This window comes from Bradyrhizobium sp. UFLA05-109 (genome assembly GCF_054185165.1).
Genome location: NZ_JBBIAR010000030.1, coordinates 1 through 55,452, shown reverse-complemented (window position 1 = coordinate 55,452; position 55,452 = coordinate 1). Strand labels below are relative to the sequence as shown.

The following is a 55,452-nucleotide window of genomic DNA, read 5'->3' as shown; positions in this document are numbered from 1 at the left end:
CCCGCAAGACGGTGCGCTACTGAGGCGATCGGCATCGCTCACCTGCTCGCAACGAGGGACTCGCGCGCGGCGTTGAAGTCGACGACCTCGCCGCCATGCTGTTTCGACCAACGCTCGGCGGCGTCCTTGAGCAGGAAGGCGCTCAGCTCGCCGTTCGCCGACCGGACGAACCAGGCCTGGTTCGCGAACAGCTTGATGCCGCTTTCGCGATCCTGCGCATAGACGACGCGGATGGCCTTGCCGTCCTTTTCGAGGCCAGCGAGCGCCTTCAGCGCGTTCTCGGGCGAGGCAAAGTTGCGGACATGCGGTTCACCCTTGACCCATATCTGCGCGACACGGCTGAAATCGGAGATCTCGGCACCGGTCGCCGCATCCTTCGCCTTCAACGGAAGCTGCGCGTAGTTCTTCAGCTCGGCATCGTAGTCGCGGCCGACTTGCGCAAGCGCGGCACGGATGAACCTGTCGGTGACGAACTGGTTGATGTCGAGATCGCTGTCGGCGCGCTTGAGCAGCTTCAGCGTCTTGATCGAGGTCGCGACCGCCTGGCGGTATTCGGGCTTCCAGCTGACGTCGCGGGTCTGGAGCCCGAGCGGGCCATGAAAGAGATAGTCGACCTCAGCCTCGATGCCGGTGACCTTGGCAATCAGCTCGCTGTATGTCTCCGGCTCCTCGGCGATCAGGCGATCCGCTTCGATCGCCGCCCGCAAGTAGGCGACGACGACTTCCGGATATTTCTCGGCATAGTCGGCATCGACCAGCGCACCATGGAACGTCGGAGCGTTGGCCTGTGCGCCGTCGAAGATCTTGCGGGCAAAGCCGCGCCAGGGAAACAGCTCCGCAAACGGGACGAAGTCCGCATGCGCCTCGATCTTGCCGGCCTGCAACGCCGGCCCGGCGACTTCCGGCGCCTGCGTGATGATGTTGACGTCGGTCTCGGGATTCCAGCCCTTGGCCTCGATCGCACGCAGCAGCATGCCGTGAGAGGTCGAGGCAAAGGGAACGGAGATCGTCTTGCCCTTGAGATCGTCGAGCGACTGCGCCGGCGAATTCGCCGGCACCACGATGCCGTTGCCGCTGCCCTTGGTGCTTCCCGACAGCACGCTGATGAAAAGGCTGCGGCGCCCGGCCTTCTGAAAAGCAACGCCGTTCAGCGAGCCCGGAAAATCCGCCATCGCGCCGAAATCGAGCTTTCCCGCGACCATCTCGTTGGTCAGCGGCGCGCCGCTGGTAAAGTTCTTCCACTGAATGTCGTAGGTGACATCCTGGTACTTGCCGTCATGCGGCAAGAATTTCTCCAGGAGCTTGAGCTCGCGGATCAGCAAGCCACCGGTCGCGCAATTGATCGTGGCGTCCTGCGTCCCGACCGCGACCCTGATGGTCTCGGCATGCGACGATCCGACGAGAGCCATCGTGACGACGATGGCAGCGACGCTTGCCCTCAGGGGGCCAAAAGAGATCATGCAACGGTCCTCAGCTCGCAATGGCCGGGCTGACCGCACCGGCACGAAATCACTCGCCGGCAACTATTGGACTTCGGTCGTTCGCGTTGAAGCAATTACTTGCGTCGTGCGCTCAAGATAATCCGTGTCGCAACTTCGTCGTCGTTTCGAACGCGCGACATCGAACGATTTTTCTCGCGAGCAGGCCATCGACAGATGAAATCGTTTCGGCAGCATACGCCCAACACAAGAGCTTTGCTAAGTGCATGTGATAGCGTTCAAAGAGATGGACATTCCACCCGCATCACTCTTACCTAGCGGCGAATGCTGAGTGCAGACGGACAGTGATGACGACACTCAAAGAGGCGACGACGTTGCGAAGCCGGAGGCTTCCGGCCATCGGGCTCGACTGGCGCCATGCGGAGGACATCGGGGCCGCGCGCGCCCTGCCGGCCGCGAGGGATGCAACGGCACTGTTCATGAGCGAGACGGTCGACGGGTTGAACGTCGGCGCGCATTTTCTCGACCGCCTGTCGGCCGCGCAGAGGTCGCAGGTCCAGGCGGCCGGACGCACCGTCGTCGTGCCGCAGGGTGCCATGGTCTTCAACCAGGGCGAAGGGCATGACGGCATCTTCATCATCCAGCGCGGTCAGGTGCGCGTCTACTACACGGCGCCGTCGGGACGCGAGATCACGCTGGCCTACTGGACGCCCGGACACTTCATTGGCGGGCCGGAGATCTCCGGCGGCGGCATCCATATGTGGTCCGGCATCGCCATCGAGTCCTGCGAGATCACGATCCTGTCGGGCGCGGCGCTGGGGAAGCTGCTCACGGATATGCCGACCTTTGCGCTGGCACTGATCGACGGGCTGATCGCAAAGGGCAAGTGCTATTCGTCGATGGCGCAGATGCTGGGAACGCGATCGGTCATTGAGCGGCTGGCCCAGCTCCTGCTCAACCTGTCGGAGCTTCACGGCAATCCAGACGGCGATACGATCGTCATCGATCGCAAGATCACCCATGACCAGATCGCGGCGATGGTCGGCTCGACCCGGCAATGGGTAACCATGATGCTGAAGCGTTTTCAGAACCGCCGCATCATCGCCATTGACGGCAGCGTGATCCGCATCAAGCGTATCGACCTGTTGGAGAAGATCCTGTTCAAGGATTAGATCAATCTCATCGCGCCGTGGCACCGGCGGCGCCGGATCACCGCGCCTCTTCAAACCCCGCGAGCACCGACGTCAGGTTCGCGCCGAGGATATCGGAGAGATAACCGCCTTCCTGCACGAACACGGTCGGCAATCCCATGCGCGCGATCGCCTGGCCGATGCGTCGGAAGCCCGGCGTGGTGACGGCGAGCCCCCTCAGCGGATCGTGCTCGGAGGCGTCGAGGCCCAGCGCCACGACGAGCGCGCCGGGCGCGAATGCGTCGATCGCGGTCTTGGCGCGCGCGAGCGCCTGCATGTAGCCGTCATCGCCCGTGCTGATCGGCAGCGGGATGTTGAGATTGGTGCCGAGCCCCTCGCCCTCGCCGCGCTCATGGGCATAGCCCCACACGAAGGGATAGTACGCAGTCGGATCGGCATGAATCGAGATGGTGTAGACGTCGGGTCGCGCATAGAAGATGCCTTGCGTGCCGTTGCCGTGATGCACGTCGACGTCGAGGATCACGACGCGCTCATGCCTGAGCCGCAGATGCGCGGCCGCGACCGCGCTGTTGTTGAGAAAGCAGAAGCCGCCGGCCATGTCGCGATAGGCGTGATGGCCGGGCGGACGGCAGAGCGCGTACGTCGCATCCTCGCCGTCCATCACGAGTTGCGCCGCCGTGGTCGCAACATCCGTCGCCGCGCAGGCCGCAGCCCAGGTGCCCGGCCCGATCGGCGCGGCGGTATCGGCGGTATGCCAGCCGAGCTTGCCGACGATATGCGTCGGATAGGTGGCGGCATGCCGCACAGGATGGATGTTGCCGATCATCTCCGGACCGGAATCGCCGAGTGCGCTCCAGGCGCCCCAGGCCTCAGAGAGGAAGGCGAGATATTCCGGGCTATGGACACGCGCGCGCGGTCCTTGCCCGAATGTGGTCGGCTCGACAAGTTGATGCTTACCGTCCTTCAAACCCTTGAGCAGCCGGTCCGCGCGCTCGGGCTGCTCGGTCGTGCGCTTGACGACCCCGCGCACCAGGAAGAATTGCGGATCGTGGCTGCGATGCAGTTCGGTATAGACGGCTTTCACGCGGGCGGCTCCATTGCCTTGGGATCGAATGACGTCTTGATCCCGGCGGCGCTGCGATGCAAGCAAGAACAGCGCCGCACCTTGCGTGCGTGCCCTGCGCGGAGCGCGGATCGCGGCTCAGCAACCGCCGCGTTGCAGGCAATGCTCGCGACCCTGCTGATCGCTGCGGAAGGCCTCGATGAAGCCGCCCTGGCGCTGCGTGACGAAGACGGTCTTGCCGTCGGCGCCGCCGAAAGCGAGGTTGGTTGGCTCCTTGCCCTTCAACGCGACCTCGCGCTGAACCGCGCCGTTGGGCTTCATGACCGCGATCGTGCCCTTGAGAATGCGCGCGACATAGAGCCTGCCGCTGACGTCGGTGCGCAGGCCGTCGATGGTGTCCGGCTGCAACGTCTTGATCAGCTTCGCGTCGGTGAGTTCGGTGCCGCGGATGCTGTACGACCAGATCTCGCCGCTGTTGGATTCGCCGACATAAAGCGTCTTGCCGTCCGGGCTGAGATCGATGCCGTTGGTGGTGCCCATCGCGCGCGGCGCCGCCATGAGCTGGCCCTGCACCGATCCGTCCACCATCTTGGCGATGCGCCAGATATGGCCCTCGCGCCCCTTCCAGTTCGGATCGCTCGCATAGATCGTGCCGTCGCGCGCGATCGTCATGTCGTTGGGCTGCTTCATCTCGTCGGAATGAAACCAGACGCGCGGCTCCGCGCTGCCCTTGGAAAGCGCGAAAATGTTGTGGCCCTTGTAGTCGGCGACGAACATGGTGCCGTCGCGATCGAAGCGGATGGAAACGCCGACGCTGCCTTGCGGAAGCTGCGCGAAAGGCTCGGACGCCGAAGCGCCCGCCGGCAATCTGCCGATCGTGCCGGGCTTGCCGAGATTGACCACGAACAGATTGCCGTCGAGATCGACGGCCGGCCCTTCGATGCCGAAGGTGTATTCGCCCGCCGGCGTCACCTGCGTGCTTTCGAACAGCTTCATCTCGGCAAAGGCCGGCTGCACGGCGATCGCCAGGAGCACGCTACTGCAAAGGCACCAGATCGTTCTGCTGGATGTAGTAGCCATCGTCGTCGGTGCATTCGCCGTTGAGATATTGATCGGCCGGCCGGTAGAACCGGCTGAAGCCGGCTTTGTCTACAGCGGTCCTTTGTGTCACGACGACGACCTTGGTGGCCGGCATTTCGCCGCATTCCTTGCCGCTGCGCGCGACGAATTTGCGCGTCGGTGGACCGGGCTTGATCCGCATGCGTGTTCCCGGAATCATATTTGCGACCAGCGAGTCCGCATAGTCGAGCAGGCGGGCGTAGCCGGGCTCGGTCTTCGCCAGCGCTTCGCCGCCCGGCGGCATCAGCTTCTCCGCGCCGACGCCGCGCAGGCGCGTACGCAGCTTTCCGGATCCGGGATCGCCGGGATAGATCCAGCCGTCCTGTGACAACATGAAGCGCAGCACGCTCTGGTCCTTCTCGGTGTCGGACTGGTCCTGCTTCAGTCCGAAATCCGAATGGCAGCCGACGCAGTGCTTCTGCACGAGCCCCTTGCGCAGCACCGAGAGCCGATCCCTGTTCTGTGCATCCTTTGCAACGAAAGCGGCGAGCTGGTCGATTTGCGCCGCGCTTCGCATGTCGCAGGGGAGCGGCTCCGGCGCATTGCCATCCGTGCGGTCAATCCGGATCACGGTCTGGTTCTTGTCCTCGACCAGCCAGATCGCGCCATCCTCCGCAACGGTGATGCCGACGGGCGCGCCCTGCGGCCGCGCGCCGTTGACGCGGTGCCAGCCAGCGATCAATTCCTCGAAGGGCGCCGCGGCGACCTCGCCTGCGTCGGTCCGGAAGCTGCGCGTCGGCTCGGCGGCGCAGCTCACATGGTAGCGGACCGGCGGCGGACTCACCTTGGGGAAGCCGTGATCGTCGACGTCGTAGACCAGCAGGCGGCTGCCGGTCGGACGATAGCCATGAAGGGCGATCAGCAGCCTGCCTTCCAGCTCCGGAAACTTCTGGCCGTGATAGTAGAGCATCCCGAGCGGCGCGCCGTGCGGCGGCAGCAGCGAAAACGGCTGCTTGTAGAGGGCATTCCCGGCGCAGAGGTTCTTGTAAGGCCCCGATTGCAGCACCAGCCTGAATTCCGGGCTCACCGTGGAGAGGTCGTAGCAATAGGGCCAGCCGTAGTGCTTGCCCTGCTCGATCGCGTTGATCTCCTCGTTCGGCTTGAAGATATCAGGCAGGTCGCGGCCGTTCTCACCTTGCAGGAAAGCGTAGCCGGGATCGGGAAATTGCGGGTGCAGCGCCAGCGCCATCGAGTTGCGCAAGCCGCGCGCATAGACCTCGTGCGGCGGATTGAGATCGTTGGGCTTCAATGCGGGGAAGACGCCGCCTGAAGGCGGCGTGAACATCCAGATCGCGGCGAGCGCCGAGGCGCCTTCCGCCGGCGCGCATGGCCCGGTGATCGGCGGCTGGGTAATGCAGTCATCGCTATGCGAGCCGACATTGACGAACAGCCGCCCGGTGCGGTCGAACACGAACTGCTTGAGCGGATGCGCGCTCTCCTCGAGCCTGGTGCCATCAGGCAGGGTGAGCCGGCGGCCCGGCAGACGGTGAAGGATGGTTTCGACCGTGCCGCGCGGATTGTCGGCAAGCGGATCGACGCGGAAGATCGTCTCGTCGGTGGAGGCATAGAGCCTCTTGTCGGGACCGATCGCCAGACCGAAGGGATATTCGATCCCCGTCAGCAGCTCCCTGATCCGCTTGCCCTCGGCCGCGCGGGGATCGAGCAGCAACAGTCGACCGTCGGTGTGGCCCCAGCCGCCCATGTCGGCGACCACGAACAGCTCATGTCCGGGGATCTGGATGATCGATCGCGGGAATTTCAGATGATCGTCTTCGCTGGCGACGAGACCGGCGCAAAACCCTTGGCGGAGGTCGATCTTAAGTCTCGGGAAGGCGAGATCGCCACTGCCGCAGGTGTCCGTGCCGATCGCATAGCCGCTTTTCCGGATCGGGTCGGACGATGCCGGCGGCGCAAAGCCAAGCCCCGCAGCCAGCAGAACGCATGCGAGCGCGCGCGGCCGGCCAACGGCCTTTCTCGTAAATCGCAAGGCTTTCCCCCTCCCCCGTCCCCGGCAAATCGAGAGTTCCACGGCTCCGCTGCGCCGTCCAGCCGATGGTTAAGAATCGGTAACGCGCTCACCGTCCCGTGAATCGGAACATCCGTAAATTCCCTTACCGGGTTGAACCCGAATATTTCCGACAACGTCAGAGTGTTATGGGTTGATTGCGTCCGATTCGCTTCGTGGAGGAGGCGGCTATGGTCCAGGTTTTTTTTCACTGCTCGAATACTGACGGCATGTTGATCGACCGGCACGGCACCGCCGTGTCGAATCTGACCGAGGCCTGCGACCGCGCTGCGCAAATCATGCGCTCGATGATCATGGTGCCCGGCGACGAAGACTGGCGCGACTGGATCCTGCACGTCAGCGACGACGACGGCGAGGAGATCTTCGACCTGCCGTTCAGCTCCATGCTCGGCAGGCCGCACTGAGGACTTTGCCATGCTGATCGCTTCGCTCACGCTGCTTCGCCACCACGTCTCCGCGATCGCCTCGCGGTGGCAGACGCTGGTGAAGCTCGCGGGCAATCCCTACCGCCCCGAGCTGCATTACATGCGTGGCCCGGGGCCGAAATGGCACGCCAGGCACGGCAAACGCCGGCCTGACGGCAGGCTCTGAGCCTCGCCCACCGGATCGAAGGACGTCATCCGTCCCGGTCCCGCCCCCTCCCGCCACGATTAAAGCTTCCAACAGGAAACGGCCTTGTCTACCCTGCCCGCCTTTTCAGGCCGCAGGGACCATTTCATGTCGCATGAATTCCATTTGGACAATTACCTGGCACGCATCGGCCACGGCGCGGCGGTCAAGCCGGATCTGGCGACCCTCACGGCACTCCACCGCGCTCACGTCGACGCGATCCCGTTCGAGGGGCTCAATCCGCTGTTGCGCCGGCCGGTCGACCTCGATCTGCCGGCCGTGCAGGCCAAGCTCGTCGACTCCCGGCGCGGCGGCTACTGCTTCGAGCAGAATGCGCTGTTCAAGGCGGCGCTCGAGACCATCGGCTTTGCGGTGACAGGCCTGTCCGGCCGGGTGCGCTGGATGTCGCCACCCGATAGTCCGTTGGGTCCAAAGGTCCACATGCTGCTCAAGGTCGACCTGCCCGAGGGTCCCTACATCGCCGATGTCGGATTCGGCGTCTGCGTATTGGATAGCCCCTTGCAGTTCCGGACGGAGATCGAGCAGCGCACCGCGATGGGTACTTTCCGGATCAGCGAGACCAACGGCCTGTTCTCGATCAGTGCGAGACAGCCCAGCGGTTGGCGGACCATGTACGTCTTCGACCTGGTCCCGCAGCTTCAATCCGACTACGAGCTCGGCAACTATTTCACCTCGACGAGCTCCATCCCGCCCTTCACCAGCACGCTGATCATGGAGCGTGTCGCAGCGGATGCGCGCTACAAGCTCGCCAACCGGCGGCTGACCATCGAAGGGCGCGACGGTGAGGTCAGAAGCGAGCGCACGATCGACAGCGCCGACGAGCTGCGACGGGTGCTGGATGAGACGTTCAACGTCGAGCCGCCGGTGCCGGCGGAAGAGGTGTTTGCAAGGATCGGGGACTAGCGTCGGATTATCCGGCCATCTTGCGTCTCCTTCACACCTGCCATGTTACGCTTTCCCATGGATCACTGGTCGCGATGTGCCATGCTCTCGTCGCTACACCAGCGCAGTGCAATTCCATCCAACGCAATATGAGCGCCATGTCCCACCAGTTCAGCTATGCCCAAGAGCCACGCAAACCCGCGCGCCACGCCAAAGGCGGCATCGTCGCGGCGCAGTCACGCCGCGCGGCCGAGATCGGGGCCGAGGTGCTGGCGGCCGGCGGCGACTGCGTCGATGCGGTGATCGCCACGACCTTCGCGCTGAACGTGCTGGAGCCCTGGATGAGCGGCATGGGCGGCGGAGGCATCATGGTGCTCTATCGCGCGGCCGACAACCGCTATGAGGTGATCGACTACAACATGCGTGCGCCGCAAAGCCTGCGCGTCGAGGATTATCCGCTCACTGGAAAAGGCGCGGCCTCCGACCTCTTTCCCTGGGTCCGGGTGAAGGACGACCGCAACGTCCACGGTCCGGGCTCGATCGCCGTGCCCGGCGTCGTCGCCGGCATGGAGGAAGCCCATCGCCGCCACGCCAGGCTACCGTGGAAGGACCTGATCGCACCGAGCGCAAAACTCGCCGGCGAAGGCCTGCTGGTCGACTGGTGGACGACGCTGATGATCGCAAGCTCGGCGGCTGACCTGCGGCGCTATCCTGCCAGCGCCGAGGCGTATCTTGTCGACGGTCTGCCCCCGAATGCGCCGTGGGGCATCAAGGCCGAGACGCGGTTACCGCAGCAGAAATTGCAGGCGACGCTGTCGCACCTTGCCGCATCGGGCCCGCGCGACTTCTATCAGGGCGATCTAGCCAGAAGTATCGCATCCGACATCCGGGCTGATGGCGGCGCCCTCTCGGTCGAGGATTTGGCCTCCTTCCGCGCCCATCTGCGCGAGCCGCTGAAAATTCCCTATCGTGGTGGCGAGGTGTTTGCGACGCCCGAGCTCACCGCCGGCCCGACACTTGCGCATGCGCTGCGCCTGTTGCAACAAAACCTGAAGCCGGAAGGCGCACCCGATGCTGCGGCCTACGCTGAATACGCCGCCGCCCTGCAAGCGGCCTATCGCGAACGGCTCAACGACATGGGCGATGCCGATGGCAGGCGGTCGCTCGGCGCCGAATATCTCGCGCCCGGCTGTACCACGCATTTCTCCGTGGTCGATCGCCACGGCAACATGGCCGCGGTGACGCAGACGCTGCTGTCGACCTTCGGCTCGAAATACGTGACGCCGCACTCGGGCATTCCCATGAACAACGGCATCATGTGGTTCGACCCGACGCCCGGCACGACCAATTCGCTGGCGCCCGGCAAGCGCTGCCTCACCAACATCACGCCGGTGATCGCCGAAACCAGAGACGGCAAGCGCCTCGCGGTCGGCGCCTCCGGCGGCCGCCGCATCCTGCCCGCGGTCACGCAACTCCTCTCCTTCGCGATGGATTATGGCATGGACCTCGATGCCGCAATTCACCAGCCGCGCATCGACGCCAGCGAAGGCGCCGTCGTGACCGGCGATCGGCGACTGCCCGCGGACGCCCGCAAGGCGCTCGCGGCGCGCTTCGATTATGAGGAGACGCAGGTGCAGGCCGTGCCGATGAAGTTCGCCTGCCCGAGCGTCGTGATGCGCGAGGGCGACACGAATTCCGGCGCAGTCGATATCTTCCAGCCGTGGGCCGATGCGGTGGCGGAAGGCTGAGAAGGAAAGTCGATCGGGCCGCGAGCATCGCTGCACCTCTCCCGCTTGCGCAGGGCAATCGCATATGATCATCGACTAGGTCGTCATGCCCGGGCTTGTCCCGGGCATCCACGTTCTTTGTGCTGCGGGTTAGACGTGGATGGCCGGGACAAGCCCGGCCATGACGATGTGGAAGCTTCAGCGCCGCTAGCGTTTGCGTCATATGCGATTGCCCTACCCGCAAGCGGGAGAGCGAGCGCACCTGCGTCAAATCCAAACGCGCGCTAGATCCCCAGCCGGTCCCGCACGCGACCGGCGATCACCGCGCTCTTGACCCCGACCGGCCAGAAGGCGTGCAGCGGGATTGGCTTGATGCCTGTGATGGGCATGTCGATTTCGGCGCTCCTGCCGCCGATCAGGCGGCGAGCGAGCTGGGCGCCCATCGCTGTGGAGAGCGCGACACCACGGCCGTTGCAGCCGAGCGAGATCAGGATGTTCTCCGCCGGCTCGTGCACATGCGGATAGTGATCCTTGGTGATCGCAAGACGGCTGTTCCAGCCATGGGTCCAGGCGACGCCCCCGAGCTGCGGCCACAGCCGCTCGGCATAGCGCATGAGATAGGCGACATCGGACGGCGCGTTGATCCAGCGCATCGGGCCGCGGCCGCCCATCAGCAGGCGGTTGTGCTGATCGATGCGATAGTAGACCGTGATGTGCCCGCTTTCGTAGAGCACCGGACGCGTCGGCATGATCGAACGGGCGCCTCGTCGGAGAGCTGTGCGGTCGCGGCGATCGACGAAAACACCGGCACGATGGTGCGGCGGAGCGTGGGCCAGAGATCATCCGTAAAGCCGTTGGTGGCGAGCAGCACCTTTTCGGCACGTACCACCGCGCGCGGCGTCTCGATGCGCCAACGCGTACCTTCACGGCGAAGGGAGAGCGCCGGGGTTTCGCCGTGCACGTTCGCACCGGCCGAGATAGCGGCGCGCGCGAGGCCACGGGCGTAGCTCAGCGGATGCAGATCGCCGCCGCGCGCATCGAACATGGCGCAGAGATAGCGATCGCTGCCGGTCATCTCGCGCAGTTGCTCGCGATTAAGCAGCGTCACCGGCATGCCGCGGCGAATGCACTGCTTTGCGGTGCTTTCGATCGCCGCGGCGCTCGCTTCATTGTAGGCCGCCCGCAGCGTGCCGTTCTGCCGCGCCTCGCAGGGAATCTGGTAACGGCGGATCAGGTCGTGCGTAAAATTCGTCGTGCCGTAGGAGAATCCGATCATGCGGCGGCCGAGATCAGCGCCGAAATCGGCCTCGATCTGATCGGGATCGTGCTTCAGCCCCGGATTGGTGTGGCCGCCATTGTTGCCGGACGCGCCCCAGCCCGGCTCCTGCGCCTCCAGCACCAGCGCGTCGACACCCTGCTCAGCCAGATGCAGCGCCGTAGACAGGCCGGTGTAGCCGCCGCCGACGATGGCAACGGAAACGGTCTTGTCCGCATCGAGTGGCGGCGTGGCCACCGGCGCAACGGCGGTGTCGGCGTAGAGCGAGGGCGGCAAAGGCAGGCGTGCGGTCATGTCGGACACCGGATCAGAGCGGATGCAGCACGCGGCGCAAGAAGTCTTGCGTCCGCGCATGCTGCGGTTGGTTGAGCACCGCTTTCGCCGGCCCCTGCTCGACGATGACGCCGCCGTCGATGAACAGCACGCGATCAGCGACGTCGCGGGCAAAGCCCATCTCGTGGGTGACGACGACCATGGTCATGCCGTCATCGGCGAGCTTGCGCATCACCGAAAGCACCTCGCCGACGAGTTCGGGATCGAGGGCCGAAGTCGGCTCGTCGAACAGGATCGCCCTGGGCTGCATGGCGAGCGCGCGCGCGATCGCGACGCGCTGCTGCTGACCGCCGGAGAGCTGCGGCGGATGCATGTCGGCTTTTTCGGCGAGGCCCACTTGCGCGAGCAGCGCGCGGCCGCGCTCGAGCGCCGCGGCACGCGGCTCCTTCTTTACATAGAGCGGCCCCTCGACGACGTTCTCAAGGGCCGTGCGATGCGGGAACAGGTTGAAGCGCTGGAACACCATCGACACCTGCGTGCGGATCGAGACGATCGATGGCGCATTGCGATCGACGCGCGTGCCTTCGATGCTGATGTCGCCGCGGTCGTAGCTTTCGAGCCCGTTGATACAGCGCAGGATGGTCGACTTGCCGGAGCCGGACGGGCCGATGATGCAGACCACCTCGCCCTTCTCGACGGATGCCGTGATGCCCTTGAGCACCTCGACCTTGCCAAAGCTCTTGTGGACGTCGTCGAGCTCGATCATCGCTTGCCGGCCCGCTTCTCGAAATGACGGACGAGCAGGATCAAGGGGATGCTCATGGTGAGATACATCAGCGCCACCAGCGTGAACACGCTGGTGTTCTTGAAGGTCGAGGAGGCGATCAGCTTGCCCTGTAAGGCCAGCTCGGCCACCGTGATGGTCGAGGCTTGTGACGAATCCTTCAGCATCATGATCATGACGTTGCCGTAGGGCGGCAGCACGATGCGCACCGCCTGAGGCAGCACCACGCGACGCATGGTGAGCCACCAGCCCATGCCGATGGTCTGCGCTGCCTCGATCTGCCCCTTGTCGATCGCCTCGATGCCGGCACGGAAGTTTTCCGCCTGATAGGCCGAATAGGCGATGCCGAGGCCGAGGATCGCGGCCTGCAATGCCGTGAGCGTGACGCCAAGATCAGGCATCACGAAATAGAGATAGAACAGCAGCACGATGATCGGGATGCCGCGGATCACGTTGATCACGCTGGCGCTCAGGCCCGACAGGAAGCCGATGCCGGAGACCCGCATCAGGGCCCAGACCAGCCCGAGCAGCGTCGAGAGGATCAGCGAGCCGATGGTGACGACGATCGTGAGCGCGACGCCGTTGAGGAGGATCGGGAAGAACTCGACGGTGTCGCGCCAAAAGCCCTGCATCGGCGATCAGCCCTTCAGGCCCCATTTGGCGAGAATCTTGTCCACGGTGCCGTTGGCCTTCAGCCGGCCGAGCGAGGCATTGATCTTGCCGAGCAGCTCGGTGTCGCTCTTGCGCACGCCGATGCCGACCGAGCCGACGGTCACGGGCTTGTAGCTCGCAACGAGGCGCACCTCGGGGAAGCCACCCTGCTTGAGGTTGTAGGCGAGGATCGGATAGTCGGCGAAGCCGGCCTTGAGGCGCGCGGCGTTCACGTCACGCAGGATGTCGGGAATGGTGTCGTAGGCCTTCACGTCGCTGAACAGGCCCGATTTCTTCAGCGCGTCGACGAAGGCGGTGCCGACCTGGGCGCCGACGACTTCACCCTTCAGATCCTCCTGCGAGGTATAGGCCTTGGTGTCGCTCTTCGGCACCACCAGGCCTTCGCCATAGGTGTAGATCGGATCGGAGAAGTCGATCACCTCCTTGCGCGGCGCGGTGATGAACATTGCGGCGGCAATGATGTCGATCTTGTTCGAGGTCAGCGAGGGGATCAGCGCCGAGAACTGCATCGGCTCGATCTGGACGTTGAGGCCGGCGTCCTTGCCGACCTCGGTGATGAGATCGACCATGACGCCCTGGATGGTGTTGGTCTTGGTGTCGAGGAAGGTGAAGGGAATGCCCGTCGGGGTCGAGCCGACCTTCAGCACCTGCTGCGCGGATGCCGGCATGCTGGCTGCAAGGGCGAGCGCCGCGACCGCGGCCTGAACGAAACGCTTCATCGCAATCCCCCTGTTGGGTTCGGCCGATGGCTGCGCACCCGCGCAGCTTGTGAGGGCAGATGTTGCGGGTCAGGCCGTTTCGGCTTATTTTCACCAATATGAAAATTTGGTCACACTTTCGCGGGTGATGCAAGCGGTTTTCATGCACATGAAGGAAGCGGTTTGACGTGAGCGGTGGCAAAAGAATGCGCAAACCGGCCGCCGTGAAGGCGGTGAAGAGGGCAAAAGCCGTCGCCAAGCCGGCCGAGCCGGCGATGGACGTCGCGGTAGGACGCCGCATCCGCGATCTCAGGCGGACACGGCAGCTCTCACTTGAGACGATCGCCGAGCGCACGTCGCTGTCGATCGGCTTCCTCAGCCAGATCGAGCGCGGCCTGTCCTCGCCATCGCTGCGCGTGCTTGCGACGCTCGCCGACGTGCTCGGGGTCGGCATCGCCGCGCTGTTCGGCGCGAGCCCGAGCACGGACGGCACATCGGATTCCGTGGTGACGCGCGGTATGCAACGTCCGGAGCTGAAGCTCTGGCGCACCGGCATTTCGAAACAGCTGCTGAGCGCCGCGGGCGCCGAGAACCGGCTCAACCTGTTCCTGGTGCATCTCGAGCCCGGTGGCTCGACCGGCGATGAGCTCTACACCCATGACGGCGAAGAGGCCGGCCTCGTGCTCGAAGGCGAGATGATGCTGACGGTGGATACGGAGACGTGGTCGCTGAAGACGGGCGATAGTTTTCGGTTTGCAAGCCGGCGGCCGCACCGGTTTTCCAACCCGGCTGATGATGCGAAGGCAGTCGTGCTGTGGGTAAACTGCGTGACTGGGACGAGCTAATCTGCGTCATTCCGGGGCGATGCGAAGCATCGAACCCGGAATCTCGAGATTCCGGGTTCGCCTCTTCGAGGCGCCCCGGAATGACAGCGCAAATCACCCAAACCGGTGATTGTAACGATCCAGCGTCAGCTCGCTCGTATCGATTTCCGGCTTCTTGCCCGACAGCATGTCCGCGAGCACGCGGCCCGAGCCACAGGACATGGTCCAGCCAAGCGTGCCGTGGCCGGTATTGAGATGGAGATTCGGATAGCGCGTGGCGCCGATCACGGGCGGGCCGTCGGGCGTCATCGGTCGCAGACCGCTCCAGAACGTGGCCTTGGAGAGATCGCCACCGCGCGGGAACAGATCCGACACCGAGTGATCGAGCGTGGCGCGGCGCGCGGCGTAGAGCTTGTCGGAATAGCCGGAGATCTCCGCGGTGCCGCCGACGCGGATGCGATTGCCAAGCCGCGTGATCGCAACTTTGTAGCTCTCGTCCATCACGGTCGATTCCGGCGCGCCGGAAGCATCCTTGATCGGCACCGTGATCGAATAGCCCTTCACCGGATAGACCGGCAGGGAAATCCCGAGGGGAGCAACGAGGCGCGACGACCAGCTTCCAAGCGCGACGACATAGGCATCCGCCTGCAACAGGCCGGCACCGGTCGCCACACCGGTGACACGCGAGGCGTCCGTGACGATGCCGTCGATGGACGTGTTGAACATGAAGCGCACGCCGAGCTTTTCGGCCTCTGCGGCCAGCGCCTGCGTGAACATGTGGCAGTCGCCGGTCTCGTCCTCGGGCAGCCGAAGGCCGCCGACGATCTTTTCCTTCACGCCGGCGAGTGCGGGCTCTGCCGCGATGCAGCCCTCACGATTGAGCACCTCGTAGGGCACGCCATACTGCTTGAGCACGGCGATATCCTCAGCCGTGCCGTCGAGCTGCGCCTGGTAGCGGAACAGCTGGAGCGTCCCCTTCGAGCGCTCGTCATATTGAATGCCGATGTCCCGGCGCAGCGCGCGCAGGCAATCGCGGCTATATTCCGCGATCGGGATCATCCGGCTCTTGTTGACGGCATAGCGCGCGGACGTGCAGTTGCGCAGCATCTTGAGCAGCCAGACCCACATCACGGGATCGACCTTGGGCCGGATCACCAGCGGACCATGCTTCATCAAGAGCCATTTGATCGCCTTCACCGGCACGCCGGGACCGGCCCACGGCGAGGAATAGCCGGGCGAGACCTCGCCGGCATTGGCAAAGGACGTTTCGAGCGCCGGCTCGCCTTGACGGTCGACGACCGTCACCTCATGGCCGGCACGCGCGAGATAATAGGCAGAGGTGACACCGATGACACCGCTGCCGAGGATCAGGACTTTCACGTTTGACACCACTCCCGCGGCGTATGTCGCGCCGCTAGAGCATGATCCGGAAAAGTGTGAAGCGGTTTTCCGAAAAGATCATGCTCAAACAACAACCTAAAGCGCGATGACGATTCATCTCAATTTCATCGCGCTTTAGCAAGAACAACTGGTCGAGAACCGCGAGAGCAATTATCAGGCCACGCGTTTGATGGCGTCGCCGAGAATCGAGACAATCTGGTCGATGTGGCTCTTTTCGACGATCAGGGGCGGCGACATCGCAAAGGAGTCGCCGCTCATGCGCAGGTAAAGACCGGTGTTGAAGCAATCGACCATGATGTCATAGCCGCGCGCGCCGACCGCGCCATCACGCGGTGCGACCTCGACCGCGCCCATCAGGCCGCAATTGCGGATGTCGACGACGTTCGGCAGCCCCTTCAGCTGATGCAGCGCATCGCGCCAGTAGTCGGCGATCCCTGCGCCACGGGTGAGCAGGCCCTCGTCCTTGTAGATGTCGAGCGTCGCGATGCCGGCGGCACAGGCCACCGGGTGCGCCGAATAGGTGTAGCCGTGGAACAGCTCGATCTGGCCCTCCGGGCCGGTCATCACGCCGTCATGCACCTTGCGGCTCGCGAACACGGCGCCGCAGGGCACGGTGCCGTTGGTGATGCCCTTGGCCGTCGTCATCAGGTCCGGCGTGACGCCGAAGAAATTGGCGGCGAACGGCGTACCCAGGCGGCCGAAGCCGGTGATGACCTCGTCGAAGATCAGGAGGATGCCGTGCTTGTCGCAGATCTCGCGCAGGCGCTTGAGATAGCCCTGCGGCGGGGGCAGCACCGCGGTCGAGCCCGGCACCGGCTCGACGATGACGGCGGCGATCGTCTCGGCCCCGTGCAGCGCGACGAGGCGCTCGAGATCGTCGGCAAGCTCGGCGCCATGGGCCGGCTGGTCCTTGGCAAAGGCGTTGCGGGTGAGATCATGGGTGTGGCGGATGTGATCGACGCCCGGCAGATGGGTCGCAAAGGCGCGGCGGTTCGCCACCATGCCGCCGACCGACATGCCGCCGAAGCCGACGCCGTGATAGCCGCGCTCGCGGCCGATCAGGCGGGTGCGGCTCGACTGGCCGGTGGCGCGATGATAGGCGAGCGCGATCTTGAGCGCAGTGTCGACCGACTCGGAGCCGGAGTTGGTGAAGAAGATGCGATCGAGGCCCTTTGGCGCGATCTCCGCGAGCCGCTCGGCGAAGTCGAACGAAAGCGGATGACCCATATTGAACGACGGCGCGAAATCGAGCGTCATGAGCTGCTTCTCGACCGCTGCCGCAATCTGCTTGCGGCCATGGCCGGCGTTGACGCACCACAGGCCCGCCGAGCCGTCGATCACCTTGCGACCGTCGACGGTGGTGTAATGCATGCCCTCGGCCGAGGAGAACAGGCGCGGCGCCTTCTTGAACTGCCGGTTGGCCGTGAACGGCATCCAGTGCGAATCGGTCTTGATGGTGTTCGGAATCTGGTGAAGGGTCACGGGCCGCTCCTTTGCTGACCCGGAAGCAGAGCCACGGCTTTAGAAGCGCAACAAGTCCTTTTCTGCACGGCTGCAACCCATTGATCTGGTTGGGGCGGCCGGTCCATATTTGCGCGATCCGCAACACCTGCAACAGGGATTTGCCCATGAGCGTCGACATCGGTGGACGGCTGCGATTCATCCGGGCGCGCCACAAGCTGTCGCAGCGCGAACTCGCCAAGCGTTCCGGCGTCACCAATTCGACGATCTCGCTGATCGAATCCAACCAGATGAACCCGTCCGTCGGCGCGCTCAAGCGCATCCTCGACGGCATTCCGATGGGCCTCGCCGAGTTCTTCGCGCTGGAGCCGGAGACGCGGCGCAAGATCTTCTATCGCGCCGAGGAGCTGACCGAGGTCGGCAAGAAGCCGATCTCCTACCGCCAGGTCGGCGACAATCTGTTCGGCCGGAGCCTGCAGATCCTCAAAGAGCGCTACGAGCCGGGCAGCGACACCGGCCGCGTGCCGCTGGTGCATGACGGCGAGGAAGGCGGCGTCGTGATCTCCGGCAAGCTCGAGGTCACGGTGGAGGACGAGCGGCGCATCCTCAACCCGGGAGATGCCTATTATTTCGAAAGCCGCAGGCCGCACCGCTTCCGCTGCGTCGGCGGCAAGCCATGCGAGGTGATCTCGGCCTGCACGCCGCCGACGTTCTGAGGAGATAGCGGCCGCGGAGATGCTGCGCCCCCTCTCCCGCTTGCGGGAGAGGGCTGGGGAGAGGGTGTCTCCGCAGAAAGACTCCCTCAAAGGAGAGAGCCCTCACCCACCGCGCTCAGGCGCGCAAGTGCGCTGCCGAGCGCGTCGACCTCTCCCGCAAGCGGGAGAGGTGAACAAAGCATCTCACAGCGGCGTCAGCAGCTCCTCGATCCGGATCGGGAAGCGGCGCACGCGCACGCCGGTCGCATGCCATACGGCGTTCGCCACCGCGCCGGCGCTGCCGGTGATGCCGATCTCGCCGACGCCCTTGATGCCGAGCGCGTTGACGTGCGGATCGTGCTCCTCGACCGTCAGCACGCCCATCGGCGGCACGTCGGCATTCACGGGGATGTGGTACTCGCCGAGATTGGCGTTCATGATCCGGCCGCTGCGCCGGTCGATGATGGCTTCCTCGTGCAACGCAAAGGACAGGCCCCAGATCATGCCGCCGGCAAGCTGACTTCGCACCAGATGCGGATTGATGATGCGGCCCGCGGCGAACGCGCCGACCATGCGCGAGACCCGGATCTGCCCGAGCTCGGGATCGACCTTCACCTCGGCAAAGACCGCGCCGTGCGCATGCATGGCATAGTCGGTCTGCGCCGTCGGATTCGGTGCGCCGGTGCCGCGCGCATCGACCTCGGCAAGGCCGGCCCGCGCGAGGATGTCGGCATAGCTCTCGCCGCGGCTCTCGTCGTCGCGCCGGAACAGTTTTCCATCGCGCGCGATCACGCCGGCATTGCCGGCGCCGAACAGCGGCGAACGCTCGTCACGGGTTGCGAGATCGGCGAGCTTTGCAATTGCGGCCGCGCCGGCATTGTGGATCGCATTGCCCGCGGTCGCCGTATGCGCCGAGCCGCCGGCAATGCCACCATCGGGCAGATCGGAGGTACCGGAGCGAAACTCAACGCGATCGACATCGAGGCCGAGGCCATCAGCCGCGATCTGGGCGAGCGCGGTCCAGGCGCCCTGCCCCATGTCGTGCGCGCCGATCTCCATCACGCCGGTGCCATCGCGGCGGATCGCCGCGCGCGCCTCGGCCTGGAACATCAGCGCGGGGAAAGTCGCCGTCCCCATGCCCCAGCCAACCAGGAGACCGGAGTCATCGCGCATCTGCCGCGCCGCAAGCGGGCGGCTCCTCCAGCCGAAGCGCGCCGCGCCCTGCTCGTAACAGGCGCGCAGCGCCTTTGAGGAGAACGGCTTGCCGGTGGTCGGCTCGACCTCGGCATAGTTCTTCAGGCGGAAGGCGAGCGGGTCCATGCCGCAGGCGAGCGCCATCTCGTCGATCGCGCTTTCGAGCGCGATCGATCCCGTCGCTTCGCCGGGCGCGCGCATGAATAGCGGCGTGCCGGTGTCGACGCGCGCCGCCTCGTGCGAGGTCCTGATCGCGGGGCTCGCATAGAGCGTATGCGATGCATCCGCGGCGGGCTCGTAGAAATCGTCGTAGCTGCTCGACACCGTCTTCGCGTGGTGATCGATCGCGGTGAAGCGCCCGTCCGCGTCGACGCCCATCCGCAAACGCTGCCGCGTCGGCGCACGATGGCCGACCGGGCCGTACATCTGCTCACGGCGCAGCACGAGCTTCACCGGCTTGCCGACCAGCTTCGCCGCCATGACGCCGAGAATCTGCGGTCCCGTCAAAAATCCCTTCGAGCCGAAACCGCCACCGAGGAACGGGCTGCGGATCCGGATCTTGTCCGGCGCGATGCCGAACAGCTCGGCGACGCGGGCGCGCGCCATCACCATGGCCTGGCTCGGCGTATCGATCGAGAGCGTGTCGCCGTCCCAGCTAGCGACGATCGCGTGCGGCTCCATGGCGTTGTGATATTGCGGCGGCGTCTCGTAGGTCACCTCTAACCGCTTTGCGGCCGCAGCGAGCCCGGCGTCGATATCGCCATGCTGCACCTGTGCAGGATTGCCAACACCGACGACGGGCGGTGCGAACGCTTCGCCGGCATCGAGACCGACGCGAGGGTTTAGCGCCTCATAGCGCGGCGCCAGCAGCGCTGCGCCCTCAGTGGCCGCCTCCAGCGTCTCCGCGATCACGACGGCGATCGGCTGGTTTGCGTAGCGGATCTCATCGCTCTGCAGGACTTCCATCCGGAACACGAACGGATTGGTCTTGATGTCGGGGTCGATCGCGAGCTCAGGCTTGTGCTTCGACGTCATGACCTCGACCACACCCTTGTGGCTTTTGGCCGCCGCGACGTCGAGCGCCGTCACGCGGCCGCGCGCGATGCTGGACACCGCAATGACCGCAAACAGCATGCCCGGCGGATGATGGTCCGCGGCGTAGGCGGCCTGCCCCTTGACCTTCAGAACGCCATCACGGCGGGTCAGCGGCTGGCCCATGTTCGAGCCATGGCGGATGTGAGCGGGGGCGGAGGTGAGGCTGATCTCAGGCATGCAGGGCTCCGGAAGCAAAGGGAGAGGCCGGCAGTGCTGGAATGCGCGCGGGCGTTCCAGCGGCGGCAAGGGTCAGCGCGCGCACGACGATGCGGCGCGCGAGCTCGATCTTGAAGGCGTTGTCGCCGGACGGCCTTGCATCAGCGAGCGCAGCTTGCGCGGCTTCGCGGAAGGCGGACGGCTCGGGCGTGGCACCTTTCAGCACCGCTTCGGCAGCGCGGGCGCGCCAGGGCTTTGCGGCGACACCGCCGAGCGCAAGCCGGGCATCGCTGATCTTGCCGTTCTCGATCCTCAGCGCTGCCGCGGCGGATACCACGGCAAAGGCATAGGAGGTGCGCTCGCGGACCTTGAGATAGCGCGCATGGCTGGCGAAATCGCGGGCTGCGGCCGGCAGGCGCACCGCCACGATCAGATCACCGGGCTCGAGCGCCGTCTCGTGCTCGGGCGTTGCGCCCGGCAAAAGGTGCAGCGCATCGAGCGGCAGCTCGCGCCGACCGCCCTTGCCTTCGATCTCGACGATGGCGTCGAGTGCGAGAAGTGGCACGCAGAAGTCAGAGGGATGCGTGGCGATGCAGCCCTCGCTCCAGCCGAGCACCGCATGCAGCCGGTTCTCGCCGCCGCGCGCGTCGCAACCGCTGCCGGCCTCGCGCCGGTTGCAGCGGCTGGCGGGGTCATAGAAATACGCACAGCGCGTCCGTTGCAGGAGATTGCCGCCGACGGTCGCGGCATTGCGCAATTGCGCCGAGGCGCCCGACAACAGCGCTTCGGCAATCGCCGGATAGGCTTTTGCAAACGCGGGGTCATGCGCGAGATCGGCATTACGAACGAGCGCGCCGATACGCAGGCTGCCGTCTGGGAGATGCTCGATCCGGTCGAGCCCCTTCAGGTGCGTGACATCGACCAGACGGTCCGGACGGCTGACGCCGCCCTTCATCAGGTCGAGCAGATTGGTGCCGGCGGCAAGATAGGTCGCGCCGGGCTGCGCGGCGGCGGTGACGGCCTCGGCGATGGTCGCAGGCCTGACGTAATCGAACGGCTTCATGCGGAGCGCCTCTGGTTGGCTTCACCGGTCTGCACCTCGAGCACGGCATCGACGATGCCGGCATAGGCGCCGCAGCGGCAGAGATTGCCGCTCATGCATTCCCTGATACGTTCGGGATCATCGCCCGCCTGCGCCTCCCGCATCATCCCGATCGCGCTCATGATCTGGCCGGGCGTGCAGAAGCCGCATTGAAAGCCGTCATGGGCGATGAAGGCCGCCTGCACGGGATGAAGCTGGTCGCCGCGCGCAATGCCTTCGATGGTGAGGATGTCGGCGCCGTCATGGCTGACGGCGAGCGCGAGGCAGGAGTTGATCCGCTTGCCGTCGACCAGGATGGTGCAGGCGCCGCACTGGCCGCGGTCGCATCCCTTCTTGGTTCCGGTCAGTTCCAGACGCTCACGCAAGAGATCGAGCAGCGTGACTCTGGGGTCGTCGAGTTGGAAATCGCGCCGCACACCGTTTACGGTGAGGCTGATGGAGTGGGTCATACAGGGCTCCGATCAGATATGGAGATGGTCGATCGCATGCGCGCCACCGCCGTGGCCGCAGTCGATCTGTCGCCGGACGAACATGAGACGAGCCGACGTGTCAGCGAAGATACGGAGGCACCCTCCGTTTCACAAGTGCCGTCGAAAAATATTGGAATTCGTCAAAACCCCGTGTGCAAACAACGCGATGCCTCGCGCAAAGGGTTCAATCTAACCAGATCGTGATCTAGATTGGTCCGTATGGACGACCAGGTCGACAACATCCGGAAGCCCCGCGCCGACGCCGTGCGCAATCGCGAGCGCGTGCTGGAGGCTGCGAAAGCCGTGTTCAGCGCGGGCGGGCCGGAGGCGAGCCTGGAAGCCGTTGCAAAACGCGCCGGTGTCGGCATCGGCACGCTCTATCGCCATTTTCCAACGCGCGAGGCACTGTTCGAGGCGGTGTACCGCCGCGAGGTCGAGCAGCTCGGCGAGCTTGCCGAGCAACTCAGAAGCGCGAAGGACCCGGTTGACGCCCTGCGGCGCTGGCTGCGCTCCAATGTCGAGTTCGTCACGACCAAGAAAGGCATGTCGGCAGCGCTGGCCCTTGCGGTGCAGAGCGGGTCGGAGCTGCACGCTTTCTCGTTCGAGCGTCTGACCAAAGCCATCGGCTCACTGCTCGATCGTGCGGTTGCAGCCGGCCAGATGCGGGCCGACATCAGTCCCGAGGACCTGCTGCGTGCATTCTTCGGCATGTGCTACATGCACGACCAACCCGGCTGGCAATCGACCGCGCTCAGGCTGCTCGACGTATTCGTCGACGGACTTCGCGTGCAGTCCAAACCATCATCGCGCGCGACCGTCAAAAAGACAAAACCGGCGGCGAAGAAAAAACGATAATACGGAGCCAGTGATGCGCATCGCGGTGTTGCTGATCACATTACTCCTGAGTTTTGCGGCCGCGCAGGCCGACAACATCGCCGACGCCAAGAGCGTGATCCGCGCCCAGGAGCAGGCTTTTGCCCGCGACGATGCCGCGGCCGCCTATTCCTACGCCGCGCCCGCGATCAGGAAGATCTTCCCGGCCGCCGACATCTTCATGGCGATGGTGGAGAGTGCCTACGCACCGATCTATCGGCACAAGAGCTTTGAGTTCGGCGAGACCAAGGTCGATGGCGACTGGATCGGCCAGTACGTCCACATCATCGATGCCAATAACGAAGCCTGGGACGCCCTCTATACGCTGGAGCAGCAGAGCGACGGCAGCTACAAGATCACGGGATGCTCGCTGTCGAAGGCAGGACAGGCAGTTTAGGCGTGGACTCTCGCGTCTGTGATGTCCGTTTAACCTTCAATAACGTCGAAGATGCCGGCGTTGCATGAGGTCCGAGAAGGGCCATGAGCCGACATTCAGCGTAAGGTGAGCACCGGTGCGTGAGCGTCGATGCTCGCGTTGATGCTCACTGAGCCATCAGGTTCGACACGCCCTGAAGCTTCGTGATGGGCGGCGGGTTCCACTTGCCGGTGAGGGCGTCCGATTTCGGAGCGTAGAGGCGCATCGTCAAGTTGAAAGGCCCCTTTGGCGCGGGCAGCCAGTTGATCTCTTTGTCCGCTCCCGGGCTCTCGTTCTGGAAGTAGAGGTCAAGAGAGCCGTCCGGGTTGTATTTGAATGGCATCCAGCTACTCACCGCAAAGCGATTGAGGCTGTTTGCTACCTGAAAGCCGTCACTGTCGTAGAGCGTGATCGACCAAAAGGCATTTGCCGGTGGTGTAGCGCCCTTGTCGAAGTGGACGGAGTATTTGCTTGCGCCGTCGAGCGGCTTGCCGGTTTCGTCGGCGAGGTTAAGTGGATAGATCGCATCTTCCGGTAGGTTCGCGCCGAGGCCAACCTGCGCGACGATGGCGCGTTTGAGATAATAATTGCCGTACACGCCCATCGTGTCGGTATTCACTGACCAGCCATTCGCAACCCGGGCAATAGTTGGCACTTTCCATTCCATGAGTTGTTGCCCAGCCGCCGGGGCATCGTCCAGCGCCTTCCTCACGACGGGATCGAGGTTGCTCATATCCAGGCTCTTGCCCGGCTCGATGCCGATCCGCTTCATCTGGGCAATAACCGGCTGGTCAGTGAGGTGGGGCGGGTGCAGCTTGAGAAGCTCAGCCGCATAGACGAAGTAATCGCCGCCCTTCATGGTATCGACCTGAATTTTTGGAGGCGTCTTCATGTCGATCCTCGGATCGATCTTCGCCTCGACTGGTTTGGATGGCTTGCCCCACTCCGAGAGCGGCGTGACTTTGTACCCGGCCTGAATTTTGTGAACCGCATCGTAATCCGCCGGACCGTCAGTCTTGGTGCGGCCAATAATCCAGACGTATGGGGTCGGCGCTTCGATTTGCGTAAATTTTTCCGGTACGGTTCCGCTCCAACCGCGTGGCGTGACGAGGAAATTGCCCGCTTGCGTTCCCGTCGTGCGCCAACCCGGCGACGCAAATACGTCCGTCCACATGTCGAGCATGGGCAGCAGGTAATAACGCCCACCCGTGTCAGGGACCGAAACGACCATCGGCTCCTTGGTGAGGTCGACGTACCCAAAGGAATACAGCGTGTCGAAATTGGGTCGCACGACCTGTCTCATGTCGGCAGCGGGAAAGGTCGGAACGTTGAACAACATGTTCATGGGCGCGCCGATGCCTTTGCCAGGCTCGACATTTGTAAGCTGCTTGCGGGTTACGTCCATGGACACCAACGGATAGAAGTAGATGTAGGCATCCCTGGCAATGGATTGCGCCTCCTGCTCGGTGATGACGCTCTGTGCCTGCGTGGTGAGTGAAAGGATAGGCGAGAGCATAAGACCCAATATCAAAGAAATCGCGCTTCTACTCACGTGATCTCTCCCATGAATGCGTTGCGGCTGAGCATAGAAATTATTCGGCCTAACGGGTGGCCCGACAACCCCGAGTAGACGAAACGCCATGTCATTTCTCGTTGATCTAAATCAAGAATGCCTCATTTGGGTCATTCGCGACTGAGCCGGGCAGTGCTCACTACCAATCGATGTCCGCTTCCGTCCCGATAGCGACTGCTTTTGGGCAGACGCAGCAAACGACGCGAAGGGCCATAGGCAGTCAATTTGCGCCTCCAGAAGAAGGTCGACACCCGGGGCCGCCCAAAATAATAGAGCCGTCGGGCGCAGTCCCCGGCGGCTCCTAGAGTGACGTTTGCCGCGTCTCTTTTCGGATGCGCGAATGCCTATTTTTTTTCTACAAAGATTTGTTTGCAGTCCGCGTCGCCGATGTTCTCGGCTGAGTGTGAGGGGATCGCAGGCAATACCTGCACTGATCCGGACTTGGCGACATTTTCAGTTGTCTTACCATCGGCCCCGTACAGCCTGTTCTTACAGTCGGCAAGGTTAACCACGACAAACGGCACGGGGTGACCGTGCACTTTGTCGTGGACACCCTTTTTGTGGTTCGCTTCGATCACTCGGTAATTAGCGTCCTCAAAAATCACTTTGTAGGTGTCAGGATCGGCTTTGTAGGTTGGTTCTGCGGTTTGGGCCACCGAAGCGGAGCAGCCCAGGCCCGTCAACACCACTGCTCTCAACAAGATTCCAAAGGACTTCATTACATCCCCTCTGAGTTGGATCGCGATCTGCTAGTAACATCCGATCCTAACGACGGTCTTGTGATAGAGCGTCCATTTTGGACACTCATGTCGTTGCGCTATCGCCGCCGGTTAATCGCCAGGTCAGCCTTACGGTGATGAAAATATCAAAGGAGGGTCACATGCCTGGGACGTACCCGATTATGCACCGTACGGAGCGGCTTGCATTGGCGAAAGCGTACATTGCGCTCACCCGTGTGATGGTCGATTCTGTGTTCGGCAAGAAGCCTGTTGATCATTCGCTGTTGTTGATTGGCTCCGCAATCATGGTGGGCCACGCAGAAAACAGACCTATGAATGCAACAAAAATCTCGCATTACGTGGGCCTGCCGCGCTCGACGGTAATTCGCAAGCTCAACGAGTTCTCAAGAACTGGCGTGGTCGCGCGTCACGGCAACGTCTATCTACTGTCGGAAGAACGCGCCCACAATCAGACAAAGTACGTCACCGAAGCGATGCGCATTTTTTATACTGCGGAGAAAAGTTTGAAAGCCTCCAAGCTCGACACTTAGAAGGGCCGCCAATCGCTGCCGTGAGCGCGCACGAGACGCATGAGGCTCATTGGGGCCGCAGCATTACGCAAGCGTCATTTAGCAGAAGAATAGGCCATCGTCCGATTGCAAAATGTGCGCTCGGGGTCAAAAGCGGCCGTCTCGGCTAAGCCGCATGTTGGTCCGCTCTCGTGTTGAAAGCGGACTCCGCCCTGAATCACCAGCCAAAATGAGCCCAGCGCGGCATGGTTGTTATCGAAGCATAAAACCCGCAGCGGATTTCTCCGCGCGGGTTGATGCGAACTCTTTCGATGATGCCACTTTAGAGGTGATTTGCCCGACGCGTCAAATTGTTTTCGGATTTTCCTATTTTGCCAGAAGATCCGATCTTCCGTTTCCATTCCTGGAAGTATCAGTTTGTCCCTTAAGGCCATGAGCGGAAGACAGCACTGGTGCCCGTGCCCTTCCAACGCGATTGTTGCGGCGCACCAGGCGCTTGCTTGGGCGTATCCGTTGCCCGCAACGCCGGCGTGCACAACTTTTTGGCGAGCAAGCCGCTAGTCAGGTTGCAGAATACAAGCTACGAATTGCGCGTGGTTTATTTTGACCAATGGACGGCCTGTCCGTCCTGGAAAGGCATCATCATGAAATTGTCTTCAAGTGCTGTCGCCCCCTCGGTCCTCGCTATGTTCGCAACTGTCTTCCTGTGTGGCCCGGCATCGTCGCAAGGTTCGGCCACCAGCACGCTTCCCGGTGTCACCGTCAATGCGCCGGACCAGGCAGCAAGGCCCCATCATTCGCAACGGGGGTCGTCAAACACGGTGACATCCCGCAGGACAACCGGCACCTCAACCGCTCAAACGCCAGGGTTCGCGCCGAATTCAACATTGGGGAGGCTTGCCAAGCTGGAGAGAGAAGCCCGCAGCTGCAACGGTGGTTGCGAAACAAGTTTCAGGGTCGGCAACGCCCCCTGGGTTGGATGTAGCCTTGCAGGCCAGGGAGGAATGGATGGTAGCATGTTCTCGCCAACGTGCACAGACACGCTCAGCTACAACACTTACGCGCAGTGCGTAGAGACCAAGGCTTTCCTTGGCGCGCAACCCAGAGAATCTCGGTGGATTTGCAGCAGCCTGCTGGCCGGGGGCAAGTTGCCCGGCGAAAAGCGAGTCGCCGAAATCAAGCAATTCGGCACCCGATAGTCCACGCCGCCCGCCGGCTGCACCCGAAGACGGGATAGCATGGCTCGAGGGATTTCGAGCCATGCGCAATGCGCTTCGGGGCACAAGCGGCGGTCAAGGCAAGCTGCCCCACGTCCGGTTTACCACCGACAGCCGACATCACAACGGCCTAGGCGCTGTTCGGCTTGGGGCCACTTCCAGGCTCATGCTCCGCAAACAAGAACTTGCTCGATGGGCCGGCCATTGAACGGTCGCAGTCAGTAACCGCAGCCGTCGTGGTTAAGCGGTTCAAACCGTCTGAGGAGGCAGCTTTCCACGCTAAGCTCCCCTGCGATCCTGGCTGCCAATCACGCATCGCCATGCCGCCAGGCGCTCTGCTGGATGCTGGTTCATCCACTCGGCGAGCTGCGGCGCGCCCATCAGGCAGGACTGCAGTGAGACGTCGGCGAAGTCGGAGGTGGTGACGATCTGCTCGTGGCAATTCGTCGGAGAAGAGAGACTGCAGAGCACGGCGATGACCTTGATCACGACACGAGACCTCCGTCGCCGCGATGGGCTTTGGGGCCGCTGACCGTGTGACTTATCGATGCCTTGTCATGCTGCTCCCTGACCGGATCAGCCGCCGGGAAGATGCTGTCATATATCGCGCGGGCTTCTCGAATTAAGCGGGCTCGCTCGCGCTCAGACTTTGCGACAAATCGAATAATCTCGCCCATATTGAATGCTCCTGCTATTATTAAGAGGGACCATTCCCTTTGAAGGCGAAGAATAGGCGCGGCCTTGCTATTCAATCTGTGATACGTCTCACCATGCGCAGCGTGCTTTGAAAGACTTCGGGGAACGAACTTCAATTTGCTAAACGAGCCTGCTGATCGCGAACGCAGCAACGAGAAACACTCCGATAATTAATGCTGCCATGACGCGATCTTCCGTCCCTCTCATGTGAGCAACATCTGGCTCAAAGCACGCCCGTGCCTCCACCGTTCGTGTTGATATCGGAGGGTGGTTTTTCAATCTGTGACAGAAATCACGAGCGCCCCAGCAGTCGGCGTTGGATAGAAACTCGTTGGCAAGAATGATCTTCGTTTGTGGGATGTCTGCTTCGCGTCATTCGCGACTGAGCCAGGCAGCGCTTGCGACCAATCGGTGTCCGCTTCGGTCCCGATAGCCCACGCATTGAGCAGACGCAGCAAATGACGCGAGGGGCCAAGAGGCAACTTGGCCGCCATGACCCTTTTGTCCCGGCATCTCCAATCCCAGTCTGGTAGCCTAGGCGGCGATATCTGAAGCAGGTTAGGCTTTCGCCATTGCGAGAGATCCGCAAGCTATTGGAGGACAGCATGGGCATGGTTCGATTGCAGTCCAATGTCGACCCCACTTTTTACCGGATGCTCGGGTCGACCAAAGAAGGCGCTCTGCTTGAAAGTTTCACGATCAGAAAGCCTTCCATCAACCAGCGAATGGAGGCCGGAAAGGCCTTGCGCAAGCAAGTGCCACGCACGTCGCATGCGATCTATGACCGGTCCAGTCACCGTCCTGATCCCATTGATATTCTCGAGCGACAAAACGCAACGCGAGTCCAGAAGCTAGTGCCCGTTCGCTACAGCCGCATGCTCGCGAACCCCTTTGCCTTCCTGCGCGGATCAGCTGCGGTCATGGCAAGCGACTTGTCGACATCGCCCGTATCAGGCATTCGCGTTGCAGCGTGTGGAGATATGCATATCAGCAATTTTGGTGTTTACGCCACGGCCGAGAGAAATCTGGTTTTCTCGATCAACGATTTCGATGAAATCCATGTTGGTCCCTGGGAGTGGGATCTCAAGCGACTTGCCGCCAGCGCTACTGTCGCGGCCAACTTCCTCGGCGGCGACCAGGCGCAATCCGAACAGGCCGCTCGTGAATGCGTTCGCTCCTACAGAAAGCATATCCATTGCTACGCTGAGATGGGATACCTGAGCGTCTGGTATCAGCGGATCGACGAGCGCGCCATATTGGGCAGCCTGACGCCTGACTCGCGCCGCCTCGCCAGAAATGTCATGGATCGGGCGAAAGCACGAGGACACATCACCACGTTCGACAAATTGACCGAGCCCGTGAAGGGGCATCATCGATTCATCGAAGACGTTCCGCTGATCGTACGCGAGACCCACACCGAGAAAGGAACCTCCATCAAAGTCGCGCTTGACCGCTTCCTGCACTCGTACATTCACTCGCTCGGTTACGACCGCAAGCTCCTGCTTTCGCGCTATCACATCACGGACGTCGCCCGCAAAGTGGTGGGCGTTGGCAGCGTTGGCACCGAATGCTGGATGCTCATGCTCGAAGGAGCCAGCGAGAGCGATCCCCTCTTCCTGCAGATCAAGGAGGCTAACGCCTCCGTTCTGGCGCCATACGTCGACCTCAAGCTGCCATTCCGGCATCACGGTCAAAGGGTGGTATTCGGTCAGCGTCTGACGCAGGGTTCGCCGGATATCTTTCTGGGTTGGGGCGAGGTTGAAGGAAAGCAGTTCTATATTCGTCAGCTGGCGGACATGAAGGGTGGGGTCAAGGTAGACAACCTCGAAACGCTCCCGGACTATTGCCGGCTGTGTGGCTGGGCGTTGGCGCTCGCGCACGCGAAGTCTGGGGACGTCGCGATGATCGCGGGGTATTGCGGCAAGAGCGATGTCCTCGATGACGCGTTAGCGAAATTTGCGGCGAGTTACGCCCGACAGACTGAGCAGGATTATGAAGCGCTGTCGCGCGCAAAAAGGACAAGGAGGATCAGGGTGGCAGGGAAGTAAACAGGCTACGGGCTGCCTGCCAAGGGGTCATTCGCGTCGCTCGAGAGCGTGGCGCGCACTTCCGGGCATCTCCGATATGGGAACAATCTCCGAAGCGATCGTCGGGAATGCTCTGACTGAACGAAAAACTTCCGCTTGGCCTCAAAAAGCCGACGCTCACGCGTCAAGGATTGTGGATGTCGAGCCGATCACATTCGCCAACGGGCTCGCCGCCCTCAAATGTCGGCTGAAGCCGTGCGCGCTGATAGACGCCCGCCGTGCTCCATTCTCAGGCTGTCCCTTCCGTCATGCAGATTGCGCGATGATCCTCTTTTACCCCTGATTTGCCCGACGCGTCAAGTTTATTTCGGTAAATCAGTAGATCTAACTCGGCCAGCCTCTCCTACTGTGCATGGGGTTGTTTTTCAAGTTTTGATGGAGGGTCTGTCGAGATCGCTCCCAGCCTCAGGTCGCAAACCCCGGACCGGCCTTCGCAGCGTTCATGCGCGAGCGGATCAGGAGCAGCGCGACGATGCCGATGTTCAGCGCGTTCCACGCCACGCCGTTGGCGAAGGCGGCAGCATAGGAGCCGGTGGCATCGAAGATCAGGCCTGATACCCAGCCGCCGAAGGACATGCCGAACACGGAGGCGAAGATCACGATGCCGACGCGGGTCGCAGCTTCGCTTGCCGGCATCGCCTCGCGCACGATGATGGCGTAGCTCGGCACGATGCCGCCCTGGAACAGGCCGAACATCGCGGAGATCAGGTAGAGCGAGGTCAGGCTGTCAAAGAACAAATAGAACCCGAGCGCGAAGCACTGCGCCAGCGAGCCGATCAGCAGCGTGGGGATGCCGCCGATCTTGTCGGCGAGGTAGCCCGAGCCGATCCGGCTGACGATGCCGCAGCCCATCATCAGCGACAGCATCTCCGCGCCGCGCGCCACGCCGTAGCCGAGGTCACCGCAATAGGCGACGATGTGGACCTGCGGCATCGCCATCGCGACGCAGCAGGAGATCGAGGCGATCGACAGCAGCACCGTCAGCGTGTTGGTCGACAGCCCGAGATCGACGCGCGGCGGCGGCGCGTTGGCGTGATTGCGAACCTTGTCGTCGCCGATCTGGGCGCGCAGGACTAGAACCAGCATCGTCATCGTGCTTGCGCAGACGATGCCGATGCCGATGTGGGTCATGCGCCAGCCGGCAGTCTGCACGCCCCAATTCACGATCGGCGGCCACATCGCGCCCGCGACATAATTGCCGCTGGCGACGATCGTCACGGCGAGTCCGCGATAGCGCTCGAACCAGTGCGAGGCTTCCGCCATGAGCGGCGCAAACGTTGCGGAGGTGCCGAGCCCGATCAGGAAATACACCGCCACGAACTGCCAGAGCTGGGTCGACAGCCCAGCCAGAACGTTGGCGACGCCGAGAAAGGCGATGCTGATCGCCATCGCCGGCACGATGCCGAAGCGATCGGTGATCTTGCCTGCGATCACACCGCCAAGGCCGAAGCCGAACATCATGAGCGTAAAGGCCAGCGACACCGCGCCGCGCGTGGCCGCAAATTCGGCCTGCACCACGGGAATCACGACCACGACCGCCCACATGCCGACGGCGCCGATCGATCCGATCACGAGCGCAAGCACGAGCCGCACCCAGGCCTGACGTGAATCAGGGGTGAAGCCGGCCGGTCGCTGCGGGTGATTTGGCGCGTGCACGGCGCGACCTTCTTCGCTGACCGCCTTGCGGTCAAGCATCATGCTGCGATATTGGGCATGCGCGGTGCGCTGCGGTAAGAAGAGCTTGGCGGAACCGGGCTTTGCCATTAATTTGCAATCTGCGTGTGCATCATGGCCGCGCAACGGACATGTCGACGGGATGTTGTTGCAATTGACGCGATCGATGCGGATCAGGGTGGGGTGGTTCGTCGCCCTCGCCTATCTGTTCTGCGTCCTCGCGCCGGCAGCCGCGCTTGCGTGGGGCAGCGGTCCCGCGCCGTGCCTTGGCGATGACTTGCAGACAGTCGTTCTCGCGCCGGAGCACCATCATGGTGCGAGCGGGATGCACGCCGACGGCGGCCATGATCACATTGCCGCGCATGCGCATCACCAGACCGCTGGGCAGAATGCACCTGCACCACATCATCATGACGGCAAGGGCACACCTGGCCCCTGCTGCGCCATGATGTGCGCGAGCGCGCTGCCGGCCGCCCTGCCCGACGTCGTCAAGCCGGTGCAGCCGATTTCGGCCTGTGCGCCCGAGATCGCGGTGAGCCTGCACAGCGAGGCGCCGCCCCTGCTCTACCGTCCCCCTATCGCCTGACCTGACGTCACGACGTGAGGCCTCGCGCAACCTGCGCGCGGGCTCGTGGTCATCAGACAGATCAGGGATTACCCATGCTTACCCTTTTCGGGGCGAAGCTCGCCGTCGCATCTGCGGCGCGTGGATGGCACTTTGGATTCATTCGGCCGATCCTAGCCGCAACGGCGCTCGCATTGTCCGGCTGCATGCCAGCGACCACCGCACCGCTGGCGAGCGCTGATCCTGCCGATCCCGCGGCCAAGGTCGCGCGCGTCGGCTATCGCTCGACGATCGCGCCCTACACCAGCCTGCGACCGACAATGCCGGCGCCATGGCGCGAGCGCAACGACAGTGTCGCGCCTCAACCCAAAGCGGACCAGTAGGAACGCGCCATGGAACAACCATTCGCGCGCGGCCTGCTCGCATTCGTCGCACTTGGCCTTTCCGGCTGCGCCGCGTTCTCGCCCGACAGCGGCATGAGCACTGTTGCAGACCTGACCAGCCGGAGCATCAACAAGGATGTCGCTTTCGTGCGGACGGCCGAGGGGGCCGATACAGTCAACGATCGCGTTCGCCGCCTGCTGTCGCGGACGCTCAGCGCGGATGCCGCCGTGCAGATCGCGCTGATCAACAACAAGGGGCTGCAAGCTGCCTATGACGAGCTGGCACTGGCCGAGACCGATCTCGTCGAGCAAAGCCTGCCGCCCAATCCAGTCTTTTCGGTCTCGCGGATTTCAGGCGATGGCGCCAGCGAAATCGAGCGCCAGGTCATCGGCGATATCCTGGCACTGGCGACGCTGCCGTTCCGCTCCGACATCGCCCGCGACCGTTTCCACCAGGCGCAGCTGCGCGCGGCACTGGCAACGCTGCGGCTCGCCGCCGACGTGCGCCGCGGCTATGTCCGCGCCGTCGCCGCCAACGAGATGGTGGCACTGCTGGCCGACGCGAAATCGACGGCGGAGTCCACCGCGCAGCTCGCCGTGAAGCTCGGTGAGACCGGATCGATCAACAAGCTCGATCAGGCCCGCGAGCAGGTGTTTTACGCCGAGACCACGGCCGATCTCGCCACTGCCCGACAGACAGCAACGAGTGCGCGCGAAAAGCTCGCGAGGCTGATGGGGCTGTGGGACGACGGGCTCGACTTCCGCCTGCCCAACGCGTTGCCGCCGCTGCCGCGCCGGCCGCTCGCGCTGACCTCCGTCGAGACCGATGCGGTGGCTCATCGCATCGACCTGCAGATCGCGCGGCTCGAGCTCACGGCGCTGGCAAAATCGCTCAATCTCACCGAAGCGACGCGCTTCGTCACGCTGCTCGATCTCGCCGGCGTCTCCCGCCGCACCCAGGATCCGGAAGGCGCGCCGTTCCGCGAGCGCGGCTTCGACGTGCAGTTCCAGATCCCGATCTTCGATGGCGGTGAGGTGCGCGTGCGGCAGGTGACCGAAACCTACAATCTCGCCTTCAACCGGCTGACCGAGCGGGCCATCACTGTGCGCTCCGAAGCGCGCGACGCCTACCGTGCCTATCGCTCGACCTACGACATCGCCAGCCACTACCAGCGTGAGATCCTGCCCCTGCGAAAAATCATCACAGAGGAGATGCAGCTTCGCTTCTCCAGCATGCAGGTCGATATCTTCGCGCTTCTGACCGAGGCGCGCCAGCGCCTCTCCTCGCTGCGCGGGGCGATCGACGCGAAGCAAAAATTCTTTCTCGCGCAGTCCGAGTTGCAGACCGCCGTCAACGGCGGCGGCGCACCTGCGGGCGGCACCGACGATGCCACGACCATCGCCGCGGCAGCGCCTGGCGATGGCGGACACTGAGACGGAGGCCAGCATGTTTTCCCGAAGAGGATTTTTGGGCACCGCCGCACTTGCAGGCGCGTCAGCGATCAGCGGCCGCGTCCAGGCGGCATCAATTCCGGAAGCCACACATATGGACAAGGTGGTGATGCAGCCGCCGTTGCATCCGAGCAGCGGCCCCGATTATCGCCCCGTCGTCACGCTCAATGGCTGGACGCTGCCGTTCCGCATGAACGGCGACTGGAAGGAATTCCATCTCGTCGCCGAGCCCGTGGTGCGCGAATTCGCCGAAGGCATGAAGGTCAACCTCTGGGGCTATAACGGCCAGTCGCCGGGGCCAACGATCGAGGCGGTCGAGGGCGACAAGGTCCGCATCTTCGTCACCAACAAATTGCCCGAATACACCACCGTGCACTGGCACGGCATGATCGTGCCGAGCGGCATGGACGGCGTCGGCGGGCTCAATCAGCCGCACATCCCACCCGGCAAAACCTTCGTCTACGAGTTCGAGATGAAGAAGAGCGGGACCTTCATGTACCACCCGCATTCCGACGAGATGGTGCAGATGGCGATGGGCATGATGGGCATGATCGTCGTGCATTCGCGCGATCGAGATTTCCGTCCCGTCGACCGCGACTTCGTCTTCGTGATGAGCACCTATCGCGTCGACCCCGGCACTTATTTGCCCAAGGTCAACGAGATGACCGATTTCAACATGTGGACCTGGAATTCGCGGGTGTTTCCCGGCATCGATCCGTTGCCGGTGCGGCTCGGCGACAAGGTGCGCGTGCGCATCGGCAATCTCAGCATGACCAACCATCCGATCCATCTGCATGGTCACAGTTTTGCGGTGACCTGCACCGACGGCGGCTGGATTCCCGAGAGTGCGCAATATCCGGAGACGACGACCGACGTGCCGGTCGGCGCCGTGCGCGTATTCGACGTTCTCGCCGACAATCCCGGCGACTGGGCATTCCACTGCCACAAGTCGCATCACACCATGAATGCGATGGGCCACGACATGCGCAATCTCATCGGCGTCTCGAAGAAGGATCTCGCGCGTCCGGTCGGCAAGCTCGCGCCCGACGCCATGGTAATGGGCCAGTCGGGCATGGCGATGGGCAACATGGAGATGCCCGCGCCCGACAACACGCTGCCGATGATGACCGGCGCCGGACAGTTCGGCCCGATCGAGATGGGCGGCATGTTCACGGTGATGAAGATCCGCGAGGAGATGGCGCGTGACGATTACAGCGACCCCGGCCCCTATCAATTCCCGCAAGGCACCGTCGCCTATGAGGTCGCTTCGCCAGCCGCGGAGCCGGAGCGGCAGCAAAACGTACCGATGAAGAAAATGAAGATGTGAACGAACGTTTCGACGACCACCAACTGGAGAACAAGATGAAGAAGACGACGATGATCATACTTGCGGCACTTTCGCTTTTGGCCGCCCCTGCACTCGCACACGAGCATCACACCCATGAGACCTTTTCGGCTGGCGAGCCCGGCGATCCCAACAAGCCGGCACGCACCATCGAGATCGCGCTGAGCGAGATGGCCTATGAGCCCTCGCGCATCAGCGTCAAGCACGGCGAGCAGATCCGCTTTGTGCTGCGCAACGTCGGTAAGGAGGACCACGAATTCCTGCTCGCTACGACCAAAGAGAATCTCGCGCATGCCGAAGTGATGAAGAAGCATCCGCACATGGAGCACGACGACCCCAATGGCGTACGGCTCGCGCCGGGCAAAACGACCGAGATCGTCTGGAAATTCACCAAGGCCGGCACGTTCGAATTTTCCTGCCTGATCCCCGATCACCGCGACTACGGCATGGTCGGCCACGTCACCGTGAAGTGAGCAATGGAGCCTCCCATCAACAATTTCATCCGCATCGCTGCCGCGCTGGTGCTTAGCATCGGCCCGTCTCTCGGCGCCCTCGCGGCCGGGGGCGCCGCGATCAGCGGCGAGGTCAAGAAGATCGACGAGGGCGCGGGAAAGATCACGCTCAAGCACGGACCGGCGAAAAGCCTCGGCATGGATGAGCCCATGACCATGGTCTACCGCGTCAAGGACCCGGCGGTGCTGAAGCAGGTCCGGGTGGGCGACAAGGTCACGTTCGAGGCCGAGGAAGCGGCGTCGGGGTATACGGTGACGAAAATGCAGAAGGCGAAGTAGGCACGTCCTCCATCGCACCAGTCATTCCGGGGGCTCGAAGAGCCAAACCCCGAATGACAACCCAAATGGCCCCATTTCGCCCAGCCGCCTCCCCCGTTAACCCTTTGCTAACCATACACCGGGCAAAAATTGCCGGGTGAAGTCGAGTGTCGTCGGCCGCGTAGAACGGGAGACCCCCCGTGGACGCCAGTGCGGTGCCTCACTTTCGGAACGGTGGCCCATCGGCCGCCGCGCAGACGTTTGGCGCGCGTGGGCGGCAATCGCGCGGGGAGGCAGCAACCATGGTCGACGTCACCGCGGGTAAGGGCATGGGCAGCCCGAAGCCCGGCCTCCCCTCCCTCGCCGAGATTGGCAACATCCTCAAGCGCGGCGACATCGCGCTCGCGCTCGGCATCCTCACCATCCTGGTGGTGCTGATCCTGCCGCTGCCCTCGATTATCCTCGATCTCTTCCTGGCGATCTCGATCACGCTCTCGATCCTGATCCTGATGACGTCGCTGTTCATCCAGGCGCCGCTTGAATTCTCCGCCTTCCCGACCATTCTGCTGATCTCGACCATGTTGAGACTGTCGCTCAACATGGCCTCGACCCGCCTGATCCTGTCGCGCGGCCACGAGGGCACGGATGCGGCCGGCCACGTCATCGAAGCCTTCGGCAACTTCGTGATGGGCGGCAATTTCGTGATCGGCATCATCGTCTTCGCCATCCTGATCATCGTCAACTTCGTCGTCATCACCAAGGGTTCGGGCCGCATCGCCGAGGTCGCGGCGCGCTTCCACCTCGACGCCATGCCCGGCAAGCAGATGGCGATCGACGCCGACCTGTCCGCCGGACTGATCGACGAGAAGGTCGCCAAGGAGCGCCGCAAGGCGCTGGAGGACGAGAGCGGCTTCTTCGGCGCCATGGACGGTGCCTCGAAATTCGTCCGCGGCGACGCCATCGCCGGTCTTTTGATCGTCTTCATCAACGTCGTCGGCGGCATGATCATCGGCGTCGCGCAGCAGGGCCTCTCCTTTGCCGACGCCGGGCGCAGCTATACGCTGCTGACCGTCGGCGACGGCCTCGTCACCCAGGTGCCGGCGTTGATCGTCTCGACCGCCGCCGGCCTGCTCGTCTCCAAGGCCGGCGTCTCCGGTGCTGCCGACAAGGCGCTGATGAAGCAGTTCTCCGGCTATCCGCAGGCGCTGGCGATGTCGTCGGCGGTGATGATCGTACTGGCGATCCTGCCGGGCATCCCAACCATCCCTTTCCTTGCGCTGGGCGCCGGCGCCGGCGCGCTCGCCTGGTCGGCGCGCAACCACAAGCGGACCACAGCAAGGGCCGAGGAAGCCGCCAAGGCCGCGCCCGCTCCAGGAACGCCCGGCGCGCCTGGCGCCGCCGCGGCCGAGGAGCCGATATCCGCGGCGCTGAAGATCGACGATCTCAAGATCGAGCTCGGCTACGCGCTTCTGCCACTGGTCAACGGACCCGACGGCACCGACCGCCTCACCGAGCAGATCAAGGCGCTCCGCCGCTCGCTCGCCATCGAGATGGGTTTCGTGATGCCGGCCGTCCGCATCCTCGACAACGTCCAGCTCGAGGCCAACACCTACATCATCAAGATCAAGGAGGTCGACGCCGGCACCGGCAAGATCTGGCCGAACCAATTCATGGTGATGGACCCCGCGGGCAACCAGGTGCAGGTGCCGGGCATCCACACCACTGAACCGACGTTCGGCCTACCCGCGACCTGGATCGATGCCAGCCTCAAGGAGGAGGCTTCGCTCAAGGGCTATACCGTCGTGGACGCCGCGACCGTGCTCTCCACCCACCTCACCGAGCTGCTCAAGACGAATATGTCTGACCTGCTGTCCTATGGTGAGGTGCAAAAGCTGCTCAAGGAGTTGCCGAAGGAGCAGAGCGAGCTGGTCAAAGACATCGTACCGGGCCAGGTCACCATCTCGGGCATTCAGCGCGTGCTGCAACTCCTGCTCGCCGAACGCATCTCGATCCGCGATCTCTCGACCATTCTGGAAGGCATCGCCGACTCGCTCGCCTTCTCGCGCAACCCCTCGACCATGGTCGAGCATGTCCGCGCCCGCCTCGCCCGGCAGATCTGCGCGCAGAACACGTCCTTCAACGGCTACCTGCCGCTGATCGCGCTGTCGGCGAGATGGGAACAGGCCTTTGCCGAATCGATCATCGGCCAGGGCGAGGAGCGCAGTCTGGCAATGCAGCCCTCGAAACTCTCCGAGTTCATGACGGCCGTGCGCGAGGCGTTCGAGCGTGCGGCGCGCGAGGGCGAGGCGCCGGTGCTCGTCACCTCTGCGGCAATTCGTCCCTTCGTGCGTTCCCTGGTGGAGCGGTTCCGCGCCCAAACCACCGTGCTGTCGCAGGCAGAAATCCATCCGCGGGCGCGGCTGAAAACCGTCGGAAGCATCTGATTTGCTTCTGATTTGCCCGATTTCCATTCGTGTTTTTTCGCCACAGGCAAATGGTTTTTGCGATTTTAGGACAACCCGCTGATTTGGCTCAGGAACTCCCGCCATACAGCTAACAGCCTGAGTTACCTGAATAAATATTCATGGTCGCGATTTTTTGGATCGCGGTCGTTCACGTCTTTTCACGCCCTTGTGAACGCCTCTTGGGAACGAATCCACCCAATACTACGTTGTTGGGCACCGAAGGCATGAACCTCGCCGTTGAAGTCGGCGACTACTTCGGTAGATGGCGGCAGGAGGCTTCCATGAACCACTCGATCTACAGCGCGGATCGATCGACCCATCTTAAGATCGTGGTCGTCGCTCTCGTTGCTGGCATCGCAGTGGCAGGCCTCGGCATCACGGCGCGATCGGGTTCCGATGACGGCATGACCCAGACCGCCCGCGTCATCAAGGCCGGTAAGCCGGTTGTGATCACCAGTACGAACGCTTCACTCGTTCGCTAGGGAGATTTGACGGAATTCAGGAATTCACGTGGCTCTTTACCAGCCCCCCAAAGTCGCCATGTGGATATGTAGACGACCCCAACCCCAAGTCGACTACAGAAAGCGCCCGCCCCCCACGGGCGCTTTCTCATGTCTGCGGGGACGATTTCGCTTCAACAGACATCGCGAACGTCTCGCCTCAAATACAGCTGTCATTCCCCGCGAAAGCGAATGCGGGGAATCCAATACGCCGCAACCTCTCCGTATCCATTCATCGCCTCTGGAATACTGGATCGTCCGCTTTCGCGGACGATGACACCGAGAGGTGGCGCAAGCTCCCGCCACACGATCATCGCTGTTGAGCTAACGAGAGCCCCCCGAAGCCCCGTAGGTCGGGGGCGGCGCCTGAACGGTCGGTGCAGCAGCAGCGAACAAATCCTCTTTGCTGCCGGTGAGTGGCGGGTAGATGCGCTGGTGATTAATGATCTGCTTGGTCGCTTTCGCCGCTGCCCCCGTCGTGCGCACCTCGCGGTCCCAGCCTTCAGTATAGAGAGCGCCCCAGCCACCGAGATCGAGCACGGTCACGTACCAGTCGATCCGCAGCGGCAGCAGCGGCTGGCCGACGAGATCGGCGACCACGTTGTGGCCGGCAAAGCGGCCCATAGGGCGCGCGAACTGGCAGGACATCACGGTCGGGTGCAGCCCGTCGACGACGCTCGAGGCGACATCACCTGCCGCGAAGACGTGAGCGAGACTGGCAACGCGCATGAAGGGATCGACCAGGATACGGCCCAGACGGTCCCGTTCGACCGGCAGCGTCGACGCGATCGGGCTCGCACGCATGCCCGCGCACCAGATCACCGTCTGCGTCGGAATGACTTCGCCAGAGCTCAAGCGGACGCCGGCCGCATCCATCGCCTCAACCCGCACACCGAGACGCGTCTCGACCTCGAGCGCTGCGAGCGCCTCGTTGATGACGGGACGGGCACGCTCGCCGATGGTCGCGCCGACAACCGGGTTCGGATCGACCAGGATAATGCGGCAGCCAGCGATGCCGGCGCGCGCGAGCCGGTCCGGCATCTCGGCCGCCACCTCGATGCCGGTGAAGCCGGCGCCGACCACCACGACCGTCGTTCGCCCCGGCGCCGGCGCGCTACCGCCGAGCGCGGCAAGATGGGTCTCGAGCCGGGCGGCGGCTGCATAAGTGTCAACATCGAAGGCGTACTCGGCGAGACCGGAAATATCCGGCCGCGGCACCTCACTGCCGAGCGCCAGCACCAGCCGATCATAGGCCACAATCTCGCGCGCGCCGTTCGCAGCAAGGGTCACGCTGCCCTTCGCAGCGTCGATGGCTTGGACGTCACCGAGCCTGTGATCGACACCAATCGGATCGAGCAGCTGCGACAGTGGAAGCGCGACCGCGCTCAGATCCACCTCGTAATTGCGTACGCGAATGTTGTGATAGGGATTCCGGTCGATGACGAGGATCTCGACGTCGCTGCCGGCCGCACCGACCTCGTCGCGCTTGCGGGCAGCGCCGATGGCGGCCCAAAGCCCCGCGAACCCGGCACCGAGCACAATGACACGCGCCATCCCAAGTCCTGCTTCAAGTCCTGCTTCAAGTCCTGCCTGCGCCGCCTACGGCCCCAGCGTCCGCGCCACGCGCACACTCATATAGCTCATCCGGTTCGGCGGACCAAACCAGAGGCGCGCGGCGGAGCGGCGCGTCTGGAGGGCGCGGCCGAAGGCACCGCCGCGCAGGACGTGGCCTTTACAATCATCCGCGAACCATGCCGAGCCGTCATTCGGCGCTCCGACGTAGTTATCGTGCCAGCAATCCTCGACCCAGTCGTAGACGCCGCCATGGACCTCGAAGAGGCCAAAAGGATTCGCCGAGGGCGGCGTGGATGCCGTGGTCGCGATCGTCACGATTCCGATATCGGCGACCAGATCGGCGGCCGCGATATCGGCGAGATGCGGATCGGCGCCATCGCCCCACCAAAATGCGGTGGTCGTGCCGGCGCGCGCAACATACTCGCGCTCGGCTTCGCTCGGGAGCCGGTAGGAACGGCCCGTCAATCGCGACAGCCACTGCACGTAGTGGTTTGCCTCCTGCCAGAGGATGCCGCTCACGGGATCGCCCGCGTACTCCGGCTCGGTCGGATGAGGACTGCACGCCTTGGCCGCCACGCAGGCGCTCCATTCCTCGACGCTGACGGGCCAGCTCCCTACCGCAAAGCGCTGCACCGTCACCTGGTGTTGCGGCCGCTCGTCCTCGGTACTTCCCACCTCTCTTGCGCTCGCGCCCATCATGAAGGTGCCGTCGGGGATTACCACCATCTCAGGGCAATGCGCGCATTCCCTGAAGCGATCCTTTGGCCTGAGCGCCGATTCCTCGCCGCGCGAGAGCGGCTTTGACAGGCGAATGTCGAGAACGCTCGCATCGGTGCTCGCCAATGCCAGGCTGGTCGGAGGTTGCTCGATGGTTTGCGCCGACGCGAGCGGCGCCGATAGAGCAGACATCAGCAAGGCTAACAGGGCAAACGGCCGGTCAATGAACCCGCCCATGAGACCCTCCCGGTCACGTCAGTGTGACCTTCAAAATGACTTCTTCAAAAACGTGCTTCGAATACCGACAAAGCTCGTCGACGATCAGCATATTTGCGCGCGAAAAGCGCCGCTCAATCTGATGATGATGCGAGGCGAATGTTTCAGGCGTGTTTCGCGGCGCGCCAAAGCAGCTTCGCGGTGAAGCGCTTTGTCGCTTTTGACGGCGACAAAACGTCTCAACTTCACGCGCGGCGTGCGCCGGTGCCGAATTCACGACATGATTGCAGATATCGGCGCGATCACGCCTCGCGCAGCTCCGACGGAGTCGTACCGAACCGCTTGCGGAAGGCGCGGTTGAAATAGGACAGATCCGCAAAGCCCGAGGAATGCGCGATGTCGCTGATCTTGCGTGCGCGCGAGCGCGGATCCTGCAACAGCTTTCGCGCGAGCAGGAGGCGCTGCTCGAGTACGAATTCGGTGAAAGTTGTGCCGGCCTGCTCGAACAGGCGCTGCGCCTGGCGCGGGCTGAGGCCCGAGCGTCCGGCGACTTCCGACAGACTGAGATCGTTGCGGCCGAGCGACGACATCACGTCGGCGCGCATCAGATCGAGACGCACGGCAGCGTGACCACGGCCGCGGGCAAGCGCCGCCTGCTCCGCATCGGTGCCGAGCAGGAGGCCGACGAGATCGACCATGTGCTGCGCGGTGAGGCGCTGGCCGACTGCATCGAGAAGCGGCGCGTGATTGGCGGCGAGCGTATGATAGCGCGTGATGGTTTCGGCGACCGCGCCGTCGGAGAGGAGTTGCGAGATCTTCTCCTCGGCGCGCGGATTGATCTCGAGCAGTGCGCGGCGCGGCATGCGGATGGTGGTGAAACGGTCCTGCTCAGTATGGCCGACCGTGCCGGTGACGCTGAGATCAGCGAGCACCATCTGCGACGGCGCGAGCTCGAGTGTGTGGCCGTTCTGCTGCACGCGGACGAGGCCCGAATGCGCCGAGATCAGCACGAGGTCATCGCAGCCGTCGGCGAGGCCTCCTTGCGTGCGCGAGAACTGAGCGGAGGCGCCTTCGGGAATCCCGAGCACGATGTTGCCGACCAGGCTGACCTGAAGGCGGCAATCAATGCTGTCTCCGCGGCTCGGCGCGACGTCGAGCCCGCACGATCCGAAAGCCCGCTCACGCCAGTGCTCGAACGCCGGACCGCGCGGCAGCCCCGTATACTGATGAATGAAGATGCCCGGCGGCTTCGCTGGATCCAGCATTCGATATCTCTCGCCCCTTCACTCCGGCGCCAACCGCGCCGGCACTGCCAAATTGCGCGGATTTGACGCAGTGAAACGGAAGGAGGTTCAAATGGGGCGCTGGAGTCCGCCAGGATTGTCGGAATACGACGTAAAGATGGACCATGACGACAAAGCAGGCCGTAGAATTACGGGCGCGGCCATTGCGAGTGTTGAGAACGCGCTCACCACATTCTCAACCGTCACCGCCCGCGAAAGCGGGCGATCCAGTATTCCAGAGGCAGTGACGGGATACGGAAGAGCCGCGGCGTACTGGATTGCCCGCTTACGTGGGGAATGACGAAGATGGGCAGGTTAGAGCGTAGCCCAATCGACGGCGTCGCTACTTGTTTGCGCCTGCGGGCGCCTGCGGCTGAGACGGCGGCACGGTCTCGATCAGCTTGCCGGAAAATACCGGCGCGGATGTCGGCTGGCCGCTGGGCGAGCCTCCGGCCGGCTCGACGGTGACGGCGTAGGTGGCGGCATTGATGACGTCGACATCGTAGCCGGCGAGCACCGGGCGCGCGGTGAAATCGCCATTGTTGATCACGCCGAGCGAGCGCGGGCGCGGCAGCTTGTCGGAGATCAGCCAGAGCTCAAAGCTCTTGCCCGGCTCCGGAGTGGCGCCCACTTTGCGGACCGTGAAATTCTTGGTCGCGCCGTCGATGGTGAGGATGAAGGCGGGGCCGCCACCCTGTCCCTGCAACAGCGCGACATATTGCGACGACGGCGTGAGCGGCGTGGCCGGCGTCTTCACCTCGACGGTCTGGATCCGCGGCGCGGGACGGAGCGCACCAGGCAGCGCATCGGGCTTCAGGATCTGAAGCGACAGCACCACAAAGAGCGCGGCGGCAAGCGCACTGAGGCCGGAAGCGATGCTGCGCCAGCGCTTCACGCGGCCTTCGAGATAGATGACGTTGGTGTCGTCGACGATCGGCACCTGCGGCAAGGTAAATTCGGGCGGCGTATGGACTTGTGGCACGAATTGCGGCGCAGTGTCCGGCTCGGCCGGCGGCTCCGGCAGCGGAGACGTCGGCGCCTCGGGCAGCGCCTGCGGCTCCTCCGTTGCCCGAATCGGTTCGATCGCGGCCTTGATGTTTTCCCACACGATCGGCCGCGGCTCGACTGAGCCGACCATCTGGTTCAACACGCCCAGCCGCAATTGCCAGGCCTGCACGAGGCCGGCGAACTCCTTGTCCACCGCCATCATGGTCTCGACCTGCGCGCGCTCGTCGGCATCGAGTGTGCCGAGTGCATATTCCGCGGCGAGCGCGATATGGTCCTCAGTGTAGGCCATCAATTACAATCCAAGGCACTCCCGGATATCCATCATGCTGCGCCTCAGCCACGTCTTCACCGTGTTGACGGGCGCAGAAAACTTCTCCGCCAGCTGCTCGCGGCTCCAGCCGTTGTAATAGGCGAGAAGCACGAGCTTCTGGCGGTCCGGCTCGAGCCGGCCGACACATTCCAGGAGTCGCTTCAACTCCTCCGTCATCTCGCGCCGCGCGAGCGGATCGGGGCTGTCGGCGGCAACCTCCATCGCCTGCGGCTCCTCCTCGATCGAGGCTTCGGTCTTCTTGCGCACCAGGTCGATGGCGCGGTTGCGCGCAATCGACGCCATCCACGTGATCGGCGAGGACAGCGCCGGATTGAACTGGCCCGCACTGCTCCAGATCCTGACGTAGGTCTCCTGAATGACCTCCTCCGCGAGGTCCTGTCGGCGCAAGATACGGAGCACGACGCCATAGAGTTTCGCGCGCGTGGCACCGTAGAGGCGCTCGAAAGCCGCCTCGTCGCCCTTCGCCACCGCTGCGATCAGCCAGACCAGATCTGCTGGCGTCAGCATTCAGTCCCCCAACGCGCCGCCCCGTCGCTTTCCCGCGAGGCCCCTGCAACCCCACCACCATAGCGCGCAGCAAACCCCGCCACAAAGGGGCCGGGCGCCACGCTGTGGACATCACACGCGAAAAACCCGGACCCCTTTCGGGGCCGGGCTCACGCTATTCCCTGGCTGTCGCGAAGAGCGTTAGGCGATGGCGCCCATGCGGGCTCGCATCAGGCCGATGCTGTCGAGGTCGGCCTGCTCGCGGGCGCTCTCCTCGGCGCGCTCGCGCGCCTGGTCGCGCTCGTCCAGGAGCTCGACTTTCTTCAACTCCTCAAAAGCCTCGGCCAACGCGCCCTTGGCCTCTTCGAGCTGGCCCCTCAGCTCGTCCGCCGAGCGGGTCAGGTTCTCGCGGCGCTGGATCGCGGCCTTGGCATAGGTCGGGTAGGCGAAATGCGAGGGATCGTTGATCCCGGCGCGCTCCTGCTCGGTCAGGATCTCGCGCTCGAGATCGACTGACATGCGCTGGAAGTCCGCGATCATGCTCTCGATCTGGGTGACCCTGCGGCGCTTCTCGTCGACCTGAAATTTCTTCAGGCGAATGAGCGTTTCACGTGACTTCATCGACTCGTACTCCCCAGAAGTCCCCTAGCTGCACGTGGGACAACACCGGCCCCCCCGATCCCGAAATTGGGCCCCGACCGGCTCTGCTACTCTCTGGAGCGGATGATGGCCTGACAAAGTTAGCGTTCCGTTTCCAAATTCTGGAGGATTTGCGCCAACTGGCGGTAGCCATCCGCCAAACCGGCACTTTCGTCCTTGCGCTGCCGCAGGAACGCCTCCAGCGGCTCATGGAGCCGGATCGCCTCGTCGACCTCGGGGCTGGCCCCCGCCCGGTAGGCGCCAAGCCGGATCAGTTCCTCCATGTCGGCATAGGTCGCCATCACCTGGCGAGCCTTCTGAATGGTCGGCCAGAACTGCGGGTCGGCCGATTTCGGCATGGTACGGGAGACGGATTTGAGGATGTTGATGGCGGGGTAGCGCCCGCGCTCGGCGATCGAGCGCTGCATCACGATGTGACCGTCGAGGATGCCGCGGACGGCGTCCGCGATCGGCTCGTTATGGTCGTCGCCATCGACCAGCACCGTGAAGATTGCGGTGATGGCACCAACTCCCATGCCGGGACCTGCGCGCTCCAGGAGCTTCGGCAGTTCGGTGAAGACGGTCGGCGTATAGCCCTTGGCCGTCGGCGGCTCGCCGGCGGAGAGGCCGATCTCGCGTTGGGCCATGGCAAAGCGAGTCACGGAGTCCATCAGGCACAGCACGTCCTGATCCTCGTCGCGAAAATATTCGGCGATCGCAAGCGTCAGATACGCGGCCTGGCGCCGCATCAGCGCCGGCTCGTCTGATGTCGCGACCACGACGACAGAGCGCGCCAGCCCCTCTTCACCAAGATCGTCCTGCAAGAACTCCTGCACCTCGCGGCCGCGTTCGCCGATCAGGCCGATGACGCTGACATCGGCGTCGACGTTGCGCGCGAGCATCGACAACAGCACGGACTTGCCGACGCCGGAGCCGGCAAAAATGCCCATGCGCTGGCCACGGCAGCAGGTCAGGAACGTGTTGAGCGCGCGCACGCCGAGATCGAGCGGCGCGCCGACGCGCTTCCTCGAATGCGCCGGCGGCGGCGAATTGCGGAACGGCATCGGCGAGCTGCCCTGCAGCAGCGGCCCCTTGCCATCGATCGGCTCGCCCAGTGCATTGACGACGCGGCCGAGCCAGGCCGCTGACGGCCGCACCTGGTTGGCGGCATTCGCGATGACAGCCTTGCAGCCGCGCCGCACGCCCTCGAGTCCGGCGAACGGCATCACGACAGCGTTGTTGCCGGAAAAACCGATCACCTCGCAGGGAATGAAGCGGTTCGCGCCGGTCTCGATCACGAGCCGCGCACCGACCGACATCGCGTGAATAGGACCGGCAACCTCGACCATCAGGCCGCGTACCCCGACGACGCGACCGTATATATTGACGCCGTCGATGTCCCCGATCTGCTCGGCAAGCGCCTTCATGACTCAGCCTTCATCCGGGCCCTTCATGACGAAACCCTTAAATTTCGCCACATTTCTGAACGGCGCTTAACTTCGTGTTTACCCGCATCATTAATCATTGCGTCACTGTCTTTGTGACTGAGCGCCTGCCCGACAGAAGAAGGGGAGTCGCGAGAGTCGGTTAGGCCCGTCTCTTAAAGTGGAACTTGAACGGAACCGAGTAACGAAAACTGCTTCTGCGCAACATCTTAGGGCGATTCGACAAAAATTGCACCGCGGGCTCTTGCGTTCCAGAATCAGACTTTGTTAACCATGTGACGTCAGGATCCGAATCAGTTGTTCAAAGGCGTTTTGTTGAGTGCCGCGAATGCGGCCGACCTGACGCCCGGAGCGGCGACTATGGGGAACTGGCATGCGCGTTTTGCTGATAGAAGATGACAGCGCCGTCGCGCAGTCGATCGAGCTGATGCTGAAGTCTGAAAGCTTCAACGTCTATACGACCGACCTGGGGGAAGAGGGCGTCGATCTCGGTAAGCTATACGATTACGACATTATTCTTCTCGACCTCAACCTGCCCGACATGTCCGGTTACGACGTGCTCAAGCAGCTCCGGGTCTCCAAGATCAAGACACCGATTCTGATCCTCTCCGGCCTCGCCGGCATCGAGGACAAGGTCAAGGGTCTCGGCGTCGGCGCCGACGACTACATGACCAAGCCGTTCCACAAGGACGAGCTGGTGGCCCGCATCCACGCGATCGTGCGCCGCTCCAAAGGCCATGCCCAGTCGGTCATCCAGACCGGCGACCTCGTCGTCAACCTCGACACCAAGACGGTGGAAGTCGGCGGCCAGCGCGTGCATCTGACCGGCAAGGAATACCAGATGCTGGAGCTGCTCTCGCTCCGCAAGGGCACGACGCTCACCAAGGAAATGTTCCTCAACCACCTCTATGGCGGCATGGACGAGCCGGAGCTGAAGATCATCGACGTCTTCATCTGCAAGCTCCGCAAGAAGCTCGCCAACGCCTCCGAAGGCCGTAACTTCATCGAGACCGTGTGGGGTCGCGGCTACGTGCTGCGCGAGCCGCACGAGGCCGACGAGCGGATCCCGGCTTAAGACCTGCTTCTGTCGCGAGCCGAACGGCTCGCTCCTCCCCGACTGGACCCCGCCGCAAATGGCGGGGTTTTCGTTTTTGGAATGGCCAGTCGTGGCCGTTTTTATCAACGGCTCCGCTTCCTGCTCGCCTTTTTCGCGCTCGCAGCAATCTTCTTGGAAGCCTTCCCTGCGGTCTTTTTCGATGCTTTCGCGGGCTTCTTGCCTTGCTTCTGCGAGGCCGCCTTCGCCTGTGGAGCCTTCTTTGGCTTGCTGGGTTTGGCGCCGGCAGGCTTCGGCTGCGCCCCTGATTCCGCCAGAGCGATCGGATTGGCCGCCGGCTTGTGCGAAGCGGACGCAATGCCTCTGCTCGCCGCCGCAAGCCAGAACCTCAATTCCGGCGACTTGACGCTTGGTCCCTGGATGTAGCGCTCCTGCCAGGTATCGTCGCCTTGCAGCGGCTTGCCGAACACCTCCGGATGCGTCTGCAGCAGGAAGCGCCAAGCGTAGTGATCATAGAGATCGAGCACGTGACAGGCATAGGCCTCCGCCAGCCCGCGATGGCCGCGGACGATGACCATGTTCTCGTCGTTGTTGTGGGAGGCGCGGAAGCCGAGATTGTGCGAGCCGGTGACGACAACGCAGTCGTCGCTAAACGGATCGATCACCACGATCTTGTTGTGGATGATGGCAAAGCCGAACTTGGCAAGCTCGCCTTCCCAGGCGCCGAAGGCATCGTGCGACGTCACCGCCCCTGCTGGCACGGCACGGAAATCGATCTCACCGGGAGCGCCTTGCTTCTTTGGCTTGCCGGATTCGCCGACCACGGTCACGCCGCCCTGCGATCCCTGCGACGAGTCGTCTTCATCGTCGGCAGCTTCAGTTGCGCCACCCGAATGCAGCGCTGCGGAGAAATTCTTCGCGCGCACGGGGCTCGTCAGCGCGCCCCGCACGAAGAGGTCGGGCTTCTCCTTCAAGAGCTGGCCGGCCTGATCGAGGATCGAGTTGTTGCCGGGGTCGAACGCCAGGAACAGGATCGCCTGCTTGGCTCCGCTCATCAGCTCGAACACCCGCCCCATGTCGTTGGGTGTGTCGGGATGCTTCGATAGCTTGTGCGGCGTGTTCGGCGAGAACATCAGCTCGATGGTCACGCCGTTGCCGAGGCTGATCGGTGACGCGATCGACTTGTCGTTGTTGCCATGCGCAAACTTGCGCAGGGTTGGCGATTGCAATCTGCTCTTGTCGTCCTGGGCCGCGTCGACGTCGGCCTTCAGCGCCGTCCAATAGTCGAGATAGCGCTGCGCGACGTCCTTCGACTCGATCACCAGCGCATTGTTGGTCTGGGTGCACAGGCCGGTGCTGGTCCAGTTGGTCGAACCCGACAGCGTGGCGATCGGCGTGTCATTCTGGGTCAGGACCATGAACTTGTTGTGCGGGATGTCGCCCTTGCCGAGGATGCGGTCGATCACGTTGACGCCGGCCGCCTTCAGCGCGGCGCGATTGGCCTTGTCCGCGTCGTCGCTGTCCGGTGCCTGCTCGTTGCCGAGGATAACGTTGCGACTGTGGGAATTGGCCCGGAGTTGCTTCTCCAGCCCGTTCGGATCGTTGAGCTCGTAGAGCGCGGCATGAATAACGCCACCGTTCTTGTCGGCCCGGGCAAGAAGCGACGTCAGGCCTTCCTGCAACTGTCCCATCAGGTGGATGCGAATCGGATCGCCGGGATCGAGGATGTGAGGCTGCAGCGCGTCGATGCTGGGGTGACCATGCAGGGCTTGCGACAGCGCCTGGGTTGCCGTGATGCCGCGGTTGAAATATGCGCTGAAGGGCGGTCGGCTTGGCGTCAGCGTGACCTGGTTGCTGAGCAGCGGCGTGATCCCTGCAAGCGGCGTCAACGTCTGGCCCGGCGCGCCACCCATGGGAACAATGCGATACTGATAGGTGCCGCCGCGCCTGGCGAAGAGATCCTTCCACCAGAATTTCTGGACCGGCGCCTGCTCGGTCGTCAGCTTCGCGGCTGTATTCTGATTGGCAAATCGCGCAAGCGCGGGCAGGACCGTCTCGTGGTTCCCGGCGTCGACATCGATCTGGTGGATCGCAAAGCCAAGACAGCCATCGAGGTGACGGTCGAACGTCCAGGCAACAACGGCAATGTCATTGTTGGAAAACGCAATTGCAGGCATTGAACCGCTCCTTGGGCTCGGGCCGAATGAAAAACGCTCAAGTTGCAAGCGAACGTTATTGCTCGCAAGGAACTTTAAATCCTGGATGACAAGTCACGAAATTATCCGCAGGATAAGTGTGCTCGGGGGAACGACTGATGATTCTGCAATCGCTCGCGGGGCTGCCCGCTTTTCTCGTCTATTTCTGCACCGGGCTGGTGGCGATCGTGGCCTATCTGTTCGTCTACACCCGCATCACGCCGCACAACGAATTCCAACTCATCCGCGACAATGATCCGGCCGCCGCGATCGCGCTGGGCCTGAGCCTGCTCGGCTTCGTCGCACCTCTGTTCAGTGCCATCGCACATTCAGCCAATGTGGTGGACTGCCTGATCTGGGCGTTCATCGCACTGATCGTCCAGGTCGTCGTGTTCTACGTGGTGAAGGTGCCGGTGCCGAACCTTTCGGCGCGGATCGCCGCGGGCGACATGGCGCCCGCGATCTGGCTCGGCCTTTCCTCGCTCGCCGCAGGCCTCTTGAATGCCGCCTGCATGATCTACTGACCATGGCCGAAAAGCGCCCCAACAAGGAGTTCGGCAAGCGTCGGCCACAGCCCTTGCCGCTGCCACCAAAGGAGCCGGTAAAACGCTCCGGCCATGTCGCGCTGCTGGTCATGGGCACGATCGCGGTCGGCACCACCGCCTACGCGCTGATGCCGCGGGAGAACTGCGACCCGCCTGGCATGGCGGCGCCGGCGCAACCCAACACGGCCTGCACCAGCCGAAGCTCGTCCGGCGGAAGCGGTGGCCATTGGTCATCGCGCTCGAGCTTCTTCAGCAGCGATTCGTCGAGTCATTCCTCATCCGGTGGCTCGTCCGACTCGAGCTCCGGCGGCGTGACGCGGGGCGGCTTCGGCTCGTTCGCACATGCCTTCGGCTTTTCGGGGAGCGGGTGAGCCGGGCCAACTTTTGAATTCACCGCCATTGGCCGGTCTGCTTAACTGCGGGCGGGAGGAAGTGACATGAAACGTTCGCGACGGGTCGTGCTCACCTTGATGGGCAGTGCCGCGGTCGGCGCGGTCTCGATGGGATTTGTGCGGCGGCCCTATGACTGCGGATCCGGAATGACGGCGGTTCCCGGCATCGACGGACAACCCTATTGCCGCCCCGCCACCTATGGCGGCTTCGGCGGCACGCTGCATGTCGTCCACGGGCACGGCGGCCATGGTCACGGCCATGGCGGCGGCTAGCGCATGCAGCGGATCGCCTGTCCCGAGCGCGACGACTGGGAGCAAACCGCGCAGCAATGCGGCTTCGACTTCCATACCATCGACGGTGAGCGCTACTGGGATGAGCGCGCCTATTACGCCTTCACACTCGACGAGATCGAGCGCGGGGTCGAAACGCCGACCGGCGAGATCGACGCGATGTGCCTCGAGCTCGCCGGCCGCATCATCCTTGATGAGCGGCTGCTGGAGCGGTTGAAGATCCCTGAGGGCTTCTGGGACCTGATCGCCGACAGCTGGGAGCGCGATGACCGCAGCCTGTACGGCCGGCTCGACCTGAAGTTCGACGGCACGTCACCGGCCAAGCTGCTCGAATACAACGCGGATACACCAACCTCGATCTTCGAGGCTGCGGTGTTTCAATGGACCTGGCTCGAACAGGCGATCGAGCGGCGTAGCATTCCGGCGCGCGCCGACCAGTTCAACTCCATCCATGAGCGACTGATCGAGACCTGGGGGACGATCGCTGCAGGCCAGCATCTGCATCTCACCGGCACGACCGGCAACGAAGAAGACGCCGGCACGCTCGCTTATCTCGAAGACACCGCGCGCCAGGCGGGGCTAGCGACCACGCTGCTCGACATCGAGGAGATCGGCTGGCGCGAGGTTGACGGCGGCTTCGTCGATCTCGACGACCGCGACATCGCGCTCGCTTTCAAGCTCTATCCCTGGGAATGGATGTTCCACGATGCCTTCGGCGCCAAGCTCAAGGAGGCGCCGACGCGCTGGATCGAGCCGCCGTGGAAGGCGGTGCTCTCCAACAAGGGCATCCTGCCGCTGCTCTGGGAGATGTTTCCGAACCATCCCAACCTGCTGCCGGCCTTCTTCGAAGATGATCCGCGCGCGGCCGAGCTCGGCAGCTCCTACGTGCGCAAGCCGCTGCTGTCGCGCGAAGGCGCCAACGTCACGCTGGTCTCCGGTGGTGTCTCGCTCGACGAGCACGCGGGCCCCTACGGCGCCGAAGGTTTTGTGCGCCAGGCGCTGTCACCGCTGCCGAACTTCTCTGGGTTCTATCCGGTGGTCGGAAGCTGGCTCGTCAACCACGAGCCGTGCGGCCTGTCGATCCGCGAGGACGAGAGCCCCATCACCGGCAACAGCTCGCGATTTTTGCCGCACGCGATCTTGTGAGCGTCTGTCATTCCGGGGCGCGACGAGGTCGCGAGCCCGGAATGGCGAGAAGAGCATCTCACCGCGCCGCGGCGATCCTCATGCCTGCAAGCATCGACGCGCCGGCCGGACGGGCGCCGCGCGCCGGATTGATCTGGTAGAGGCCGCGGCGGTCGGCGACGGGACGGAATGCGTCGGTGATACCGACGACGGACTCGGCGGCACCAAGCAGCAAGGTGCCATCCGTCTCAAGGCTCTTCGCCATGCGTTCGAAGATCACCGCCTTGGTGTCCTGGTCGAAATAGATCAGCACGTTACGGCAGAAGATGACGTCGAAGGTGCCGAGATGCGAGAAATCCTGCAGCAGGTTGAGCTGGCGGAACTGCACCATTGAGCGCACGTCGGCATTGAGCTGCCAGATGTCGCCGGACTGGGTGAAGTATTTCACCAGCAATTGAATCGGCAGGCCGCGCTGCACCTCGAACTGGCTGTAGACGCCGGCCTTGGATTTCTCCAGCACCTCCTGCGACAGATCGGTCGCGACGATCTCGATGCGCCAGCCGGCGAGCGCGGCGGCCTTCTCCTTCAGGCACATCGCGATCGAATAAGGCTCCTGCCCGGTCGACGATGCCGCCGACCAGATACGCAGGCTTTTGCGCGCCGCGCGCGCCTGGATCAGGCCAGGCAAGATGGTGTCGCGCAGATGATCGAACGGCACCTTGTCGCGGAAGAAGAAGGTCTCGTTGGTGGTCATCGCCTCGACCACGTCGGTGGCGAGCCTGGCGTCGCCGTTCCTGATTTTCTGTACGAGATCGGGAATGGCGGTGAGGCCCGCCTTGCGCGCGAGCGGCATGAGCCGGCTCTCGACCAGGTAGGTCTTGTCGGCGGAGAGATCGAGGCCCGAACGCTCCTTCAGGAACTTACGCAGATATTCATAATCCATCGGCGTCACGAGCGGTCTCCCGAAAACAGCCGATTGACCTTCGGCGCAATCTGATTGAGCGGCAGGATCGCGGCGCAGATGCCGGCATTCGCGGCCGCGCCCGGCATGCCCCACACCACGCTGGAAGCTTCGTCCTGCGCGATCACGCTGCCGCCGGCGGCGACGATGTCCTTGCCGCCTCGCATGCCGTCCGAACCCATGCCGGTCAGGATCACCGCGAGAATGCCGCCGTGCCAGAGGTCGATGGCGGAGGTGAAGAGCGGATCGACTGCAGGCTTGCAGAAGTTCACCGCAGGTCCGTCGTCGAGCGCGATCGCGGCCTCAACGCCGCTGCGCACCACGCGCATGTGCTTGCCGCCCGGCGCCAGATAGATTTGGCCCGGCTTCACCGCCTCGCCATCGATCGCCTCATGCGCGGGCCTGCGGCTCGAGCGCGCCAGATGCTCGGCCAGAATGGTGGTGAAGGTCGGCGGCATGTGCTGGGTAATGAGCACCGGGAAGCGATCGATCACCGGACCGAGTTCGGTCACCAGCGACATCAGTGCCTGCGGCCCGCCGGTCGAGGACCCGATCAACAGCACCTTCGGGGCCTGCGTCGAGAACGAGCGCTTGACGAGCGAGGCGGCGGAAGCCGCCGGAGCAGCCGGTGCCGGTGCCGCGGGACGCGCGGCGGGCTCGCGCGCAAGCGGAGCCGGGCTCGCGGGCGCGAGCGACGGGCTTGCGACCGCCGCCTTCCTGCGCAGCCGCGCGCCGAGATGACGGATCTTCTGGATCAGGTCGTGATGGAAGATGTCGGCGGCGGAGGCCTCGCGGGTCGATTCCGGCTTCGGAATGTAATCGGCCGCGCCCAGCGACAGCGCCTTGAAGCTGATCTCCGCGTTACGCCGGGTCAACGTGGAGGCCATGATGATGACGAGATCGCGCTTCTTGGCCAGAAGCTGCGGCAGCGCCGTGAGGCCATCGAGTTCGGGCATTTCGATGTCGAGCACGGCGACATCGGGGTTGATGCGTTCGAGCTGGTTGACCGCCTCAAGTCCGGTGCGCAAGGAGGCCGCGACCTCCATGTCGTGCTCGGCGCCGATCCAGCGCGAGATCAGACCGCGGATGACGACGGAATCGTCGACGATCATCACGCGCAGTGGCCCTTCCCGCGACGGACTGACAGTCGAACTTCCAGCGAACGCAACACTCATTACTCACCAACTCAGACTGGAACGGTTCAGTTGAAAACAAACGCCGAAGGATCCGTTCAGCCCTCGGGCAGCACGGTCATATGAGGCCGACTTCCTGGAACTTCGCCGTCACGATGTCCTTGTCGAACGGCTTCATGATGTACTCGTTGGCACCGGCATGCAGCGCGCGCGCGATATGCGCGACATCATTCTCGGTGGTGCAGAACACCACCTTGGGCTGGTCGCCGCCGGGCATGCGGCGCAGGTGGCCGAGGAATTCGTAGCCGTCCATGACCGGCATGTTCCAGTCGAGCAGCACGGCATCGGGCAGCCCGCGCTTGCAGGCTTCCAGCGCCTTCTCGCCATCCTCGGCTTCGAGGATCTGGAAGTCGAGGCCTTCCAGGATGCGGCGCGCAACCTTGCGGATGACACTGGAGTCATCAACGACGAGACAAGTTCTCATGTGAGCCTCTACTTCCTGTCCCCGGCGGGACACTTCCAATTGCAGGTCGGTCGGTGGGCTGACCGTCGTCTCAGGCCGCCATCATTTCGGGCGCGAGTTCGAGAACGCGATCGACATCGAGAACGACCATGAGCTGGCCGTCGAGACGGTGGACGCCGCCGGCAAGCTTG

The 55,452-nt window shown here is 63.5% G+C and carries 54 protein-coding genes and 2 pseudogenes (1 of these 56 only partly in view); 25 read left to right on the top strand and 31 right to left on the bottom strand.

The genetic code is table 11. The features are described 5' to 3' along the window. A protein-coding gene (locus Q3C01_RS22460) for an ABC transporter permease (protein WP_458147476.1) crosses the window boundary here: on the bottom strand, positions 1–35 show its beginning. Its footprint begins 769 nt before the window's first position; the window shows 35 of its 804 coding nt (coding positions 1–35); its start codon is at positions 33–35; the stop codon falls past the left edge of the window. A gap of 3 nt (positions 36–38) precedes the next feature. Continuing rightward, complete coding sequence (locus Q3C01_RS22455; protein ID WP_458147475.1) at positions 39–1,460, bottom strand: ABC transporter substrate-binding protein; 1,422 nt, start codon at positions 1,458–1,460, stop codon at positions 39–41. 458 nt (positions 1,461–1,918) lie between these two features. Between Q3C01_RS22455 and Q3C01_RS22450 the strand changes: the two genes are divergently transcribed. Continuing rightward, entirely contained in the window at positions 1,919–2,611 is a 693-nt protein-coding gene (locus Q3C01_RS22450) for a Crp/Fnr family transcriptional regulator (protein WP_458147527.1), read from the top strand. Positions 2,612–2,648: 37 nt separating this feature from the next. Here the strand turns inward: Q3C01_RS22450 and Q3C01_RS22445 are convergent, their stop codons facing one another. The 3 genes from Q3C01_RS22445 to Q3C01_RS22435 all read right to left on the bottom strand — a co-directional run bounded on the left by Q3C01_RS22445 (position 2,649) and on the right by Q3C01_RS22435 (position 6,708). Further along, complete coding sequence (locus Q3C01_RS22445; RefSeq protein WP_458147474.1) at positions 2,649–3,674, bottom strand: histone deacetylase family protein; 1,026 nt, start codon at positions 3,672–3,674, stop codon at positions 2,649–2,651. A gap of 117 nt (positions 3,675–3,791) precedes the next feature. Continuing rightward, positions 3,792–4,733: an SMP-30/gluconolactonase/LRE family protein gene (locus tag Q3C01_RS22440; protein WP_458147473.1), complete on the bottom strand. Its 942-nt coding sequence runs from the start codon at positions 4,731–4,733 to the stop codon at positions 3,792–3,794. After that, complete coding sequence (locus Q3C01_RS22435) at positions 4,690–6,708, bottom strand: PQQ-dependent sugar dehydrogenase (RefSeq protein ID WP_458147526.1); 2,019 nt, start codon at positions 6,706–6,708, stop codon at positions 4,690–4,692. The genes Q3C01_RS22440 and Q3C01_RS22435 overlap by 44 nt, the downstream gene beginning before the upstream one ends. 260 nt (positions 6,709–6,968) lie before the next feature. Between Q3C01_RS22435 and Q3C01_RS22430 the strand changes: the two genes are divergently transcribed. From Q3C01_RS22430 to Q3C01_RS22415, 4 genes are all read left to right on the top strand, one after another. Next, complete coding sequence (locus tag Q3C01_RS22430; protein WP_458147472.1) at positions 6,969–7,202, top strand: DUF6894 family protein; 234 nt, start codon at positions 6,969–6,971, stop codon at positions 7,200–7,202. 10 nt (positions 7,203–7,212) lie between these two features. Beyond that, positions 7,213–7,389 (top strand): hypothetical protein, encoded by a 177-nt coding sequence (locus Q3C01_RS22425; protein ID WP_458147471.1) that lies wholly within the window; start codon positions 7,213–7,215, stop codon positions 7,387–7,389. 126 nt (positions 7,390–7,515) lie between these two features. Continuing rightward, on the top strand, positions 7,516–8,331 hold the full coding sequence (locus tag Q3C01_RS22420) for an arylamine N-acetyltransferase family protein (protein WP_458147470.1): 816 nt from the start codon (positions 7,516–7,518) through the stop codon (positions 8,329–8,331). A gap of 137 nt (positions 8,332–8,468) precedes the next feature. Next, complete coding sequence (locus Q3C01_RS22415) at positions 8,469–10,058, top strand: gamma-glutamyltransferase (RefSeq protein WP_458147469.1); 1,590 nt, start codon at positions 8,469–8,471, stop codon at positions 10,056–10,058. Positions 10,059–10,321: 263 nt separating this feature from the next. Here the strand turns inward: Q3C01_RS22415 and Q3C01_RS22410 are convergent. From Q3C01_RS22410 to Q3C01_RS22395, 4 genes and pseudogenes are all read right to left on the bottom strand, one after another. Next, positions 10,322–11,607: pseudogene (locus Q3C01_RS22410) on the bottom strand (NAD(P)/FAD-dependent oxidoreductase). A 13-nt stretch (positions 11,608–11,620) separates the two neighbouring features. Next, positions 11,621–12,352, bottom strand: a complete 732-nt coding sequence (locus Q3C01_RS22405) for an amino acid ABC transporter ATP-binding protein (RefSeq protein WP_458147468.1) — start codon at positions 12,350–12,352, stop codon at positions 11,621–11,623. Then, positions 12,349–13,002: an amino acid ABC transporter permease gene (locus tag Q3C01_RS22400; RefSeq protein ID WP_458147467.1), complete on the bottom strand. Its 654-nt coding sequence runs from the start codon at positions 13,000–13,002 to the stop codon at positions 12,349–12,351. The genes Q3C01_RS22405 and Q3C01_RS22400 overlap by 4 nt, the downstream gene beginning before the upstream one ends. A gap of 6 nt (positions 13,003–13,008) precedes the next feature. Next, positions 13,009–13,761 carry an ABC transporter substrate-binding protein gene (locus Q3C01_RS22395; protein WP_458147466.1) on the bottom strand — a complete coding sequence of 251 codons (753 nt, stop codon included), beginning with the start codon at positions 13,759–13,761 and terminating at the stop codon, positions 13,009–13,011. Positions 13,762–13,946: 185 nt separating this feature from the next. Here Q3C01_RS22395 and Q3C01_RS22390 point away from each other — a divergent pair, with 185 nt between their 5' ends. Beyond that, positions 13,947–14,585 carry a helix-turn-helix domain-containing protein gene (locus tag Q3C01_RS22390; protein ID WP_458147465.1) on the top strand — a complete coding sequence of 213 codons (639 nt, stop codon included), beginning with the start codon at positions 13,947–13,949 and terminating at the stop codon, positions 14,583–14,585. 93 nt (positions 14,586–14,678) lie between these two features. On the opposite strand, the gene Q3C01_RS22385 is transcribed toward Q3C01_RS22390, so the two are convergent. Together Q3C01_RS22385 and aptA are read right to left on the bottom strand one after the other, a co-directional pair. Next, positions 14,679–15,944 (bottom strand): D-amino acid dehydrogenase, encoded by a 1,266-nt coding sequence (locus tag Q3C01_RS22385; RefSeq protein WP_458147464.1) that lies wholly within the window; start codon positions 15,942–15,944, stop codon positions 14,679–14,681. Between the two features lie 174 nt (positions 15,945–16,118). Continuing rightward, the gene (gene aptA / locus Q3C01_RS22380; RefSeq protein ID WP_458147463.1) at positions 16,119–17,447 is read right to left on the bottom strand and encodes an omega-aminotransferase AptA; all 1,329 of its coding nucleotides are present in this window, start codon (positions 17,445–17,447) and stop codon (positions 16,119–16,121) included. Between the two features lie 146 nt (positions 17,448–17,593). Here aptA and Q3C01_RS22375 point away from each other — a divergent pair, with 146 nt between their 5' ends. Further along, positions 17,594–18,142 (top strand): cupin domain-containing protein, encoded by a 549-nt coding sequence (locus Q3C01_RS22375; RefSeq protein WP_027552747.1) that lies wholly within the window; start codon positions 17,594–17,596, stop codon positions 18,140–18,142. Positions 18,143–18,325: 183 nt separating this feature from the next. Here Q3C01_RS22375 and Q3C01_RS22370 read toward each other — a convergent pair whose 3' ends face one another. Genes Q3C01_RS22370 through Q3C01_RS22360 form a run of 3 tightly spaced genes read right to left on the bottom strand, consistent with a single transcriptional unit; the run spans position 18,326 to position 22,117 of the window. Continuing rightward, a complete protein-coding gene (locus Q3C01_RS22370; RefSeq protein WP_458147462.1) occupies positions 18,326–20,587 on the bottom strand; it encodes a xanthine dehydrogenase family protein molybdopterin-binding subunit in 2,262 nt (753 codons plus the stop codon). Further along, positions 20,580–21,629: an FAD binding domain-containing protein gene (locus Q3C01_RS22365; protein WP_458147461.1), complete on the bottom strand. Its 1,050-nt coding sequence runs from the start codon at positions 21,627–21,629 to the stop codon at positions 20,580–20,582. The genes Q3C01_RS22370 and Q3C01_RS22365 overlap by 8 nt, the downstream gene beginning before the upstream one ends. Then, the gene (locus Q3C01_RS22360) at positions 21,626–22,117 is read right to left on the bottom strand and encodes a (2Fe-2S)-binding protein (RefSeq protein ID WP_458147460.1); all 492 of its coding nucleotides are present in this window, start codon (positions 22,115–22,117) and stop codon (positions 21,626–21,628) included. The genes Q3C01_RS22365 and Q3C01_RS22360 overlap by 4 nt, the downstream gene beginning before the upstream one ends. Before the next feature lie 24 nt (positions 22,118–22,141). Here Q3C01_RS22360 and Q3C01_RS22355 point away from each other — a divergent pair, with 24 nt between their 5' ends. The 3 genes from Q3C01_RS22355 to Q3C01_RS22345 are packed head-to-tail and all read left to right on the top strand — an operon-like array spanning position 22,142 to position 23,408. Beyond that, complete coding sequence (locus Q3C01_RS22355; RefSeq protein WP_458147459.1) at positions 22,142–22,342, top strand: hypothetical protein; 201 nt, start codon at positions 22,142–22,144, stop codon at positions 22,340–22,342. Between the two features lie 15 nt (positions 22,343–22,357). Then, positions 22,358–22,993 carry a TetR/AcrR family transcriptional regulator gene (locus Q3C01_RS22350; protein ID WP_254103682.1) on the top strand — a complete coding sequence of 212 codons (636 nt, stop codon included), beginning with the start codon at positions 22,358–22,360 and terminating at the stop codon, positions 22,991–22,993. A gap of 13 nt (positions 22,994–23,006) precedes the next feature. Then, complete coding sequence (locus Q3C01_RS22345; RefSeq protein ID WP_458147458.1) at positions 23,007–23,408, top strand: DUF4864 domain-containing protein; 402 nt, start codon at positions 23,007–23,009, stop codon at positions 23,406–23,408. Positions 23,409–23,553: 145 nt separating this feature from the next. On the opposite strand, the gene Q3C01_RS22340 is transcribed toward Q3C01_RS22345, so the two are convergent. Both Q3C01_RS22340 and Q3C01_RS22335 read right to left on the bottom strand, forming a co-directional pair. After that, positions 23,554–24,942, bottom strand: coding sequence for a DUF1254 domain-containing protein (locus Q3C01_RS22340; RefSeq protein ID WP_458147525.1), 1,389 nt, complete (start codon positions 24,940–24,942; stop codon positions 23,554–23,556). A gap of 401 nt (positions 24,943–25,343) precedes the next feature. Continuing rightward, positions 25,344–25,718, bottom strand: a complete 375-nt coding sequence (locus tag Q3C01_RS22335; protein WP_458147457.1) for a cupin domain-containing protein — start codon at positions 25,716–25,718, stop codon at positions 25,344–25,346. A gap of 161 nt (positions 25,719–25,879) precedes the next feature. On the opposite strand from Q3C01_RS22335, the gene Q3C01_RS22330 reads away from it, so the two are divergent. Next, positions 25,880–26,269 carry a helix-turn-helix domain-containing protein gene (locus tag Q3C01_RS22330; RefSeq protein WP_458147456.1) on the top strand — a complete coding sequence of 130 codons (390 nt, stop codon included), beginning with the start codon at positions 25,880–25,882 and terminating at the stop codon, positions 26,267–26,269. Positions 26,270–27,744: 1,475 nt separating this feature from the next. Here the strand turns inward: Q3C01_RS22330 and Q3C01_RS22325 are convergent. Together Q3C01_RS22325 and Q3C01_RS22320 are read right to left on the bottom strand one after the other, a co-directional pair. Then, positions 27,745–27,954, bottom strand: coding sequence for a hypothetical protein (locus tag Q3C01_RS22325; protein WP_458147455.1), 210 nt, complete (start codon positions 27,952–27,954; stop codon positions 27,745–27,747). After that, a complete protein-coding gene (locus tag Q3C01_RS22320) occupies positions 27,951–28,142 on the bottom strand; it encodes a hypothetical protein (RefSeq protein WP_458147454.1) in 192 nt (63 codons plus the stop codon). Before Q3C01_RS22320 ends, Q3C01_RS22325 begins: the two co-directional genes overlap by 4 nt. A 624-nt stretch (positions 28,143–28,766) precedes the next feature. Between Q3C01_RS22320 and Q3C01_RS22315 the strand changes: the two genes are divergently transcribed. Continuing rightward, the gene (locus Q3C01_RS22315) at positions 28,767–30,209 is read left to right on the top strand and encodes a DUF2252 domain-containing protein (protein WP_458147453.1); all 1,443 of its coding nucleotides are present in this window, start codon (positions 28,767–28,769) and stop codon (positions 30,207–30,209) included. Positions 30,210–30,653: 444 nt separating this feature from the next. On the opposite strand, the gene Q3C01_RS22310 is transcribed toward Q3C01_RS22315, so the two are convergent. Beyond that, positions 30,654–31,943: an MFS transporter gene (locus Q3C01_RS22310; protein WP_458147524.1), complete on the bottom strand. Its 1,290-nt coding sequence runs from the start codon at positions 31,941–31,943 to the stop codon at positions 30,654–30,656. A gap of 121 nt (positions 31,944–32,064) precedes the next feature. Between Q3C01_RS22310 and Q3C01_RS22305 the strand changes: the two genes are divergently transcribed. The 8 genes from Q3C01_RS22305 (at position 32,065) to Q3C01_RS22270 (ending at position 39,384) form a co-directional block, all read left to right on the top strand. Further along, the gene (locus Q3C01_RS22305) at positions 32,065–32,508 is read left to right on the top strand and encodes a hypothetical protein (protein WP_458147452.1); all 444 of its coding nucleotides are present in this window, start codon (positions 32,065–32,067) and stop codon (positions 32,506–32,508) included. A 74-nt stretch (positions 32,509–32,582) separates the two neighbouring features. Continuing rightward, positions 32,583–32,870 carry a hypothetical protein gene (locus Q3C01_RS22300; protein ID WP_458147451.1) on the top strand — a complete coding sequence of 96 codons (288 nt, stop codon included), beginning with the start codon at positions 32,583–32,585 and terminating at the stop codon, positions 32,868–32,870. A 9-nt stretch (positions 32,871–32,879) separates the two neighbouring features. Continuing rightward, positions 32,880–34,304 (top strand): TolC family protein, encoded by a 1,425-nt coding sequence (locus tag Q3C01_RS22295; RefSeq protein WP_458147450.1) that lies wholly within the window; start codon positions 32,880–32,882, stop codon positions 34,302–34,304. Between the two features lie 13 nt (positions 34,305–34,317). After that, positions 34,318–35,649, top strand: a complete 1,332-nt coding sequence (locus Q3C01_RS22290; protein WP_458147449.1) for a multicopper oxidase family protein — start codon at positions 34,318–34,320, stop codon at positions 35,647–35,649. A gap of 35 nt (positions 35,650–35,684) precedes the next feature. Then, positions 35,685–36,140 (top strand): cupredoxin domain-containing protein, encoded by a 456-nt coding sequence (locus Q3C01_RS22285; protein ID WP_458147448.1) that lies wholly within the window; start codon positions 35,685–35,687, stop codon positions 36,138–36,140. 15 nt (positions 36,141–36,155) lie between these two features. Beyond that, the gene (locus tag Q3C01_RS22280; RefSeq protein WP_458147523.1) at positions 36,156–36,458 is read left to right on the top strand and encodes a copper-binding protein; all 303 of its coding nucleotides are present in this window, start codon (positions 36,156–36,158) and stop codon (positions 36,456–36,458) included. 281 nt (positions 36,459–36,739) lie between these two features. Then, positions 36,740–38,881, top strand: a complete 2,142-nt coding sequence (gene flhA / locus Q3C01_RS22275; protein ID WP_458147447.1) for a flagellar biosynthesis protein FlhA — start codon at positions 36,740–36,742, stop codon at positions 38,879–38,881. A 302-nt stretch (positions 38,882–39,183) separates the two neighbouring features. After that, positions 39,184–39,384 (top strand): hypothetical protein, encoded by a 201-nt coding sequence (locus Q3C01_RS22270; RefSeq protein ID WP_458147522.1) that lies wholly within the window; start codon positions 39,184–39,186, stop codon positions 39,382–39,384. Positions 39,385–39,726: 342 nt separating this feature from the next. Here the strand turns inward: Q3C01_RS22270 and Q3C01_RS22265 are convergent, their stop codons facing one another. The 7 genes from Q3C01_RS22265 to fliI form a co-directional block, all read right to left on the bottom strand. Beyond that, positions 39,727–40,956 carry an NAD(P)/FAD-dependent oxidoreductase gene (locus tag Q3C01_RS22265; RefSeq protein WP_458147446.1) on the bottom strand — a complete coding sequence of 410 codons (1,230 nt, stop codon included), beginning with the start codon at positions 40,954–40,956 and terminating at the stop codon, positions 39,727–39,729. Between the two features lie 45 nt (positions 40,957–41,001). Then, on the bottom strand, positions 41,002–41,931 hold the full coding sequence (locus Q3C01_RS22260; RefSeq protein ID WP_458147445.1) for a formylglycine-generating enzyme family protein: 930 nt from the start codon (positions 41,929–41,931) through the stop codon (positions 41,002–41,004). 281 nt (positions 41,932–42,212) lie between these two features. Beyond that, positions 42,213–43,175: a helix-turn-helix transcriptional regulator gene (locus Q3C01_RS22255; RefSeq protein ID WP_458147444.1), complete on the bottom strand. Its 963-nt coding sequence runs from the start codon at positions 43,173–43,175 to the stop codon at positions 42,213–42,215. Between the two features lie 361 nt (positions 43,176–43,536). Beyond that, complete coding sequence (locus tag Q3C01_RS22250; protein WP_458147443.1) at positions 43,537–44,490, bottom strand: anti-sigma factor; 954 nt, start codon at positions 44,488–44,490, stop codon at positions 43,537–43,539. Positions 44,491–44,493: 3 nt separating this feature from the next. After that, on the bottom strand, positions 44,494–45,039 hold the full coding sequence (locus Q3C01_RS22245) for a sigma-70 family RNA polymerase sigma factor (RefSeq protein ID WP_458147442.1): 546 nt from the start codon (positions 45,037–45,039) through the stop codon (positions 44,494–44,496). 180 nt (positions 45,040–45,219) lie between these two features. Next, positions 45,220–45,639 carry a flagellar export protein FliJ gene (gene fliJ / locus Q3C01_RS22240; RefSeq protein WP_458147441.1) on the bottom strand — a complete coding sequence of 140 codons (420 nt, stop codon included), beginning with the start codon at positions 45,637–45,639 and terminating at the stop codon, positions 45,220–45,222. Between the two features lie 119 nt (positions 45,640–45,758). Next, positions 45,759–47,084 (bottom strand): flagellar protein export ATPase FliI, encoded by a 1,326-nt coding sequence (gene fliI, locus Q3C01_RS22235; RefSeq protein WP_458147440.1) that lies wholly within the window; start codon positions 47,082–47,084, stop codon positions 45,759–45,761. A gap of 391 nt (positions 47,085–47,475) precedes the next feature. Between fliI and ctrA the strand changes: the two genes are divergently transcribed. Then, positions 47,476–48,177, top strand: a complete 702-nt coding sequence (ctrA, locus tag Q3C01_RS22230) for a response regulator transcription factor CtrA (protein ID WP_016848562.1) — start codon at positions 47,476–47,478, stop codon at positions 48,175–48,177. A 104-nt stretch (positions 48,178–48,281) separates the two neighbouring features. On the opposite strand, the gene Q3C01_RS22225 is transcribed toward ctrA, so the two are convergent. After that, the gene (locus Q3C01_RS22225; protein WP_458147439.1) at positions 48,282–50,333 is read right to left on the bottom strand and encodes a phospholipase D-like domain-containing protein; all 2,052 of its coding nucleotides are present in this window, start codon (positions 50,331–50,333) and stop codon (positions 48,282–48,284) included. A 137-nt stretch (positions 50,334–50,470) separates the two neighbouring features. Between Q3C01_RS22225 and Q3C01_RS22220 the strand changes: the two genes are divergently transcribed. The 4 genes from Q3C01_RS22220 to Q3C01_RS22205 all read left to right on the top strand — a co-directional run bounded on the left by Q3C01_RS22220 (position 50,471) and on the right by Q3C01_RS22205 (position 52,725). Then, positions 50,471–50,875 (top strand): DUF350 domain-containing protein, encoded by a 405-nt coding sequence (locus tag Q3C01_RS22220; protein ID WP_458147438.1) that lies wholly within the window; start codon positions 50,471–50,473, stop codon positions 50,873–50,875. Positions 50,876–50,877: 2 nt separating this feature from the next. After that, positions 50,878–51,267, top strand: coding sequence for a hypothetical protein (locus Q3C01_RS22215; protein ID WP_458147437.1), 390 nt, complete (start codon positions 50,878–50,880; stop codon positions 51,265–51,267). A gap of 66 nt (positions 51,268–51,333) precedes the next feature. Next, positions 51,334–51,561 carry a hypothetical protein gene (locus Q3C01_RS22210; RefSeq protein ID WP_458147436.1) on the top strand — a complete coding sequence of 76 codons (228 nt, stop codon included), beginning with the start codon at positions 51,334–51,336 and terminating at the stop codon, positions 51,559–51,561. A gap of 3 nt (positions 51,562–51,564) precedes the next feature. Then, positions 51,565–52,725, top strand: coding sequence for a glutathionylspermidine synthase family protein (locus Q3C01_RS22205; RefSeq protein WP_458147435.1), 1,161 nt, complete (start codon positions 51,565–51,567; stop codon positions 52,723–52,725). A gap of 58 nt (positions 52,726–52,783) precedes the next feature. Here the strand turns inward: Q3C01_RS22205 and Q3C01_RS22200 are convergent, their stop codons facing one another. The 4 genes and pseudogenes from Q3C01_RS22200 to Q3C01_RS22185 form a co-directional block, all read right to left on the bottom strand. Next, positions 52,784–53,656, bottom strand: a complete 873-nt coding sequence (locus tag Q3C01_RS22200) for a CheR family methyltransferase (protein ID WP_458147434.1) — start codon at positions 53,654–53,656, stop codon at positions 52,784–52,786. After that, positions 53,653–54,840, bottom strand: coding sequence for a protein-glutamate methylesterase/protein-glutamine glutaminase (locus Q3C01_RS22195; RefSeq protein WP_458147433.1), 1,188 nt, complete (start codon positions 54,838–54,840; stop codon positions 53,653–53,655). The genes Q3C01_RS22200 and Q3C01_RS22195 overlap by 4 nt, the downstream gene beginning before the upstream one ends. Positions 54,841–54,916: 76 nt before the next feature. Beyond that, entirely contained in the window at positions 54,917–55,282 is a 366-nt protein-coding gene (locus tag Q3C01_RS22190; protein WP_007600538.1) for a response regulator, read from the bottom strand. Positions 55,283–55,352: 70 nt separating this feature from the next. After that, a pseudogene (locus tag Q3C01_RS22185) lies at positions 55,353–55,452 on the bottom strand (chemotaxis protein CheW); the annotation flags it as partial.

What these genes read in the sequence shown, in the direction of transcription:
- Q3C01_RS22455 (WP_458147475.1), bottom strand. Translation starts at nt 1,460, where the DNA reads ATGATCTCTTTTGGCCCCCTGAGGGCAAGCGTCGCTGCCATCGTCGTC.
- Q3C01_RS22450 (WP_458147527.1), top strand. Translation starts at nt 1,919, where the DNA reads ATGAGCGAGACGGTCGACGGGTTGAACGTCGGCGCGCATTTTCTCGAC.
- Q3C01_RS22440 (WP_458147473.1), bottom strand. Translation starts at nt 4,733, where the DNA reads ATGGCTACTACATCCAGCAGAACGATCTGGTGCCTTTGCAGTAGCGTG.
- Q3C01_RS22430 (WP_458147472.1), top strand. Translation starts at nt 6,969, where the DNA reads ATGGTCCAGGTTTTTTTTCACTGCTCGAATACTGACGGCATGTTGATC.
- Q3C01_RS22425 (WP_458147471.1), top strand. Translation starts at nt 7,213, where the DNA reads ATGCTGATCGCTTCGCTCACGCTGCTTCGCCACCACGTCTCCGCGATC.
- Q3C01_RS22420 (WP_458147470.1), top strand. Translation starts at nt 7,516, where the DNA reads ATGTCGCATGAATTCCATTTGGACAATTACCTGGCACGCATCGGCCAC.
- Q3C01_RS22415 (WP_458147469.1), top strand. Translation starts at nt 8,469, where the DNA reads ATGTCCCACCAGTTCAGCTATGCCCAAGAGCCACGCAAACCCGCGCGC.
- Q3C01_RS22405 (WP_458147468.1), bottom strand. Translation starts at nt 12,352, where the DNA reads ATGATCGAGCTCGACGACGTCCACAAGAGCTTTGGCAAGGTCGAGGTG.
- Q3C01_RS22400 (WP_458147467.1), bottom strand. Translation starts at nt 13,002, where the DNA reads ATGCAGGGCTTTTGGCGCGACACCGTCGAGTTCTTCCCGATCCTCCTC.
- Q3C01_RS22395 (WP_458147466.1), bottom strand. Translation starts at nt 13,761, where the DNA reads ATGAAGCGTTTCGTTCAGGCCGCGGTCGCGGCGCTCGCCCTTGCAGCC.
- Q3C01_RS22390 (WP_458147465.1), top strand. Translation starts at nt 13,947, where the DNA reads ATGCGCAAACCGGCCGCCGTGAAGGCGGTGAAGAGGGCAAAAGCCGTC.
- Q3C01_RS22375 (WP_027552747.1), top strand. Translation starts at nt 17,594, where the DNA reads ATGAGCGTCGACATCGGTGGACGGCTGCGATTCATCCGGGCGCGCCAC.
- Q3C01_RS22370 (WP_458147462.1), bottom strand. Translation starts at nt 20,587, where the DNA reads ATGCCTGAGATCAGCCTCACCTCCGCCCCCGCTCACATCCGCCATGGC.
- Q3C01_RS22365 (WP_458147461.1), bottom strand. Translation starts at nt 21,629, where the DNA reads ATGAAGCCGTTCGATTACGTCAGGCCTGCGACCATCGCCGAGGCCGTC.
- Q3C01_RS22360 (WP_458147460.1), bottom strand. Translation starts at nt 22,117, where the DNA reads ATGACCCACTCCATCAGCCTCACCGTAAACGGTGTGCGGCGCGATTTC.
- Q3C01_RS22355 (WP_458147459.1), top strand. Translation starts at nt 22,142, where the DNA reads ATGGTCGATCGCATGCGCGCCACCGCCGTGGCCGCAGTCGATCTGTCG.
- Q3C01_RS22350 (WP_254103682.1), top strand. Translation starts at nt 22,358, where the DNA reads ATGGACGACCAGGTCGACAACATCCGGAAGCCCCGCGCCGACGCCGTG.
- Q3C01_RS22345 (WP_458147458.1), top strand. Translation starts at nt 23,007, where the DNA reads ATGCGCATCGCGGTGTTGCTGATCACATTACTCCTGAGTTTTGCGGCC.
- Q3C01_RS22340 (WP_458147525.1), bottom strand. Translation starts at nt 24,942, where the DNA reads ATGCTCTCGCCTATCCTTTCACTCACCACGCAGGCACAGAGCGTCATC.
- Q3C01_RS22335 (WP_458147457.1), bottom strand. Translation starts at nt 25,718, where the DNA reads ATGAAGTCCTTTGGAATCTTGTTGAGAGCAGTGGTGTTGACGGGCCTG.
- Q3C01_RS22330 (WP_458147456.1), top strand. Translation starts at nt 25,880, where the DNA reads ATGCCTGGGACGTACCCGATTATGCACCGTACGGAGCGGCTTGCATTG.
- Q3C01_RS22320 (WP_458147454.1), bottom strand. Translation starts at nt 28,142, where the DNA reads ATGGGCGAGATTATTCGATTTGTCGCAAAGTCTGAGCGCGAGCGAGCC.
- Q3C01_RS22315 (WP_458147453.1), top strand. Translation starts at nt 28,767, where the DNA reads ATGGGCATGGTTCGATTGCAGTCCAATGTCGACCCCACTTTTTACCGG.
- Q3C01_RS22310 (WP_458147524.1), bottom strand. Translation starts at nt 31,943, where the DNA reads ATGCTTGACCGCAAGGCGGTCAGCGAAGAAGGTCGCGCCGTGCACGCG.
- Q3C01_RS22305 (WP_458147452.1), top strand. Translation starts at nt 32,065, where the DNA reads ATGTTGTTGCAATTGACGCGATCGATGCGGATCAGGGTGGGGTGGTTC.
- Q3C01_RS22300 (WP_458147451.1), top strand. Translation starts at nt 32,583, where the DNA reads ATGCTTACCCTTTTCGGGGCGAAGCTCGCCGTCGCATCTGCGGCGCGT.
- Q3C01_RS22295 (WP_458147450.1), top strand. Translation starts at nt 32,880, where the DNA reads ATGGAACAACCATTCGCGCGCGGCCTGCTCGCATTCGTCGCACTTGGC.
- Q3C01_RS22290 (WP_458147449.1), top strand. Translation starts at nt 34,318, where the DNA reads ATGTTTTCCCGAAGAGGATTTTTGGGCACCGCCGCACTTGCAGGCGCG.
- Q3C01_RS22285 (WP_458147448.1), top strand. Translation starts at nt 35,685, where the DNA reads ATGAAGAAGACGACGATGATCATACTTGCGGCACTTTCGCTTTTGGCC.
- flhA (WP_458147447.1), top strand. Translation starts at nt 36,740, where the DNA reads ATGGTCGACGTCACCGCGGGTAAGGGCATGGGCAGCCCGAAGCCCGGC.
- Q3C01_RS22270 (WP_458147522.1), top strand. Translation starts at nt 39,184, where the DNA reads ATGAACCACTCGATCTACAGCGCGGATCGATCGACCCATCTTAAGATC.
- Q3C01_RS22265 (WP_458147446.1), bottom strand. Translation starts at nt 40,956, where the DNA reads ATGGCGCGTGTCATTGTGCTCGGTGCCGGGTTCGCGGGGCTTTGGGCC.
- Q3C01_RS22260 (WP_458147445.1), bottom strand. Translation starts at nt 41,931, where the DNA reads ATGGGCGGGTTCATTGACCGGCCGTTTGCCCTGTTAGCCTTGCTGATG.
- Q3C01_RS22255 (WP_458147444.1), bottom strand. Translation starts at nt 43,175, where the DNA reads ATGCTGGATCCAGCGAAGCCGCCGGGCATCTTCATTCATCAGTATACG.
- Q3C01_RS22250 (WP_458147443.1), bottom strand. Translation starts at nt 44,490, where the DNA reads ATGGCCTACACTGAGGACCATATCGCGCTCGCCGCGGAATATGCACTC.
- Q3C01_RS22245 (WP_458147442.1), bottom strand. Translation starts at nt 45,039, where the DNA reads ATGCTGACGCCAGCAGATCTGGTCTGGCTGATCGCAGCGGTGGCGAAG.
- fliJ (WP_458147441.1), bottom strand. Translation starts at nt 45,639, where the DNA reads ATGAAGTCACGTGAAACGCTCATTCGCCTGAAGAAATTTCAGGTCGAC.
- fliI (WP_458147440.1), bottom strand. Translation starts at nt 47,084, where the DNA reads ATGAAGGCGCTTGCCGAGCAGATCGGGGACATCGACGGCGTCAATATA.
- ctrA (WP_016848562.1), top strand. Translation starts at nt 47,476, where the DNA reads ATGCGCGTTTTGCTGATAGAAGATGACAGCGCCGTCGCGCAGTCGATC.
- Q3C01_RS22225 (WP_458147439.1), bottom strand. Translation starts at nt 50,333, where the DNA reads ATGCCTGCAATTGCGTTTTCCAACAATGACATTGCCGTTGTTGCCTGG.
- Q3C01_RS22220 (WP_458147438.1), top strand. Translation starts at nt 50,471, where the DNA reads ATGATTCTGCAATCGCTCGCGGGGCTGCCCGCTTTTCTCGTCTATTTC.
- Q3C01_RS22215 (WP_458147437.1), top strand. Translation starts at nt 50,878, where the DNA reads ATGGCCGAAAAGCGCCCCAACAAGGAGTTCGGCAAGCGTCGGCCACAG.
- Q3C01_RS22210 (WP_458147436.1), top strand. Translation starts at nt 51,334, where the DNA reads ATGAAACGTTCGCGACGGGTCGTGCTCACCTTGATGGGCAGTGCCGCG.
- Q3C01_RS22205 (WP_458147435.1), top strand. Translation starts at nt 51,565, where the DNA reads ATGCAGCGGATCGCCTGTCCCGAGCGCGACGACTGGGAGCAAACCGCG.
- Q3C01_RS22195 (WP_458147433.1), bottom strand. Translation starts at nt 54,840, where the DNA reads ATGAGTGTTGCGTTCGCTGGAAGTTCGACTGTCAGTCCGTCGCGGGAA.
- Q3C01_RS22190 (WP_007600538.1), bottom strand. Translation starts at nt 55,282, where the DNA reads ATGAGAACTTGTCTCGTCGTTGATGACTCCAGTGTCATCCGCAAGGTT.